The 57,671-nt window shown below is 38.7% G+C and carries 46 protein-coding genes and 1 tRNA gene (2 of these 47 running past the window's edge); 28 read left to right on the forward strand and 19 right to left on the reverse strand.

Going from position 1 to position 57,671, the window contains the following annotated elements:
- The 4 genes from QNI15_RS14025 to QNI15_RS14040 all read right to left on the reverse strand — a co-directional run.
- Positions 1–128, reverse strand: the 5' portion of a protein-coding gene (locus QNI15_RS14025) for a hypothetical protein (protein ID WP_314032201.1). It extends 247 nt beyond the left edge of the window; 128 of the gene's 375 nt are visible here — the first part of the coding sequence; it begins with the start codon at positions 126–128; its stop codon lies beyond the left edge, outside the window.
- Between the two features lie 724 nt (positions 129–852).
- Entirely contained in the window at positions 853–1,914 is a 1,062-nt protein-coding gene (locus tag QNI15_RS14030) for a sialidase family protein (RefSeq protein WP_314032202.1), read from the reverse strand.
- Between the two features lie 170 nt (positions 1,915–2,084).
- Entirely contained in the window at positions 2,085–4,148 is a 2,064-nt protein-coding gene (locus QNI15_RS14035) for a BatA domain-containing protein (protein ID WP_314032203.1), read from the reverse strand.
- 197 nt (positions 4,149–4,345) lie between these two features.
- Positions 4,346–5,089, reverse strand: coding sequence for an SIMPL domain-containing protein (locus QNI15_RS14040; RefSeq protein ID WP_313980314.1), 744 nt, complete (start codon positions 5,087–5,089; stop codon positions 4,346–4,348).
- A gap of 179 nt (positions 5,090–5,268) precedes the next feature.
- On the opposite strand from QNI15_RS14040, the gene QNI15_RS14045 reads away from it, so the two are divergent.
- Positions 5,269–5,352 (forward strand) — tRNA-Leu (locus QNI15_RS14045).
- A gap of 205 nt (positions 5,353–5,557) precedes the next feature.
- Positions 5,558–6,427, forward strand: a complete 870-nt coding sequence (gene bla, locus QNI15_RS14050; RefSeq protein ID WP_314032205.1) for a subclass B3 metallo-beta-lactamase — start codon at positions 5,558–5,560, stop codon at positions 6,425–6,427.
- A gap of 167 nt (positions 6,428–6,594) precedes the next feature.
- On the opposite strand, the gene QNI15_RS14055 is transcribed toward bla, so the two are convergent.
- Positions 6,595–7,158 (reverse strand): DUF1877 family protein, encoded by a 564-nt coding sequence (locus tag QNI15_RS14055; protein WP_314032207.1) that lies wholly within the window; start codon positions 7,156–7,158, stop codon positions 6,595–6,597.
- A gap of 170 nt (positions 7,159–7,328) precedes the next feature.
- Here QNI15_RS14055 and QNI15_RS14060 point away from each other — a divergent pair, with 170 nt between their 5' ends.
- Positions 7,329–7,793 (forward strand): hypothetical protein, encoded by a 465-nt coding sequence (locus tag QNI15_RS14060; RefSeq protein ID WP_314032209.1) that lies wholly within the window; start codon positions 7,329–7,331, stop codon positions 7,791–7,793.
- Positions 7,794–7,986: 193 nt separating this feature from the next.
- Here the strand turns inward: QNI15_RS14060 and QNI15_RS14065 are convergent, their stop codons facing one another.
- The 4 genes from QNI15_RS14065 to QNI15_RS14080 form a co-directional block, all read right to left on the reverse strand.
- Positions 7,987–9,075, reverse strand: a complete 1,089-nt coding sequence (locus QNI15_RS14065) for an alpha/beta hydrolase (RefSeq protein WP_314032211.1) — start codon at positions 9,073–9,075, stop codon at positions 7,987–7,989.
- A 269-nt stretch (positions 9,076–9,344) separates the two neighbouring features.
- Positions 9,345–9,869 (reverse strand): hypothetical protein, encoded by a 525-nt coding sequence (locus QNI15_RS14070; protein WP_313992735.1) that lies wholly within the window; start codon positions 9,867–9,869, stop codon positions 9,345–9,347.
- 56 nt (positions 9,870–9,925) lie between these two features.
- Positions 9,926–10,447 carry a hypothetical protein gene (locus QNI15_RS14075; protein WP_313992737.1) on the reverse strand — a complete coding sequence of 174 codons (522 nt, stop codon included), beginning with the start codon at positions 10,445–10,447 and terminating at the stop codon, positions 9,926–9,928.
- A 135-nt stretch (positions 10,448–10,582) separates the two neighbouring features.
- On the reverse strand, positions 10,583–11,125 hold the full coding sequence (locus QNI15_RS14080; protein ID WP_313992739.1) for a hypothetical protein: 543 nt from the start codon (positions 11,123–11,125) through the stop codon (positions 10,583–10,585).
- A gap of 624 nt (positions 11,126–11,749) precedes the next feature.
- On the opposite strand from QNI15_RS14080, the gene QNI15_RS14085 reads away from it, so the two are divergent.
- Positions 11,750–12,289 (forward strand): hypothetical protein, encoded by a 540-nt coding sequence (locus QNI15_RS14085; RefSeq protein ID WP_313992741.1) that lies wholly within the window; start codon positions 11,750–11,752, stop codon positions 12,287–12,289.
- A gap of 27 nt (positions 12,290–12,316) precedes the next feature.
- On the opposite strand, the gene QNI15_RS14090 is transcribed toward QNI15_RS14085, so the two are convergent.
- The 3 genes from QNI15_RS14090 to QNI15_RS14100 all read right to left on the reverse strand — a co-directional run bounded on the left by QNI15_RS14090 (position 12,317) and on the right by QNI15_RS14100 (position 18,217).
- The gene (locus tag QNI15_RS14090) at positions 12,317–13,117 is read right to left on the reverse strand and encodes an AraC family transcriptional regulator (RefSeq protein WP_313992743.1); all 801 of its coding nucleotides are present in this window, start codon (positions 13,115–13,117) and stop codon (positions 12,317–12,319) included.
- A 70-nt stretch (positions 13,118–13,187) separates the two neighbouring features.
- Positions 13,188–14,603, reverse strand: a complete 1,416-nt coding sequence (locus QNI15_RS14095; protein ID WP_314032212.1) for an aldehyde dehydrogenase family protein — start codon at positions 14,601–14,603, stop codon at positions 13,188–13,190.
- 221 nt (positions 14,604–14,824) lie between these two features.
- Entirely contained in the window at positions 14,825–18,217 is a 3,393-nt protein-coding gene (locus tag QNI15_RS14100; protein WP_314032214.1) for a fibronectin type III domain-containing protein, read from the reverse strand.
- 1,085 nt (positions 18,218–19,302) lie between these two features.
- Here QNI15_RS14100 and QNI15_RS14105 point away from each other — a divergent pair.
- Entirely contained in the window at positions 19,303–19,824 is a 522-nt protein-coding gene (locus QNI15_RS14105) for a DinB family protein (RefSeq protein ID WP_313992749.1), read from the forward strand.
- Between the two features lie 106 nt (positions 19,825–19,930).
- Here the strand turns inward: QNI15_RS14105 and QNI15_RS14110 are convergent, their stop codons facing one another.
- From QNI15_RS14110 to QNI15_RS14120, 3 genes are read right to left on the reverse strand one after another with little or no spacing between them, the layout of a single operon-like run.
- Positions 19,931–20,161, reverse strand: a complete 231-nt coding sequence (locus QNI15_RS14110; RefSeq protein ID WP_314032216.1) for a thioredoxin family protein — start codon at positions 20,159–20,161, stop codon at positions 19,931–19,933.
- 5 nt (positions 20,162–20,166) lie between these two features.
- Positions 20,167–21,051 carry a dihydrodipicolinate synthase family protein gene (locus tag QNI15_RS14115; RefSeq protein WP_314032217.1) on the reverse strand — a complete coding sequence of 295 codons (885 nt, stop codon included), beginning with the start codon at positions 21,049–21,051 and terminating at the stop codon, positions 20,167–20,169.
- A 54-nt stretch (positions 21,052–21,105) separates the two neighbouring features.
- Positions 21,106–21,603 (reverse strand): cupin domain-containing protein, encoded by a 498-nt coding sequence (locus QNI15_RS14120; protein WP_314032218.1) that lies wholly within the window; start codon positions 21,601–21,603, stop codon positions 21,106–21,108.
- A 100-nt stretch (positions 21,604–21,703) separates the two neighbouring features.
- On the opposite strand from QNI15_RS14120, the gene pdxR reads away from it, so the two are divergent.
- Positions 21,704–23,122, forward strand: coding sequence for a MocR-like pyridoxine biosynthesis transcription factor PdxR (pdxR, locus tag QNI15_RS14125; RefSeq protein WP_314032220.1), 1,419 nt, complete (start codon positions 21,704–21,706; stop codon positions 23,120–23,122).
- Between the two features lie 459 nt (positions 23,123–23,581).
- Here the strand turns inward: pdxR and QNI15_RS14130 are convergent, their stop codons facing one another.
- On the reverse strand, positions 23,582–24,433 hold the full coding sequence (locus tag QNI15_RS14130) for an AraC family transcriptional regulator (RefSeq protein WP_314032222.1): 852 nt from the start codon (positions 24,431–24,433) through the stop codon (positions 23,582–23,584).
- Positions 24,434–24,660: 227 nt separating this feature from the next.
- Between QNI15_RS14130 and QNI15_RS14135 the strand changes: the two genes are divergently transcribed.
- From QNI15_RS14135 to QNI15_RS14145, 3 genes are all read left to right on the forward strand, one after another.
- Positions 24,661–25,230 (forward strand): lipocalin-like domain-containing protein, encoded by a 570-nt coding sequence (locus tag QNI15_RS14135; protein WP_314032224.1) that lies wholly within the window; start codon positions 24,661–24,663, stop codon positions 25,228–25,230.
- 202 nt (positions 25,231–25,432) lie between these two features.
- Positions 25,433–26,173: an SDR family oxidoreductase gene (locus QNI15_RS14140; RefSeq protein WP_314032226.1), complete on the forward strand. Its 741-nt coding sequence runs from the start codon at positions 25,433–25,435 to the stop codon at positions 26,171–26,173.
- Positions 26,174–26,237: 64 nt separating this feature from the next.
- Complete coding sequence (locus QNI15_RS14145) at positions 26,238–27,149, forward strand: helix-turn-helix domain-containing protein (protein ID WP_314032227.1); 912 nt, start codon at positions 26,238–26,240, stop codon at positions 27,147–27,149.
- A 39-nt stretch (positions 27,150–27,188) separates the two neighbouring features.
- On the opposite strand, the gene QNI15_RS14150 is transcribed toward QNI15_RS14145, so the two are convergent.
- On the reverse strand, positions 27,189–28,199 hold the full coding sequence (locus QNI15_RS14150; RefSeq protein WP_314032229.1) for an LLM class flavin-dependent oxidoreductase: 1,011 nt from the start codon (positions 28,197–28,199) through the stop codon (positions 27,189–27,191).
- A 115-nt stretch (positions 28,200–28,314) separates the two neighbouring features.
- Between QNI15_RS14150 and QNI15_RS14155 the strand changes: the two genes are divergently transcribed.
- The 9 genes from QNI15_RS14155 (at position 28,315) to QNI15_RS14195 (ending at position 41,234) form a co-directional block, all read left to right on the forward strand.
- Entirely contained in the window at positions 28,315–28,698 is a 384-nt protein-coding gene (locus tag QNI15_RS14155; RefSeq protein ID WP_313992767.1) for a winged helix-turn-helix transcriptional regulator, read from the forward strand.
- Positions 28,699–28,802: 104 nt separating this feature from the next.
- On the forward strand, positions 28,803–29,426 hold the full coding sequence (locus QNI15_RS14160) for an RNA polymerase sigma factor (protein ID WP_314032230.1): 624 nt from the start codon (positions 28,803–28,805) through the stop codon (positions 29,424–29,426).
- A 392-nt stretch (positions 29,427–29,818) separates the two neighbouring features.
- On the forward strand, positions 29,819–30,859 hold the full coding sequence (locus QNI15_RS14165; protein ID WP_314032231.1) for a FecR family protein: 1,041 nt from the start codon (positions 29,819–29,821) through the stop codon (positions 30,857–30,859).
- A 197-nt stretch (positions 30,860–31,056) separates the two neighbouring features.
- The gene (locus QNI15_RS14170) at positions 31,057–34,686 is read left to right on the forward strand and encodes a SusC/RagA family TonB-linked outer membrane protein (protein WP_314032233.1); all 3,630 of its coding nucleotides are present in this window, start codon (positions 31,057–31,059) and stop codon (positions 34,684–34,686) included.
- Positions 34,687–34,742: 56 nt separating this feature from the next.
- Positions 34,743–36,152: a RagB/SusD family nutrient uptake outer membrane protein gene (locus QNI15_RS14175; protein ID WP_313992776.1), complete on the forward strand. Its 1,410-nt coding sequence runs from the start codon at positions 34,743–34,745 to the stop codon at positions 36,150–36,152.
- A gap of 27 nt (positions 36,153–36,179) precedes the next feature.
- The gene (locus QNI15_RS14180; RefSeq protein WP_313992778.1) at positions 36,180–38,189 is read left to right on the forward strand and encodes a TlpA family protein disulfide reductase; all 2,010 of its coding nucleotides are present in this window, start codon (positions 36,180–36,182) and stop codon (positions 38,187–38,189) included.
- Positions 38,190–38,313: 124 nt separating this feature from the next.
- Entirely contained in the window at positions 38,314–39,750 is a 1,437-nt protein-coding gene (locus QNI15_RS14185; protein WP_314032235.1) for an alpha/beta hydrolase family protein, read from the forward strand.
- Positions 39,751–40,022: 272 nt separating this feature from the next.
- Positions 40,023–40,292 (forward strand): GlsB/YeaQ/YmgE family stress response membrane protein, encoded by a 270-nt coding sequence (locus QNI15_RS14190; protein ID WP_313980367.1) that lies wholly within the window; start codon positions 40,023–40,025, stop codon positions 40,290–40,292.
- A gap of 150 nt (positions 40,293–40,442) precedes the next feature.
- Positions 40,443–41,234 carry a DUF72 domain-containing protein gene (locus QNI15_RS14195; protein WP_314032237.1) on the forward strand — a complete coding sequence of 264 codons (792 nt, stop codon included), beginning with the start codon at positions 40,443–40,445 and terminating at the stop codon, positions 41,232–41,234.
- A gap of 50 nt (positions 41,235–41,284) precedes the next feature.
- Here the strand turns inward: QNI15_RS14195 and QNI15_RS14200 are convergent, their stop codons facing one another.
- On the reverse strand, positions 41,285–41,881 hold the full coding sequence (locus tag QNI15_RS14200) for a GNAT family N-acetyltransferase (RefSeq protein WP_314032238.1): 597 nt from the start codon (positions 41,879–41,881) through the stop codon (positions 41,285–41,287).
- A gap of 683 nt (positions 41,882–42,564) precedes the next feature.
- On the opposite strand from QNI15_RS14200, the gene QNI15_RS14205 reads away from it, so the two are divergent.
- The 9 genes from QNI15_RS14205 to QNI15_RS14245 all read left to right on the forward strand — a co-directional run bounded on the left by QNI15_RS14205 (position 42,565) and on the right by QNI15_RS14245 (position 52,344).
- Complete coding sequence (locus QNI15_RS14205) at positions 42,565–42,936, forward strand: response regulator (RefSeq protein ID WP_314032240.1); 372 nt, start codon at positions 42,565–42,567, stop codon at positions 42,934–42,936.
- The gene (locus QNI15_RS14210; RefSeq protein ID WP_314032241.1) at positions 42,936–44,411 is read left to right on the forward strand and encodes a chemotaxis protein CheA; all 1,476 of its coding nucleotides are present in this window, start codon (positions 42,936–42,938) and stop codon (positions 44,409–44,411) included. Before QNI15_RS14205 ends, QNI15_RS14210 begins: the two co-directional genes overlap by 1 nt.
- A 9-nt stretch (positions 44,412–44,420) precedes the next feature.
- The gene (locus QNI15_RS14215) at positions 44,421–44,933 is read left to right on the forward strand and encodes a chemotaxis protein CheW (protein WP_314032243.1); all 513 of its coding nucleotides are present in this window, start codon (positions 44,421–44,423) and stop codon (positions 44,931–44,933) included.
- Positions 44,934–44,965: 32 nt separating this feature from the next.
- On the forward strand, positions 44,966–45,418 hold the full coding sequence (locus tag QNI15_RS14220; RefSeq protein WP_314032244.1) for a chemotaxis protein CheW: 453 nt from the start codon (positions 44,966–44,968) through the stop codon (positions 45,416–45,418).
- A gap of 120 nt (positions 45,419–45,538) precedes the next feature.
- Entirely contained in the window at positions 45,539–47,680 is a 2,142-nt protein-coding gene (locus QNI15_RS14225) for a HAMP domain-containing methyl-accepting chemotaxis protein (protein ID WP_314032246.1), read from the forward strand.
- A gap of 164 nt (positions 47,681–47,844) precedes the next feature.
- A complete protein-coding gene (locus tag QNI15_RS14230) occupies positions 47,845–49,116 on the forward strand; it encodes a TolC family protein (RefSeq protein ID WP_313992790.1) in 1,272 nt (423 codons plus the stop codon).
- 47 nt (positions 49,117–49,163) lie between these two features.
- Positions 49,164–50,015, forward strand: a complete 852-nt coding sequence (locus QNI15_RS14235) for a CheR family methyltransferase (protein WP_313992792.1) — start codon at positions 49,164–49,166, stop codon at positions 50,013–50,015.
- A 54-nt stretch (positions 50,016–50,069) separates the two neighbouring features.
- Positions 50,070–51,197, forward strand: coding sequence for a protein-glutamate methylesterase/protein-glutamine glutaminase (locus tag QNI15_RS14240; RefSeq protein WP_314032248.1), 1,128 nt, complete (start codon positions 50,070–50,072; stop codon positions 51,195–51,197).
- Between the two features lie 475 nt (positions 51,198–51,672).
- Positions 51,673–52,344, forward strand: coding sequence for a DUF2911 domain-containing protein (locus QNI15_RS14245; RefSeq protein WP_313992796.1), 672 nt, complete (start codon positions 51,673–51,675; stop codon positions 52,342–52,344).
- A 169-nt stretch (positions 52,345–52,513) separates the two neighbouring features.
- On the opposite strand, the gene QNI15_RS14250 is transcribed toward QNI15_RS14245, so the two are convergent.
- The gene (locus tag QNI15_RS14250; protein ID WP_313992798.1) at positions 52,514–56,005 is read right to left on the reverse strand and encodes a DUF7619 domain-containing protein; all 3,492 of its coding nucleotides are present in this window, start codon (positions 56,003–56,005) and stop codon (positions 52,514–52,516) included.
- 364 nt (positions 56,006–56,369) lie between these two features.
- On the opposite strand from QNI15_RS14250, the gene QNI15_RS14255 reads away from it, so the two are divergent.
- Positions 56,370–57,671: the 5' portion of a glycoside hydrolase family 97 protein gene (locus QNI15_RS14255; protein WP_313992800.1), read on the forward strand. The gene runs 753 nt beyond the window's last position; 1,302 of the gene's 2,055 nt are visible here — the first part of the coding sequence; its start codon is at positions 56,370–56,372; the stop codon falls past the right edge of the window.

Raw genomic sequence — 57,671 nt, forward strand, 5'->3', positions numbered from 1 at the left:
CTTGCCTTTTTATCTAGAGACGCTGCATCTCCTTCTTCTTCCGATTTACAAGAGGTAACCAGTAGTGTACTTGTGAAAATTGTAAAAAAGACCCATAGGCGTAATCCTGATTTTGTAATGGTTTTCATTGGGATAAAGTTACTTGGTTATTGATTGTCGACAAGCGTTGTGTTTTAGCTGAGCAGATATTCCTTTATGAATGAGATGCTACTTTGTAACCCATATTTACCAGATAAATAATTTCAGCAAGGTAATTTATGAAAAAAAAGATCATCCATCCTGATTTCTGGCTGTTCACATGATGGGGTGATTGGGATAGATGGATCAGGAAGAATTTAGCGATCTAAAATCAGCTTATAAAACTTTTTGAGGCTTTTTCAACGTGTAGGTATGGCATGCGTATAATTCTATGCAGAGAGCAATAGGAAAAGTTGTTTTGGTTTATGTGAATGAAAACAATTTTTGCCTGGAGTTTACCGCAAAATTGCTGATGCGTTGAATTTACCGCAAAAAAGTTTTCGCATAGAATAAACCGCAAGAATTCCTTTTGATCGGAATTCACCGCAAAAAGTTTTATAGGTATAACTCAGTTCAAACCCTTGATTTGCATAGAAATATTCACGCTATAAAGATCGCTCAGGACAGGATCTTATTGGGTAATTAGGTGAGTTACGCTGGTTACATACAGCTATCCAATTGGTTACAAATATAAATACCTGTAAGTGAGGCCTGTTATACAGGTTATACTTGTTTTTTATACTCGTGAAAAGTAAGCCAGAGTCTATACTATTTTTAATGCATAGACTCATGGTTTATATTTTTCAGTTGATAAAGCTTTTTAATAAATGTTATCTAATCTACTTTCAATACCACATGTTTGATATTCTTCCGGTCATGGGTGTAAGTGATATGAACCAGCCCATCTGCACTCTGAATCACAGCAGGATAGCTAAACTCTCCTTTGGTTTCATCTTCCAGTTTATACACATCTGTCCAGTGAATACCATCTTTGGAAATAGCTGCATTGAGTTTATAACGGCCATTGAACCAGTTTGGTCCCTTTAGTAAGGGGTTATATATCAGTATATGGTAGCCGTTACGAAGAGTTACTGCATCTGTACCTGAGTTGGGATTGGGTACATCGATAGTGGATAATGGCTCCCAGGTAGCACCGTTATCATGTGACCATGTTTGCACAACTTTATTCTGACGGCTACGACAAAGCAGTTGCAAGGTTTTATCCGAATGAACCAGAATACTCGGTTGAATAACCCCGAATGTATCACAGGCAATCGTGATTTTCTTCCAGTTTTTACCTTCGCTATCCGTCTTCTCCAAATGAATGTTCCATACTTTTTCATCTGCACTTTCTGTACTCGAAGGGTAAAGGATATCTCCATTCTGTAACTGCTCGGGTTTATTTTTAATAGGACCCAGCATTCCATTAGGTAGTTTTTCAGGAACAGACCATGTTTTTCCATTGTCTTTGGAATATTTTACCATTCCCCACCAGTCACGGGGTGACTTGCCTACTTTGTAGAACAGGAACAACTTGCCTGTTTTGGAACAGAATAATACAGGGTTCCAGCAGGGATAACGGAGTGTATCATTGATAATCCCATCGGCTACTTTCTCAGGTTTACTCCACTGATTGTTGACATTACGGGCAATCCAGATACACACATCCGGACTGCTCTCATAGGCTCCAGCAAACCAGGATGCCAGAATACTCTTATCCGGTAGACTAACAATTGTAGAGGCATGGCAGGCAGCAAAAGGAGGGTTGTTTAGTATAAATTCCTGGCTAACAAGAGTGGCTTTGGGTAATTTATTCTGAGAAAAAACAGAACTGTTGAAAACGAGGGAAAGAAACAGACTTTGTACTATAAAATAGGATACTTTGGCAAAAAACATGTGATAAGGTAATTGAATAGAAACTAATTATGGTGTAATAGATTGGGAATAGCTCAATATTGGGATCATGGGTGTATATTCACAAGATAGAAAAGAATAAACCAGATCACAAACATTGTACGATTTGGTTTATTCTTTCTACAACTTCTTATGCAGGAGATAAACAAAAACTATCCTTTCACAAACCGGATAATCAGAATTTCAGCCAGTAAAAAGAATAAAGCTGCAATCAGGCAATATTTCCAGAAATTCTTTCCCTGACTTTCTGACTTGAACTCATTGACAAATTCGCCTTCGTTGAGTGCACTAAAGATTTGTACATTTTTATATCGGCCAAAGATTTGTTTCAACTCAGTAGGAGAGTAGCTATCAGGCTGAGATTCTTTCTTGTCGTAATTAAAGGCAAGTATCTTTTGCACTTTGCCATTCAGGGTAAGTTCATAATATCCTGCTTCTGCCAGTTGTTTGCTACCTGTTTGCGAATTTTCCGGAATGTCGAACAATAACTGTTTTCCACTGATGCGTTGAGAAGGGATCAATTCCAGATTATCTCTTTTCAGATGAAAAACAGGTTCTTTGCCTGCTTCATTGATTTCAACAGCTATACTTGGTTCCTGAAAGGAGAAAGAAAGACGTTCCTGTGATTTACTTAGTGCTGCAATTTTGTACAATATAGGTACAAAAAGAGCATGCTTTTGGAATGTACTGAAATTGTCTGTAAGAGGAGATGCACACAGGTATACTTTACCTCGTTGCACATCAAAACGACTTAAGAAGGGAGTTCCTGTTTTTAGACGCAGCAACGAACTGCCACGACCTGTCCATTGCCAGACCGGATTGGCTGCTGGCATTGCCATACGTTCTTTTTGTGTTGTATTTTCAAAGATTGACTCAAAAAATGGATTACGTGTATCCGGAGCATCAATCGCTTCAAATGTTTTATCTGGCGACGTTGTATTCTGAGGTGATGGTACACCTAATCGACTTAGTAATGACCCATAGATGGTACTATTGTTGGCAGGGCCTGGAAAAATAATCAAACTGCCACCTTTTTTCACAAAGGCTTCCAGTGAAGTTGGAAGGGAGCCGCTGAGGTCTGTAACACCGTCCAGAATAGCCAGATCTGCTGTATTCAGCAATGTAGGGTCAACATTCTGAGCATTGAGGCTACGAGCCTGAAATATAGTTTCGTTGCTGAAAAGGTTCTGGATATAATTACCGGTAGCACCTCCAAACATATGTACAATATTGATAGTTGGCGAGGCATTCAAGACAAAATAGAAGTCGTTATCAAATGTAACCGGAAAATCTTCGAAGGATATTCTACCTTTCTTTAAACCCCTTTCTTTTACCAGAAAATCAAATGCAGCTACCACAGAATTGTTGGCATCAAGATTTACAGAAGATGAAGAAACCTGTTTTTCATCCAGGAAAAGCTTAACCGGAAGGTTTTTTACTGCTTCCTTGCCTGTATTGACCAACCGTACATTCAACGTATTTGTTTCCATCTCTTTCACAAATGGAGTAGCTAACCACACAGAATCTACATACAAATTGGCTGTTTCTTCGGTTTGTACAGGTACAAGAAAAATACGGCTATTGGTATCAATTTTTAACTTATTGAGATCACCAACCGTGCTTTTCTGAAAGTCAGAGAACCATATAAACTGGTTTTGAGTGGAGGGAGAATTTCGTGAAAGCAGGTTGTTTTGCCTTTTGTAGATACTTTCCAGCGTCCGGGAAGTAGGAGAGAAGTTGATCTCTGTGAGACGATCTTTTAGTTTATCAGGAGTAGCCAGGTATTGATCCCGGCTCTCAAAGTCGTTAGTAAGCAGTTGTATAGAGGGTGTCTTGGGTAGTGCACCCAGCAATTCATCCGCTTCATCTGTAGCCAACTGCAGATACTGACGTTTGCCTGTTTCGTTCTGCATACTCAGCGAATTATCCAGATAGATACCTGTATTTCCCTGACTAGACAAACTTTGTTGTTTGGGACTTTGGATAAATGGTTGGGCGAATGCCAATACCAGAAATGTAATGAAGAGGATACGTGTTGCCAGAATAAGCCACTGTTTCAGTCTCCGAAACGAATTGGTACTTGTTTTTACCTCCTTCAGAAAGGCGACATTGGTAAAATATACCTTACGGGTACGGCGAAAATTAAACAGGTGAATGGCTATCGGGATGGCTACCGCAAACAGACCGAACAAAAATGAAGGATACAGAAAACTCATTTGGCAAATATAAGCGACGAGCGTAACGAATGAACAAATCTGACAGTTTTTTATAAAGAACGAAATTTTCGCTTTTGTGTTGAATTTTCAAAGCGTATCTTTTTCAATTTCACCTTTAGACTATCTCTCAACTGCCTAAAAATAAAAAAACTGACCGGAGTTTCGTCCGGTCAGCGTCAAGTTACAGAATTAGTTTCTTATTTAATGGAAAAAAAGGCTTGGATTTCGTAGCGGATCTTAATTTTCTTAAAATCAATTTCAGAACCTGTAGCATCTCCACCTTCCATTGCTACCTGTGATATCCTGTTCGACAAGTATGCTTGATTGTAAGGCATTGGCATACCTTCTGTATCTCCGGCTTCATGGACTTCCAATACTCCACCTACTTGTTCGCCAATACTTTGCAGCAGATATCCTGCTTTTTCTTTAGCAGCCTGAAGGGCTTTTATCTTTAGCTCTTTACGGTATTCAGCCATTTTGGAGTGGTTGTATCTTCCAATATTGACATTCTCAATGCCTTTGCCATCTACTTTAGAAAGAATGTTATCAATCTTTGACAGGTCACTTACCTTTAATACATATCGTTTCTTTTCCAGAATATCTGTTGGCTTTTCCTTTTTATTGGTATACAACCACCAGTTGGGAGTACCACCATATATATTTTCAATCTGTAGGTTTTCTTTCGCAATTCCTGCATCTTTTACTGCTTGCTGAAGTTGTTTTTCCAGCGTTTCGATAGCAACTTTTGTTTTATTGGATTTGTCTGTAAAATATTCTTTTAGTGAAATGTTGAAATAAATTTCATCCGGAATTACCTCCATTTCTGCACTGCCAGTAACTTCAATTTTTTTGACATAGGGTTGATTGGGTGTGGTTTGAGCCTGAAGCTTGGTTAATCCAACTAGAAAAAGCAAGCTGATTACTAAATAGTTAACTTTCATAACTTTAAAAATAAGTGTATTGAGTGTGATGTCAGCTATTGTTACTGACTGTTGAATAGTATATTCATAAAAACCATACCATTTTTTTTGACCTCAGTAAATTTTATGAAAAAAATGATGAGCAGGTATTGGATTTAGGAAAATGCTCTATATTTGCAGCACAAAATCCCTTGCTATCTGGCCACGTGGTGGAATTGGTAGACACGCTACTTTGAGGGGGTAGTGCCCGTTCGGGTGTGCTGGTTCGAGTCCAGTCGTGGTCACTACTAGAAATAACCTACTGAAAAACAGTAGGTTATTTTGTTTAAGGACTCTAATGAGGAATTCAGAGATGTGGCGTTACTCTGGATTGCAAATTCGTAATGGTGGCTTTATTCTACCTGTTTTTTAATTTGCTTCCTTCTTTTCAACCAATTCTAAAAACAACTGAATCCATACGACCTCAATTACCATCTCAACCTACATAATATGAATCTAAAAGTGATCTTTTTGTTGTTTGGTCTTTCTTTGGCCTTTACAAATTCATTGGCTCAACAAGTAGAGGAACCTAAAAGTGTTCCTGCTGAATGGAGTAAGCCTTTTGCTCCCTTTCAAATTGCAGGTAACTTATATTATGTCGGCACATACGACTTGGCTTGTTACCTTATCACTACTTCGCAGGGAAATATTCTTATTAACACCGGACTTGCTGATTCAGAGCCAATCATCAAGGCGAATATCGAAACATTAGGCTTTCAGTTTGCCGATACCAAGATCTTATTAAACATGCAAGCCCACTATGATCATATGGGAGCTATGGCATCTATTAAAAAATTAACGGGAGCGAAACTAATGATTAATCAGAAAGACGCGCCAGCAACAGAAGATGGAGGAAAGTCAGATTATGCATTGGGTGGTTCGGTAAGTACATTCGCACCTGTACAGGTAGATCGCCTACTCAAGGATAGAGACACCGTCCAACTAGGAGATATGCGACTGGTGATGCTCCATCATCCGGGTCATACCAAAGGGTCAAGTAGTTTTTTGTTTAATGTAAAAGATGCAAATCGTTCTTATCGGGTACTGCTTGTCAATATGCCTACCATTGTTACAGAGAAAGACTTTGCTGCAATACCTGAATACCCTGAGATTACGCAAGACTATGCCTATACCTTGCAGTCTATGAAAAAGCTGTCCTTTGATATCTGGTTGACTGCCCATGCCAGTCAATGTGAACTTCATCGCAAACACAAACCTGGACAAAGTTATAATCCCTCTACTTTTATCGATAAAAAGGGATATAATGCGCAGCTTAACAAGTTGGAAAAGGAATTTCTCAAGAAGAAAAAAGGTAACTAAGTGAGTTTGCCATACAAGCCACATTCGTTATTCATCTGAGAGATTTCCTTCAATCTCTTAGGTTTTCCCTACGACACTTATTTTGTTGAAGGAGTAAAATAATGCATTTATTGCATTCAGATTTTATTCCAGTTATCAAAAGGAATCTTGGGCTGTCTTATCTACTTCTAGACAACTAGTGTATACATACCCTTTCCGTCATTTACTGCCTTTTTTAGAAATGAAGTAATGGTTTTTAGTTGATTTAGCATACTATAGATATCATCTTTCTGCCATTTATAATGACGTGGATAAATTTTTTGTTCAATATAATGCTGTGGGTCAAATTCTTCTATCAGTATACTTTCCTCCAGTGACTCTAGTGCGTTGGCAATTTCCTTCACTTCTTCTGAATGATATACATTCACTGGTCCCCAACCCATTTCTGTGACAATACGATGATTGGCTGTAAGAAAGTTGTATGGGTAATGTGCCCTGCTTTTATTGCGTCCTGTTAAAAGGTAATCCAGCGAAACAAAAGCTCCTTCCAGATCCAGTTTGTCAACTTTTTCCTGTGGTTGCCAGCTGGAGTAATCTGCTATATCTTCAGGAAGTATTCCATATTTTTCCTCTACATCAACACATTCCGGATCAATCTGCTCATTTTCCAGTATTTCTATCAGAATAGGTGAAGCAATCAGATCCTTGATATCTGAATCTTTGATTGCTTTGAGTTGCAAATTCATACTCATAAGTAAGGGCAATAAGTAGTTAAGATTACTATATCCATGTGGACTAGAATAAAGCAAGCTGTCCTCTTAAAATGAAAAGTCTACTGAAGCAAAGTTGAACTAAAAAAGTCAGATTAGGAAAAATACTTGCCTATCTTTGCCTATAAATTTTAACTATCTTTTACCCACTAGTGAAAAAGAATTTTTACCTACTTACTCTGTTCGTGTATGTTACATTCAGTTCCTTTAAAAGTGATACTACAAAACAATACCTGGTTCGAAAATGGAAATTTGATGTAGAGGCTACTAAAAAAACAATAGAAAAAAGCTTTGAAGCAGGTTCAGACCCCGAAGCTGACAAGTTCGTTAAAGGAATGATAGATTATTTTTTAAACCGATTGACTGGTAGTACAACCGAATACCAGCAAGGAGGGATTTTACTCACAACATTAGTGGATGATCAGGCTACTAAAACAATAAAAGGATCCTGGAGAATAGATAAGAATACAAATGAACTTGTTCTAATTGAGAATAGTACTAAAGAACGCGAGGAGATAGTAAAGATACTATCTATTTCCAATACCAGATTAGAGTTAGGGATGGAGGGTATCACGAAAAAAGGACCATTGTCGATAATATATATAGCAATAGAATAAGTTACACCTAAATCCATTTTTTGTAGAACGCCCATTTCGCACAGGCTAAGTATGATCTAAGGTATATGAACTGAACTTTACAAAAGAAATGAGTCATCCTGAATGTTGGCCGACTAAAGACAAGCTATATTTAGGATGACTTATAGTATCAAAAGCTATTACTGCTTGGATATCCCAATAAGTGATTTTGTGTTCACTTCTTTTTCTGAACACAGGCTAAACATGCTTTTGCAACTTTGTATTGGACATCAATGATGGATTGATTATGCCCATGAGCTGCTCCCGACACTAAAAAGTATTCTTTGTGAGGAGCTTTTAGCTTATCAAAGTATGGCTTTGTGAGTTCTTGTGGTGTTAAGATATCTGCTTCTCCCTGAATGATATATACAGGCAACTGAAAAGAAAGTCCATTCTTCATGAAGTCAACTGTCGCACTCATCGCTTTGATGCCAAGTTTTTTGTGTCCTACATAATTAATAAAAGAATAATCATCTCCATCTTCCCTGTTTCTGGCATCAGTTTCGTTATCGTATGCAGGGGCTAGTTTCCACCATGTATTGGGGGCAGGTACAGAATTCTCTCTTTCGTATTTTTTTATAACACGAAATAATTGCCCTGTATTTTTTGCATCATCATAAGGAGGAACACCTAGTATTGTGAGCTTATTGATAGATTCATTATCGTTTGCTTTCTGAGCAAGTTTGTATACCGTATGGTAGGCATGGACTAATGTTTCTGTACCATTTGTAACCTGAGAGTGTCCAATATAGGCATAGAAAAGATCCGGTTTTTTCAAAGCCATTGTAGCTCCCAGCACTGATCCCCAGGAGGTGCCTATCAATGTGATTTTGGGTTGTCGCAGTTGTTTGATCAGATATTCCGAAAGCTCAATGCCATCTGCTGCCATCTGGTCAACAGTCAATGGATTATTTATCCAATATTCTTCATCGTGTTGTTCGGGAACATTTTTACCAAAGGTCCTTCCTGCTCCTCTTTGATCCCAACTAACCAGAACAAAGTCTTTTTCCCATGCTCCATATATCGTATTATCATAAGCACTCATAACACTTCCCGGACCGCCATGCAGAAACAATATGATTGGTTTGGTACTATCCGCTCCATGAATAGTGACCCACTGTTCAACTCCGCCAATGCGAACAAACTTTTCCTGATGAATTGATTTTGTTTTGGCAAAAGTTGGGACCGTGATAAAAAAGATAAAAAGAGTAATCTGTATGACTTTGGTAAAAGTTATTTTACTTCGGTTCAAATGGTATTGCATAGATAGGTATTAGATTAATGGATGTTGTGATGGTTAGATTAAAATACTTGGTTATGCTGGTTTTGTTAAAGAAACAAATCTATACCTATAATGTAATCTTTGCCAAAAAGTAACCTTATAGAGGGTTATTGAAAGTGTACTAGTGGTTCGGTTTACCAAAGAATGGGGTGAACATTTACGTTTCTTCAACTTACTTGAAAATCACAAACTGACAAACCTTCACTAGAGATACAATATGTATATCTTATAGTAGGTTCTGGATATAATTTTTAGACTGTCCAATAACCTGTTTTATGGGCTTGCATCTCTAGCCAACAGTCGATGATTATTTCATTATCCGGCTTACTCCCGTCATAGAAGTTAAGATCTGTAGCAGAAGAGATACTATGAATGTGGTATCTATCAGCTTCTTTTTTCAGGATTGTAATTTGATTCGAATAAGTTTCTTCATGCGCATGATAATAAAAATTAGAGAAGTTATCATCTGTTTCTTCTGGAACTTCTTCAATGAGAAAGCCAAAACTTTTCCCAATAAAATTTTGATATTGTTCTTGGCTTAGCTTTGTCTGTAGTTCAATTCTTGGATGTATTCTTTCATCGCTATCTTCCTCTTCTTCTCTTATATTATCATTAGTTGGCTTCATAATTAAATCACCTGATGAAGTTACCCAGATGTTTAATAAATAGTAATTATCTCGGGGAGAAATTGAAAATTCGCCTTCTGTAATATTCCAAATCTCATCTCCATTAAACCTTTTTAAAGTTAATGTACCTAAATTTTCTTTGTTATTCATATTCTGTTGTAAGAGCTTGTCTTAGTAAGTAGGAGTTTGACAAATGTAAATTGCAGTTATTTATAATAGTTTCTAACTCCTAGACCGATTGTCCAAAAGTATTTCGCCATTTCTAATTCATTTTTTATATTTTCCTGTGTTGCATCAAATTCGCTATGCTCCTTCATTTCAGATATCATTTGTTCTATATCTTCTTCTGTAGCATCTCTCCAAATCCCAATTGAAATTTCATGAAAAGCAAACACATGGTTTGCCTCTGATAGGTCTACATAGCCATTATTCCTTTCAGTCAGAAGATTTACAAGTTTCATTGCTTCTGTTTCAAATGGTTTGATCCCAAATATTTCAGGCTGTGTTCTTTCCGGAAAAGGTCCATATATGAATTCAATAAATTCAAGCTGATTATTTTTATCAAAATCTAATCGAAATTCATATCGGTCATAAAAACATCGTTGTCTACTCTCTTTATCCGCTTTACTGAGTATCCTTTCCACTTCCTTCTTTGTACTACCTAATTCTACTCTTCCAATAGATTCTATGTCTATTCCTTCTAGTGGGATTAATTCGATTCGAATCATTGTTGTTTTCTATGTATATGTGTATATGTCGAAATAAAATAGATAGTTTAAAATCTATTATCAGAAGATTTTAAGAGGACAAAAGATAGGCAAGGTATCTTAATAGTAAATAAAAAGTTGGTTAAAAGTTTACTGTTATGCGGATGTATACCAGTGAAAAAACATAAATTGAGTATCTGTCTCGATGTATATTTCAAATTGGCTCCAGTCCAATTGAGAACTTGCTATGTGTAAGATATTCTCAGTGCTAAGTGGTGATAAAGCACGAAATTCTTCTCTGGTTACAACTTTATTTTCATGGGTAATGACAACGTACTGACTGGGACGGAGATAGTCACTTAGTATATCAAATTGCTCCGTGAAGGGTGTATCTGGGTGAAAAGTAGAGTCACTATATCTGGGTCTTAACCACCAATCGGTGCTTCTTAAAATATCTTCTTTGGTATAAATTGAGAAATCAAGCCACTCTTCTCTCAGATAAAGAAATCTGTTTATGAGTATAATTAAGGCTTCCTTCTGATCCTTAACCAGATTTTTATCTATTGACAGAATGGTAGCAATTTCGGTTTCGCTTCTGTTCAAATCAAGAATAGAAACCTGAACTGGTTTTGTAAAACCGTTCAATGCCTTATCTAAGTAGATCTCAATATCTTCAGTTATAAAATCCAGCACATTCATGTATAGTCGTTAGTATTGTTTGGTCTGGCAAAGTTTAGGAAATATCTTCTGAAATGCCAAATCAATACGTATGATAACAACTCAGTTGGTGAATACCCAAAATGTTTATTGGATGCAAACGAAAAATGGGATAAATCCTCAAAGCTTACCTCCAGATATACTTCAATAGTTCTTCTTCTTTTCTTTATCAAATAGTAATATAGTTGCTCGTCAGGGTTTAATTATAAAGATGCGGCAGCTGGATGAAGTAATTGAGTATCACAATAGTGACGATTCCTGTGATTATTGTTAAAGATAGTAACTCGTGATCTCCAATCCTTCAAGAATCTGGATTAAATGGGTGGGTGAGATAGGTAAGACAAAATCAATGCTGGTGTTGTCTGTACTAAAAGATAGTAAAAAGCTGCCTCTTCCAGAATAATGTGTTGCTTGTAATCTTTTTGAGACTGTAAGTATATTGGTATGCTGAAATATATCCTCAATCCGCCTTAGATAGGTATAAACATTTTGAAGGTGTGATAGTTGTATACTGTATTGCTCATATGTAAAAGGAGAGCCGCCAATACAATCACAACTATTTGGATAGTTGAAATAATAAGGCTATATACTAATAACCTGAAAACTATGGCAGCACAATCCAATGCTGAATCGGAAGAAGAATTTCGTTCAGAAGTCAAACAAACAAAGAAGCATTTAGCAAACCCTCCAGTTTCAGTTATCAGGTTACTGACAGGGATTATTGCCCGTATGGAGGCAGAAGCCAACCGATTGCATGAGCATCCATATCTTCAATCTGAAGAGAATGCATCGGATTCTCCAACAGATTCATTATTACCCCTGACTATGCTGGAATGGACAGTATATAAGGATTTGAATGCTGTTATGGCTACACACAAGGGAATTATTACAATATGTACCAATACACTTACATCTATTTTAGCAGATCATACCTATAAGAGAGAAGAGGTTATTGAATTGTTTCATGAATTTGAACAGGCTATAAACCTGGAACCTGACTTTCTCAATGAGGCGAAGAAAAAGATGTTTACCAGAGAAATCCGTATAGATATGTTACGGAGGGTACTTTGTACAATGAAACTTGACAGTGAAACATGGTATAGGATATACAGAGATTTGCCAGATCTAATAGAGGGTTCTTTATAAAAGAGTCGTTTGACTTGAAAAGAAGTACTAAACCATAGAAGGGGATACCCCATAGGCTTTCTTGAATACATACGAAAAATGGGACAGATCTTCAAAACCCAGATCCAGATACACATCAGAAGCTGTTTTCTTTTTTTCTTTGATAAGATAATAAGCTTCTTTCAATCTACGATGAATCAACCAGTGACTGGGTGTATCCTGAAACACTTTTTCAAAGTCCCGTTTAAAGGTTGATAAACTACGACCTGTAAGATAGGCAAACCGTTGCAGATCTACATTAAAATGGTAGTTCTGGTTCATAAAAGCTTCCAGATCTATTTTGCCAGGTTCTGAAAAGTCAAACAGAATATTCTTTAACTCAGGTTTTAGCTGTAAGAGCAGAAGCAGAGCTTCATTTTGCTTCACAGTCAGCAAAGCTTCGTTTTCTTTCTGAGTAAATAGTTGTTCATAGGCCCGTAAAGATTCCATATAACTAATCAATACTGGGACATGGGTCAGAGGAATAAATGCAGGTGTATTTACTGTCTTATCTGGTTTATACCCATACTCCAGATTAAACCTACGTAACGTATCCTGATCAAAATAGATACTGACAGAACGATACTCTCCATCTGCTGGTGGTTGTTTGGCGTATTTAGCCAACTGATTACGCCGACAAAAGTATATATCACCTTGCTGAAAGGACTGACGGGTAGTGATATCACTCATTTCCATACTACCGGACACAATATAACTGATAGTATGTTCGGGTATAAATTGCTCTCCAGCTCTGCTACGATGAAAATAACAGGAATATTGTATTGGTAATGTGGATGGCTTAGTACTCATATAGAAAAAGTAATGTAAAGAAAATGGTTTACAAACGATAAATTGTCTGTAAACCATTCCGGAATAGTATTTATTCAATAATGGTTTTAGGTTCCAGATAAGCTTCCAGGCCAAAGATACCATATTCTCGTCCAAGTCCAGATTGCTTAAAGCCACCAAAAGGCGCCATTGGATCATGTTTCAGACAGTTGACCAGTACCCGTCCTGCATTTAATTGCCCAGCAACTTGATGTGCCCGCTTCTCATCAGAGGAACTAACATATGCCTGCAATCCATAATCTGTGTCATTGGCTATCTCAATGGCCTCCTCTTCTGTTTTATATGAGATCACAGATAGTACAGGACCAAATATTTCTTCTCTGGCAATACGCATTTGGTTTTTTACATTCACAAACACAGTTGGTTTGACAAAGTTTCCTGCTTCAAGGCCTGAGGGCTGTCCAATACCTCCAGTTAGTAATTCTGCACCCTCTTCCAATCCTAACCGAATATAGGATTGTACACGGTCATATTGCTTCTTGCTTACCAAAGGACCTACAGCGGTATCTGCGTCCTGTGGGTTTCCTACTTTCACGTGTTCAACTGTTTCCTTCACCAGTTTCTTCACTTCTTCCAGGTGTGTTTCAGGTACTAATAACCGTGTACCTGCTACACAGGCTTGTCCACTATTCATAAACGCTGCCTGAACCGCCAATGGAACAGCCGTTTTAAAATTAGCATCTTCCAGGATAATATTAGGTGATTTGCCACCCAGTTCCAGCGTAATTCGTTTCATGCTATCCACTGCATTTCGGGCAATTGATTTACCAACCTGAGTAGAACCTGTAAATGAAATCTTGGCAATGTCCGGATGGCGACTGATTTCAGCGCCTACTACATCCCCACGACCATTTACAATGTTAAACACTCCAGCAGGCAAACCGGCTTCATGCAAACATTCTGTAAGGATCTGCGTTTGCAGCGCACTCATCTCGCTAGGTTTGATCACTGCGGGGCATCCTGCTGCGATGGCGGTCGATAATTTGTTAGAGATAAAACTATTGCTTGCATTCCAGGGTGTAATGATACCTACTACACCAACAGGTTCCATATGCACCTGTGATTGGCCTACAGTTCGTATTAGCTCTACTTGTTTTAGCGTCTCCATCGCACTTTGAATACTGTTTAGTGCATTGAGTGTACTCATTTTGGAGAATTGCAGCGTGCCCCCATATTCCTGAACCATCACATCAGTGAATTCATCCTGGCGCTTGGCTATGGCATCATACATCTTTTGCAGATATTCCAAACGTTGTTCTTTGGTTGTTTTTGAAAAGGATTTGAAGGCAGCTTTGGCGCTGGCAATGGCTTTACGGGTATCTTCTACATCACCAAGTTGGACAGTACCAATTACTGTATTATTGCTTGGGTTAATCAGTTCAGCAACTTCTGTTCCGTGTGGAGTTACAAAGGCTCCGTTTACATAGATTTTATCAATTGTTTTCATCGAGTTGATTGTTTTTGTTTCTACAAAGGTCGACACATTATGGCGGGTTCACTTTGCTAAAAAGTTCAATGTCTGTTTGTTGTAAAGTTCAGATGGGCCAACTTGTTTTCTGATATTCTATTGTTCTTGAAATGTGACCTGGTTTTAGGTGAGGATATGGTAAAAGAAAAAGTCTTCCCTGAGGAAGACTTTTTCTTTTATATAGATAACTATGATTTAGTTTATTCAATTACCAGTTTTTTCTGGCTACTTGTATTTCCTGAGTTTAATGTAATCACATACATACCTTTCTTCAATCCATTGGTAGGTAGCCAGATAGATCCGTTTTCTGTTACACTATTGTTTTTGTAAACAACTCTACCAGTTATATCATGGATTGTTACTAGCACTTTTGTATCAGAAAATGTACCTTTTACTGTTACGGCATTTCCTGAAACAGACGGATTTGGATACAAGGTGAAATTAGTATCAGACTCAAGTGAATTCTGTGTTGCAGCAAATGCCACTCTGGCACCAGAAGGAATCGTTTTAAACAATACTGCTTTAGGAATCAGATAAGTTGCAGCAGTAGTACCTCTTCCTGGATTGGTTGTACCTGGAATGCTGCTATATAATTCTACACCTCCGTTGTCCCATGAAACGCTATTGAGCACTTCGATTGTATAATATCCGGCAGAAGGGAAGCTTACCCGTGCTGAACTAGTGCCAAATGCCCAGTTAGCTTCATTAAGGACAACTTGTGTTCCATTTACTGTCAGAGCTGCATAGCCTTGAGAAGCTAAAAGAAAGTCTACTTCAATAGTGCTGTTTCCAGTTTGTACATCATGCTCTGGTTTGATCTGAATGTAACCGGAAAGTTTCAATGTAGATGTTTCAAGTTGTTCACCAGAAGGTGCTCCTGTTCCATCTGTGCCTAAAAATGTTGACCAGGTGGTTGACTGAGAACTGGTTGTTGTTGTTCCTGAAGGATAATCTACTGCATTAGAGGTAAAAGAGAAAGCAGGAGTTTGTCCGGCAATGGCAGTACGTGCTGCTGATACACTTGGACCATACTGAGTATAGAATTGGCCATTTAAACCATCTCCGGTTATAGGAGCTGATGTCGTAACAGACAGAGCTGTACTAGCAGCAGAGACATTACCCGCTGCATCTTTTGCTTTTACTGTAAAACTATAAGTTGTACCAGCTGTTAAACCATTCACAGTATAAGATGTGCTTGTGCTATTTCCTATTGGAGTGGTACTACTTCCCTGAAATATATCATAACTAGTTACTGCTACATTGTCTGTAGAGGCACTCCAGCTCAATGTAAAGCTAGTTTGTGTGATAGCAGAGGAAACGAGTGAAGTCGGTATTGTTGGTGCTTGGGTATCTGTTGCTGGAGGAATAGTTTTGAATAGATATATCTGAGGAATCAGATAAGTTGCAGCAGTAGTACCTCTTCCTGGATTGGTTGTACCTGGAATGCTGCTATACAATTCCACACCTCCGTTGTCCCATGAAACGCTATTGAGCACTTCAATTGTATAATATCCGGCAGAAGGGAAGCTTACCCGTGCTGAACTAGTGCCAAATGCCCAGTTAGCTTCATTAAGGACAACTTGTGTTCCATTTACTGTCAGAGCTGCATAGCCTTGGGAAGCTAAAAGAAAGTCTACTTCAATGGTGCTGTTTCCAGTTTGTACATCATGCTCTGGTTTGATCTGAATGTAACCGGAAAGTTTCAATGTAGATGTTTCAAGTTGTTCACCAGAAGGTGCTCCTGTTCCATCTGTACCCAAAAATGTTGACCATAAAGTAGAAGCAGGGCTAGTTGTACCAGAACCTGAAGGATAGTCTACAGTAGTAGCCGTAAAAGAGAAAGCAGGGGATTGTCCGGCAATGGCAGTACGTGCTGCTGATACATTTGATCCATACTGAGTGTAGAATTGGCCATTCAAACCATTGTTAGTAGTAGTATTAGTTAGAGTCGTAACGGACAGAGCAGTACTGGCAGTAGAGACATTACCTGCCGCATCTTTTGCTTTTACTGTAAAACTATACGTAGTACCAGCTATTAATCCTGTAATAACAAAGTTGGTTGTGTTAGTAGTAGCAACAGGAGTAGTGGCACTTCCTTGAAAGATATCATAGTTGGTTACTGCAACATTATCAGTGGAAGGTATCCATGACAAAGTAAAACTAGTTTGTGTTATACCCGATGCCGACAGACCTGATGGTGCTGTTGGTGCTTGAGTATCTGTCCCTGGAGTGCCATACTCATAAGCTCCTATATCTACTGTTGAATTGATAGGTCGTACCTTTCCTTCCAGATCTGAACTAGGAGATTGGCTGTTGAGCCCGGCATTAATCGCTGGACTTGTCGATTGCAAACCAAAATAAGCACTCAATTGTGGATTCGTCGAACTGAAAGATGTAATAGCATACGTTGGATTTACAAATTTTATATACGATTGATCACTCAATACTCTAATTTGATTCGTAGTAGGTAAAGTACCTGTTGCTGGATTTGTACTTGGATTCGATGATGTGAATTGCCCGGCGCCTCCAATGACTATATTGTTCTGTACATCAGTGTCGTAAGTGACCAGTAATCCATAACCAGGAGTATTGGTACTTTTCATTACTGCTATATTATTATAAAATTTGCATCCTAAACTCTCACGTGAACAATTCAGATCTCCATTCCAGCCATAATACTGAGGATATTTACCAAGTTCATAATTGTTATGGTAACAGGTATTATTACGAACGGTTGAATAATTCGTTTGAAATATATGGATGCCTCTACCCCCATTATTAAAACTTAAGTTATTTTCAACTAACGAAGGATGTATATAACCGCCTGTTTCGCCTCCGGTATTCCAGGTTTGTGTATTATTAAAATCATCTAAAATAATACCGTTTCCATCTGTTGGGGCGTCAGTAATTGATCCATTGGCAGGATCTGCATATGAGCAAACATTCTCAAAGCAAATGTTATTGCGAATAATTACACCCCATTCTCCAGTTATATAATCACTTGCATGGCGAGGATGGTAAACAGATATGCCACTACCATTTGGATTTCCTGTATTAGCAGCATTATGTCTAACCACGTTGCCTTCAATCAGGACATGGTCTGCATTGTTGATTTGAATTCCGGAGGATCCAATGTCATGAACATAACAGTTACTAACTGTGATCCAGTTTCCAAAACCAGAAGCTAAGATTCCAAAATGGTAGCTATTTGCCGGATTATCAAAAGTTACCTCTAGTCCATCTATTGTAACACCAGTACTATTGCTGATCGAAATCGCATGTGTACCAGAAGTACTTGCAATAACAGCACCATGTTTGTTAATAGATCTGATAATCAGTCGGGTACTTTTTGAGCCATTTTTGTTGTCAATGTTAATCTGACCTTCAACATACCTTCCATTGGCGATGTTAACAATATCGCCTGGAGTTGCTATCTGGCAAGCTTTGGTAACTGTTCGGAAAGCACCTGAACTGGAGTTGATTGTGCCTGGATTGTTGTCATTGCCATCAGTGCGTACATAATACTCTGTGGCATATGTGCAGCTGATTGCACATAACATAAAAAGTAAACTAAGACGTAGGATTTTTTTCATTACTAAAATAGCTGTTAAAAGATTGAAGATAGATTGTATTTTATATTGCTGAGTAATAAGTAACATGGTAAAAATAGGTAAATTGTAAATAAAATTAAATATACTTTGTGATTTTTTGATGCGTACCTATTGTGTTAGGTATCTTGATAGGTTATGTGTATATGAATTTTATTTATAAAGCCTATTTTAACGTTACAACCTAATATGTGTTGATTAATAACAATTTTTGCTGATGGTAAACATAGGAAAATATATTTTGTTTATATAGTTATAATTTTTATTTATAGTAAATATTTTGTAAGGGTATATTTAAATTTTGAGGATTAATAAAAAGATCTATTTTTATATGTAGATAATTTCTTTGGATTTCAAAGCGCCACTTTAAATTAAGTTGGCAGGGTGATTGACTTTTAAATAAGGAGGAAATTACCTTATCAACTATACAACTTTACTCCGGTGCTTTAATTACGGGTGACAGTGAAAGCGAATGTTGAATCTTTTTATACTTATGATATTCGAAAAAAGTGTATGGTTTTAGCTTTTTTTGAAAAACAGTATAGTTTAGATTTCTCCAAACACAGTAACAGGAGTTCTGAAGAAAATTTAATTTTTGGACAAAAGATGAAAGAAGTGAATTGGATTAATGAATACAGATATGGAAGTAAATTGGACAGAAGTTAATTTATGGGATAGTACTAGGGATTCATATCGAATAGTTTATCAAATCTGGAGACATTCTTTGTGAATAAAAGAAAAAAAGGTATATGTGTATGGTAATGAATAAATTATGACTTTACAGGTGGAGTGGATGTAGTATCTTTGTATTGTAAGTCAAGTAGATATATACTCAGACGTAAATCTGATACAAATATAAAAATACGAATTTAGGTTGTAAGTGGTTTGTTACTGAAATTCTTCGAAGGTCTCCCTCGGAGAATTTTTGTTTTTGGGACTTCAAGGTATTGTTTAGGAGTCAACCAATGATCAGATAAAGCATTTAATTGTCGCAATTCCACCCATACTTTGCCGGATATACACAGCATGTGATAAAGTACCAATAGTGACCTTTGTAAAAAACGAACACTATGATACCTGCATCAGAAAAAGATACACTTTATAAGGCATTGACAGAAGCATTTGATGCCTTTATTTCAACGATTTATCAAATTGATGAATCGGTTGTAAATACGATTCCCTTTACTGGAAGCTGGACTCCAGCTCAGGTGGTTACACATATTTTGCTGGCTACGGATGGTCTTCCAGACAACAAGACAATGTCTACAAATCGTGCGTATGATTCCTGTCTTCCTCAGATTCGTCCGTGGTGGGAGGATTTAAGTCAAAAATTTCAATCACCTGAAAGTTTGATGCCAGATAGTCTGCCTCATCAGAAAAGCGAGTTGATCACTAAACTGAAACATGTAAAGGAGAAAGATCTGGCTATTATCAGTGAGAAAGATCTTACAGCTATCTGCCATGATTTTGAGTTGCCCGGCGTTGGGTATCTTACCCGATATGAATGGCTCTGGTTTATCCAGATGCATTTGAAACGCCATCAGTTTCAGTTGGAGAATATGGTAAATAGAAGTTTTGAAGCAGGAAGATAAAAAACTTCAATACCTATTTTATCCAAGTTCACAGTTTCTGGCAAATATGAAAGCCCTCTATTTCCTGAAAATGAAGGGCTTTCATATTTTAATCATGTAATGACTATTATTTTAAATCTTCTATCGAAGCACCAAAGTTAATGTGCAACACATTTCCATTGGGTGTTACCAAGGCAGGAACAGATTTTACACCTGCTTTTTCGGCCTTTGTAACTTTTGATTTGTCTGTTCCCAGATGAATTACTTCAACTTGTTCGGACGGAATAAGAGTTAATATATCCTGTTCTGCACTTACGCAAACGGGACAACCTGCATGATAAAAAACGGATTTTGTCATTTTGTTTACTTGTTAATTTGTGAAAGAATAGTTTTTAATTCTGCTGATTCATTATCTGTCAAGGGCTTCAACGGACTTCTCAGCTGTCCTCCGTCATCTCCCAGGATGTGTAAGCCAGCCTGAATAGCTCTTGGCAATCCTTTGGCTACGATAAATTTCAATAGATCCAGTTGTCGATAGAAAACACGCTGTGCTTCTGTCAGGTCATTATTTTGAATAGCATTATATAACTGCATCGTTAATTCTGGTATCAGGTTAGGAGCTGCGGTACACCAGCCGTTAGCACCTGCTGCAAAAGCAGCGAGAGCCAGTGGATTGGAACCATTGTAAAAGGCAACATCTTCACCTAATTCCTTTCGTAAATAGTGCATTCTTTGTACATCGCCTGTACTTTCCTTAATCATTGTCACATTGGGAATTTCCAGCAAACGTTTCAGCAATGCTGGTGACATATCTACCCCGCTGGTTGCCGGGTTGTTATATACCATGATAGGAATGGATAGTTTGGAAGCAACTGCATCATAATGTTGTACAATCTCATCATCAGTAAGTTTCCAGTAGCTCATCGGGATAATCATTACTGCTGTTGCGCCTGCTTTTTCTGCAAACCGGGCATGATAAATGGTTTTATCTGTTGTAAGATTTGATACACCTACCAGAGTAGGTACTCGGTTTGCCACTTGTTGCATAGTAGCTTCTGTGACAGCCTCCTTTTCTTCATCTGTCAGATAGGGTAATACACCTGTACTTCCCAAAGGAGCAATACCATGTGCTCCTGAAACAAGTAGTCGATCTACTTGTTTTTTGAATAAAGGAATGTCGACTTTTTCCTGATTATCAAAGGGGGTGATTGGATAGGCTATTATGCCTTTGAATGGAATGGACTTCATTTGAAACGTTGTGGATAAGGATAAGAATTCTTTAAAAGAAGGTTTTGATCTGTATTACAAATCTCTGCCTTCTTCCTCACGAAGGGCAACCCCTAGATTTTGCAGTTGTGGAGCATTCTCACAGGCAAGGTATTTTGCAGGTTCTGTATCGCTCAGATTCTGATGTCTATGCCATGCCCAGGATGGGATATATACAGCATCACCTGCCTGCCATTCAATGTGTTCATCTTCAATCTCGGTCCATCCTTTCCCTTCAATCACATATAAGACTGTTTCATAGGTATGGCGATGGCGATTGGTTACTTGTCCAGGTAATAGTCCGCCAATGGTCATACTTACATTTTTGCTGGGTAAATCTACAAAGTAAACAAGGTGTTTTCGTTCGGTTGAGAACTGATTATGCTCACCTGCATTCTCTACATTCCTGTGAATAAAATGGGATGACTTTACATATACTGGCCGTGCATAGGTTTTATGAAAATCCTTGGAGCTGAATTGTTTTTGTTCTTCCTGAATTTCCATTGCTGCTGAAGTTGTTTCTAGTTTAGTCATAGCAGAGTTTATTTTATGTTTTTTGCCTTATTACCTTACAAAAATAGAGTACCTTTGGCCTATTATACTGATACAGTTTTACTAAAAACAGGTAGTCCAGATGCTTCGACCATGGAAATTGGAAATCCAGTTAGATTATACTGTGGAGAAGGCTATTTACCTCCAAATAGCTGATGCCATTATTGCGGATATACAATCAGGAAGAGTAAAGGGAGGTACTGCCTTACCGGGGAGCAGGGTACTGGCTCAAGAGTTGAAGGTAAACCGAAATACAATAGTGGAAGCGTTGAATGTACTGCTGACAGAGGAATGGCTCGTTTCTAAAGAACGAAAAGGAACTTTTGTGGCAGATACATTGCCGTCCCTTGTTAAAACTCCATATAATACTCCTTCTGCTGCAACTAAGGAGAAAGTACCCAATGTGTTTCGTATAATTTTTGATGATGGACATCCGGATAGCAAGATTGCTCCTGTGGCAGAACTAGCCAGAGCATACCGTCAGATATTTAATCGAAAAGCCCGGTGGCAGATGATGGGATACAGTAGTGAACTGGGAGATATTGAGTTTAGAAAATCAGTAGTCCAGATGCTCAATCACCAACGGGGAATGCAGGTAGATGAACATTCAATCTGTATAACCAGAGGTAGCCAGATGGCGATGTATTTAACAGCTCACTGTATGCTTGAGAAGAACAAATACATTTTGGTAGAAAATCCGGGATACAAGCCTGCCTGGAAAGCATTTGAACAAACTGGGGCCAGGCTATTGCCTGTTCGGGTAGATCAGGACGGATTGGTTATCGAAGATGTAGTAGCCCACTTAAAATCAGGTAAAAAGATAAATGCTATCTATACCACACCACACCGGCAATATCCAACAACAGTAACACTAAGCCTTCAGCGAAGGCTTGAACTCATTCGGTTGTCCAATGACTATGGTTTTAAGATTATTGAGGACGACTATGATAACGAATTTCATTTTGGCTATCGGCCTGTATTTCCATTATCTAGTTTTACAGAACTAAAAAACTATGTATATATTGGAACAATGAGCAAAGTCGTAGCACCAGCATTGAGAATCGGTTATCTGGTGAGTAACGACAGCGCTTTAATTAATCGGGTTGGATCTTTACGAAAAATTATAGATGTACAGGGCGATGTTATAATGGAACAAGCTGTTTTGCAACTTATTAAAGACGGTACTATAAAGAGGCATTTGAAAAAAGCGACCCATTATTACAAATCAAAAAGAGATTTTATGGCAGAACTACTAAAAAAGTATCTGTCAGAAAAAGCCGATTATACTATTCCGGATGGTGGATTGGCTTTTTGGGTAGTTCCCAGAATAGAAGTAAACTGGGAACAGGTTTCTGCCCAACTTCAGACCAAAGGGATCAAAATCATTACGCCAGATGATTACAGTTTTAATCGTTTGGTAAACGGTATTCGTTTAAGCTATGGTTCATTGTCAGAAGAAGACCTGGAAAAAGGAGTGCAAACGTTAGCCTCATTACTTTGATTTTTCATGACGCAATTTATCTTGATTGACTATGACGCAATAAGGTCATATCTGAAGTAGGCAATATCGTTGATACTACTTGATCAGCTGAGTAGATGGTTAGCTTTATTGGGAATGTAACCTGGAAATTTGTCAGTGATCAGAACTATGTTCAAAATGACAATCGAATATTGAGTGATTGGGCAACTATTCATCAAGCAAAGCGACCTTACTTCGAATCTCTTTACAAAATGACTGGAACTTTGTTCACTTTCAATTTTGACTGGAGTTCCAGTCATTTTTTGTTTTAACCGGAATACCAGTCGCTTTTCAGAAATATTCGAATAATGTTCACTTTTACCTTTGACCGGAACTCAGTTCAATTTTGGGAATGACCATACTTCCAGTTATCATGTATAGTCTCTTATGACCTTTGGTATATTTTCTATAAGCAAACGAGATTTATGTAGTGCAGAGCTTTTACTGTAAGGGAATACTGTTTATTCTTCTGAAATCAGACGGGTTCATGCCTTTGTATTTTTTAAATGCTCTATTCAGGTGACTTTCATCTGTAAAGTTAAACTCATAGGCAATCTCATTAATCCGCATGGCACTGTGCAGTAGTCTTGTTTCTACTAACCGCATTTTATAGTTGACTATGTAGTTTTGCAGGGTGTCACCTGTTTGTTTTTTAAAATACCGGCCTAGATAAGTAAGGGAAATATTAAAATGCTGGCTCAGCTTCTGTGCTTTCAGATTTTTGGGTTCGAAGATATTCTGCTGAATGTAATTCAACATTTCCAGGATAGGTTCACCTGTTGATTCATTGATATTCTTGGGCAATTTTAATGCAATATTTCTGGCAACAATCGTAATGATTGTATTAATGATTTGTTCAGATATACGATTGTAATAGAGCTGTTGATTAGTTTGTTCATTCAAAATACTCTCTACAAGCATAGCAATGAAAGGTTTGTCTACTTTGTTTTTTAGGATACAGCCCGGACGGTGACTGGCATTTTGCAGGATATATTCTACTTGTTTGACTATGTCTTTGTCTTTGCTGATATTATCCTTCACATACAATTCATTAAACCTCAGGAAAAAGAACGTTGTAGTGGTATCAATCACAAAGGAGTATTCATCCTGAGGAGTCAGTAAGAACAAGTTTCCCTTCCGGTAAGTAAAACGATTTTTATTGACAGTCTGCACTCCTGTTCCAGCAACGACATAAATCAGTTCAAAAAAATTGTTACGCTTTGTTGTTCGGGTATAGCGTTGTAATTCCTTCCATTCGATTTCGTATTGCCTATATAATGTTGCTCCATACATGGTTGTATAATACAGAATAAGTGTAAAGTTTTACAAATAGCGAAGGAAAGCAAATGTATACTTTTGTCTTAATAAAACTCTTTAACGATAAGAGAATTAGTAATCAGAAGAAGAGTAGAAGCTATAGCTGCTTTTAGAGAAATACTTATATGTATGAACAAAGATTGTTTATAAGAACACTTTAATTAATCTATACTTCAATGGATTTTAAACCACAAAAAAGCAACATGAACAAACTATTCACAGTGATTTTACTGTTTGTATCTGTATATTCGTCAATAGCTCAAACCAAGAGCAAGCAAGTAGCGAAAAAAGGAGAGAAGAAGTCTGTCGATGTATCAATCTCAGAAGACCAGGATGCTGGGTTTCCTCTTGCCGGGACTTGGATGTTAAAGGCAGCACAGGTGCTGCTTCCAGATGGAAATTTGGTTACAGACACTGCCTATGGGAAAAACGCAAAAGGTATTTTGATGATTGATTCCGACGGACAGTACTCCTTACAGATCTTTCGACCAGACCGCCCAAAGTTTGCCTCAGGGGATAAGAAGCGAGGAACGCCTAAGGAATATGAATCTGCTCTTTTAGGAATTAGCACACATGTAGGGCATATCAAAATGGATACTGTGAATAAGTTATTAACTTTTCAGATTGACAATGCCGCCTATCCAAACTGGGAGAGTACAACGCAAGTCCGAAAGTTCAGACTTTTGAATGATGAATTGTATTATCAAGTACCATCCACTGTCGCTGCCGGAACAACTGCAGTGTCGGTCTGGAAACGTGTCAGAAAAAAGTAAAGCAAGAAAATAGGTTTGTTGGTTACTGATTTTCTATTTTCCTGGCATCATTTGTCAGAATTGGTTATTTCCCATTCATAAAAAACATTACTCCTTGAGAAACACCATTTCGACTACAACTTCTGCATTATTGGCTACTTTTTTATTTGTAATCGTTGTGACCTTTGCCTCATCACAAAATCAATAAAAAACGTAGAATACTATGGAACGTACATTGGAAGGTAAGGTCATTGCTATTACAGGGGCTAGTAGTGGTATAGGTGAAGCAACTGCATTATTACTGGCAGAAAAAGGTGCAAAGGTGGTATTGGGAGCACGCAGAACAGAACGTTTGCAAAGTCTCTCGGATCGTATTGAGTCAGCAGGAGGATCTTGTATCTGGTTAGAAGCAGATGTAACCCAGCGGAACGATCTCCAAAAGCAGGTGGATCTGGCTTGTGAACGGTTTGGAACACTGGATGTGATAATCAATAATGCCGGGGTAGGACAGTTGTCGCGTATAGATGAACTGGATGTAGAAGGGTGGGAGCAGATGATAGATGTGAATCTGAAAGGGGTATTATATGGAATTGCAGCCGCTATGCCTGTGTTTCTGAAACAAGGCTCAGGACATATAGTGAATGTAATCTCTACATCGGGAATTAAAATTGTACCTACACAAGGTGTATATGCCGGAACCAAAAATGCGGTTCGTACTATCACAGAAGCTCTACGGCAGGAGTCGGCTGGACAGGTACGGGTAACAGGTATTTCTCCTGGATTTGTTCTGACAGAGATGCCCAATGCTATGAAGAATGCAACCATGAAAAATGCGATTAGAGATACCATGGAATCAATTGCCATTTCTCCTCAGGCTATTGCCCAAGCTATTGCGTTTGCCATTGAGCAACCTGCAGATGTAGAAATTGGAGACCTTGTCATTCGACCTTCTGTACAGAATTGAGCGTATTGTTGGCCGGTAGGCTGGGGAAACTTCCTCCTTATATGTTATTGCTACTATTTCAATTATGAAAACAACAGCAGAACAACCTTATATTTTTGAGAATATCTCTGATCTGATGCGGCGCCTGGAGCAGCCTAAGCCTTTACACCCTTTGGTAGCGTTGGTGAGGTATGGGAGTATTAAAGTAAACGTGGCCGATGTGGGACAACGATTTGCGTTAAACTTTTATAAGATTTCCTTTAAAATAGATTTTAAAGGGCAAGTCAGGTATGGGCAAGGATATTATGATTTTGAAGAAGGAGGATTGGCATTTCTGGCTCCCAACCAGATTGTTACTGCTTACGAACAAGAGAAAACGTATGAAGGATATACTTTTTTCTTTCATCCTGATTTCATACGGAATTATCCCTTAGGAAAACGCATCCATACCTATGGCTTTTTCTCCTATGCCGTTTCAGAAGCATTATTCTTATCAGAAAAAGAAAAATTCGTTATTGCTTCTGTTTTTAATCATATAGCATTGGAACTGGAAAACAATATTGATCAGTTTAGCCAGGATGTAATGGTTTCGCAGATTGAATTATTACTCAATTATAGCAATCGGTTTTATCACCGACAGTTTATTACCCGTAAAACATTGCACAATGAATGGTTGGAACAGATGAACAGTTATCTTGCTGAGAGGCTGGATAATGCGGTTTTGAGTGGTTTGCCCAATGCACAGGAACTGGCTGATTACTTGAAAGTATCACCACGCTATCTAACGGATATGCTTAAAACACTAACAGGACAGAATACACAACAGTATATTCATACATTGTTAATGGAAAAAGCCAAAGATATGCTTAGTCTCAGTCAACTGAATATATCAGAAATAGCCTACAAATTAGGGTTTGAACATCCCCAGTCTTTTCATAAATTATTTAAACAAAAGATGGGGATGTCACCTGTGGCATTCAGGCAGTCGTTTGAGTAATAATAATGTTGTTTTAATACAACTTTGTTTCGTTTACATTCATGACAACTCCTGCATAATCTCAGCAAAAATCCGATAGGAGTTTAACCGATCCTCATGGTGGTAAATATGTGAAGCAACCATGATCTCATTTACCCCTGTTTGTTTCAGAAACTCAGTTGTTTGTTGTTTTACAGTTTCTTTGCTACCCACAAAAGTATATTTTAACATACGTTGCAGGGCAGGATCATGAGAAAGCTGGCGTAGCTGAGGTGTCATGTCAATCGGTTCCTGCATGTAATCAGTTTGTCCGGTAAGTACACCAACAATCAGACGGATTAATGTAGTAGAGATACGTTCGGCCTGCTGATCCGTTTCTGCCACAATGACATTGATACAGGCAATAGTATACGGTTCCTGTAAAAAAGATGAAGGCTTAAACTCATTGTAGTATATATGCAAAGCCTCAAATAATTGGGCAGGGGCAAAGTGGCTAGCAAACGCATAGGGTAAACCCAATTTGGCTGCCAGATGGGCACTGTCAGTGCTTGATCCCAATATATAGATAGGAACAGAAACTCCTTCTGCGACTGTTGCACGAACTTTAGCACCCTTATTGTTTAATGAAAAATACTGCTGAATCTGCTTAATCTCTTCCGGAAACTGGTATACAGACTGCATCCGGTCTGAACGGATAGCATGCGCTGTAACCTGATCTGTACCCGGTGCTCTGCCCAGACCTAAGTCAATGCGATCAGGATAGAGAGAACCTAAGGTCCCAAACTGTTCAGACACAATGAGAGGGGAGTGGTTGGGCAACATTACACCACCTGATCCCACCCGTATTTTTTTAGTACCTCCGGCAATATGACCGATTAGCACAGATGGAGCCGAACTAGCAATACTGACCATATTATGGTGTTCGGCCAGCCAGAAACGTTTATAGCCCAGTTCTTCGGCTTTTTGGGCAAGATCAAGACTTTTTTCAAATGTTTGGGTAGGGGTACTGCCACTGGCTACACTGGCTAGTTCCAATATTGAATAAGAGAGAGATTTTCGGTTACTTGTCATTTTTCACTGATTTGAGAAAAAGAAACTGTTGTTCTTTAGTTACACAAAGGAACTAAGGTTAGTTCGTATTTGTAACTATTTATAGTCTGATAGTGGTAACTTTGAAGTAACTAAAATGAATCGCGAAAAATTTGCCTACAGTTCCTGTCCATTGGTAAAAGCTATGACAGCTCTGGGTTCCAAGTGGAAACCAATTATTGTATGTGTGATTCGGGATAAGAAAGTCCGCTTTGGACAGCTGGCCGCTATTATGGACGTTATTTCCCGAAAAGTTCTTACCGATCAATTGCGTGAACTAGAGGCCGATGGCATTCTGATTCGGGAAGAATTTAAAGAACTACCACCTCGTGTAGAGTATAGTCTCACACAGAAAGGACTGGATCTATTACCGATTTTTTCAATGTTGGAAGACTGGGAGACAAAATATGATCAGCAATCAGAGGTAGATGATCTGAGTATGCATTCTTTGCAGGAATCTTTAGTAGTTGAAAAGAACTAAATGATTGTACTTCTGAAGAATCTATTTTTATTCATCTGATCCTTATAATATCTATTCAAAATCAAATGCTAACTTTAAGGCCTGATTGATAGATATTAATTGGAATGAGTAAAAAAAATCAAGAGAAAATACCGGATTGGGGTGCTTTTAAAGAAGGAGACCAGAATGCCTTCTCCGCTCTGTATTTTCAGTACTTTAAACGCCTGTATGAATATGGTATGCGACTCTGTCAGGACGAGGATCAGGTCAAGGATTCTATTCATGATTTGTTTATCAAGCTCTGGAGTAATAAAAGTAATCTGGGAAATGTCTCCAACATAAAATCCTATCTTCTGGTTTCCTTGCGTGGTCTGATCTACGATACCTTTAACTCTCAACGCCGTCGTCCAAAAATAGAACTTGAAGATGATTACCATTTTGAAATGGTGTTTTCTGCTGAATCTGAATGGATTGACAAAGAAAACTTTACTCAGCAGACTCAGGTAGTATTGGATGCACTGAATCATTTAACACCTCGTCAGAAAGAGGTTATCTATCTGCGTTATTTTGAAGAACTTAGTTATGAAGAGATCGCTGAAGTCATGCAGCTTTCTGTAAAAGCTACTTATAAGCTGGTTGGCAGAGGAATGGAGGCTTTACGAGAGATTCTGAATGTTTCTAAAAAAACGCTTTTGGTATTACTGGTGAGTACTTTCATGGAAGTTCGTCAATGGATAGTTGTTCATTAGTAATAAATTTTATTTGTCACTCAACGAATCTAACTCGATAAGAGTGGTATATCCCTGATACTCTTTCCTCTAAGACCAGACCATTTACCAGCTCTGAAATTGTCCTAAAGAAAGTTCAACTATTGTTTTGTAACTTCCTCAAAAGTTTTTTCGGTTTGAAATAATATTCTGTGTTTTTGGCTTTTTATCAAGCATGTTAGTTGTCTGCAAGCTACATTGATAGGCTTTCTTTCTAGACTTGTAAAAAAAAGAAAAAATATTTTCCCCGCGTGGGGTAAAACTGTTTTTGATTTCGTCCTTACTGTGAGTTACCTGCAGAAAGGGGAAATAAACTGACTGGTTTCTACTGTAGAAAAGTAATTCAAACAGCTATGTGCAAGATTTAATCATTTATGAGACCTCAGTACCATCTGTTTACTATAGAAGATTTCCTGGAAGATGACTTCTTTCTTGAGTGGGTAAAACACCGTACACAGGTTTCTGAAGAGTTTTGGAATGACTGGATTACACAGCAACCCCCTAATCTGAAAGAAATGCAGGAGGCTGAAGCTAGATTACGGTTTTTGTTATCCATTCAGCGAATTACTCCTTCAGAGTCACTGGCGACAGACTTGTGGACTCAGATACAGAAAGATATTGATGATCAGAAAGAGCAGGTGATTGCATTGCGTCCACAACGCAGCAGATGGATATTAGTCGCTGCCTCTATAGTTGCTTTACTTGTATGTGTATGGATACTCAATACACAGTATTGGGGGAATGAGTTTGTTCGGACAGGATATGGACAGACCCGTGTTATAACATTGCCAGATAGTTCTGTTATAACACTCAATGCCAATTCGTCTATGAGTTATCCAAAACGTTGGAAATGGTTCAATGACTCCCGTAAAGTATACCTGAAAGGAGAAGCATTATTTCATGTAAAACACCTGAATCAGGATACCAATGCTATCAAGGAGTCTGAACGGTTTGTGGTGCGGACAGATGCTATTGAAGTAGAAGTACTGGGGACAGTTTTTAATGTGAAAGAAAGGAGGGGACTAGCACAGGTTGCTCTACAAACAGGGCGTATTCAGGTAAAAGGCCTTCGAGGTCGGGAAATTTCGTTTGAACTTAAGCCCGGAGAGTCTGCAAAATACGATATAAAGCGAAGACTATGGGAGAAAAAGGATACGGCTGTTGAAAGTGCTACCGCCTGGACAGAACAAAAACTAGCCTTAAGCAACACAACGGTCAATGATATTATCCATGAATTGGAAGATACCTATGGGTATACGGTTGTACTGGAAGATGAGCAACTGGGGCAACGTAGGATAGATGGAGCTATTCCGATGAGAAACGAAAAAAGCATTCTGTTTGTACTTTCCAATATACTCAATGTAAAGATAGAACGAAAAGACAGTTTGTTGATCTTCAAAAAGCGAAAAAGATAATGATCATGATATAAGTAAGCCCACCACTTAGCCAATTTATTACATAGCAAATGTTTGTTTATACTGCCTTCCGGGGGCAGCATGGCACTGCTTTGTCTGAATAGTAAGTGAGGATGTATTGGCCAGATTGTCTTGGGTAAGAAACAACCAGCTATGTTTTTTAGTGAAAAGTATCAGTGAAACCAACCATTTGTTTAATGATGAAAAAATCTACCAGATTACTTTTACGAGTTTGTTTTTTTCTTGGAACAATCCAGGGGATTCATGGATGGTATAATACCCTCTATGCACAAACAAATTCAGACAATTCATCCAAATCTGCTCAGATTCCACTTAAATCTGCACTGGACAAGGTTAGTGCTATCTATGGAACTCAGTTTGTTTATGAAAGATCATTGCTGGAAGGAAAGACAACAGGTGTGGATGTGGAAGCAATGAAGAAAAGTGGAGTAGAAGAGGTATTAAAGAGCTTATTGTATCCTAATAACTTGTTATTTCTCTATGTAGACAAAAATCATTATACCATTATTAGCAGGGATAACAAAGATTCGTCGCCTATTTCACCTTCTACCGGGCAGAATACTTTTTTCAGTAGTGTCAGTGAAATGCGGACTGTAAATGGCCGGGTAGTAGATGATTTGCAGAGACCTGTTGTAGGTGCTACGATCTATGTGGCAAATACCAAGGCAGTAGCCGGAACAAATAGTAATGGTGAATTCTCCATGCAGGTACCCTTGAATGGCGGTACATTGCTTTTCTCTCACATTGGTTTCAACGCCAAAGAGGTTCCTCTTTCTTCTGCAACTCATTATGAAGTAGTATTAGAAATGAAAATAGAAGAACTGATGGAAGTAGAGGTTGTCTCCACTGGATACCAGAATCTTCCAAAAGAAAGGGCTACAGGTTCATTTAGTACTATTACAGCGAAAGAACTGGAGAAGATTCCGGTTCCGAATATTGCTCAGCGGCTGGAAGGAAATGTACCAGGATTGTTATTAAATATTGGTGAGTCTGATAACTCGTTTTTGTACACAACTACTTCTAACAAGCTGTATACAGGAGTAGAGAATGCCAATACTTCATTGAGTATGGCTTTGCGAGGGCGTAACACCATTAACAGCAATCAGGCTCCTTTACTGGTTATCGACGGATTTCCAAGCCAACTGGATATCAGAAACCTGAACCCCAATGATATTGAACAGATTACAGTGCTGAAAGATGCGGCAGCAGCTTCAATATGGGGTGTAAGGGCAGCCAATGGGGTAATAGTAGTTACCACCAAGAAAGGGGCCTCTCTGTCTGCACCAAGAATCAGTTTTTCAGCTATGTCAAGTATATCTGGAAAACCTCGTTTAAGTTCATTGCCTCTCATGAATTCGTCACAAATGATAGATGCAGAACAAGAACTTATTCAGAAAAGATTAATGAACGATCCGTATAATATGGCTTATGCTTTGCCTATTACTTCAGCTGCGGAGTGGATTTTTAGAGCCAGACGCGGTGCTATCACAACAGATCAGAGAGATTCAGCATTGAATGTATTGAGAAATACCAATGGATACGATCAGGTCCAGCAATATTTGTTGCAAAAGGCAGTGTCTCAGCAATACAATTTGTCAGTGAGTGGTGGGCATGACGGATATACATTCTACATAGGAGGTTCTTTTTCCAATGAGAGAAGTTATGTCGTAGGTACTAGTGGTGATCGGTATACGTTGACTGTAAATCAGGACTTTAAGTTGTTTAAAAAAGCTACCCTGACAACATCTCTAAGAACTACTTTGTTTGATCAGAAGAATAATGGTTTGGGTCTAGCTCCATTTGCGGGTTATAGTGCCACCACATTTATGCCATATAACCAGTTGAAGGATGCGAATGGACAAAGTATTAATTATGACAGAGGTTATTATTCACAAGTAACTGATTCCTATGAAAAGCAAGGCTATTTGAATTGGAAATACAATTATCTGGATGAATTAAGATTATCGGATAATACTACAAAAGACAATAACTATAGCGCCAATATTGGTTTGAATATACCAGTGTATAAAGGTATTACTATTTCAGGGCAGTATTATATCGAAAAGGCGTATGTGAAGAACCGTATATTCCAGTCTATAGAAACTTATTATACACGTGACTTGATAAATACCTATACAAGTGTTAGTTCTACAGGTGCTCTTACTTACGGAATCCCCAAAGGAGGAGTGCTAACCTATAACAATTACGGTTCTGATAACTATAGTTTTCGTGGGCAGATCAATTATACTAGTACATTTAATTCACAACACCTGATAAGTGCACTTGCAGGTGCTGAAGTCAGACAGACATGGATTACGGGTGATGGAAATAAATTATATGGTTACAATGATGATAATTTGTTGTCTGTGCCGGTGCCAAGTCAGACTGCTACTTCATTCCAGGGATATTCTGTTTCAATTCCATCGGCTCAGTCTGTATTGGATCGCCGTAATCGTTTCCTGTCTTACTTTGCCAATGCTTCCTATACACTAAAGAACAAATATATCCTTTCAGGTAGTGTGCGTTATGATGACTACAACAATTTTGGTCTGGATCGTAAATACCGTGCTATTCCGTTATGGTCTACAGGGCTGGCCTGGAATTTGTCTGAAGAAAATTTTATGCACAAATTTTCTTCCTGGCTGGATAATCTGAAACTAAGAGCTACGTATGGTTTTAATGGAAATATTAGTTTAAGCAGTTCTCCATTCACTCGCATAACCTTAATGGGCACCGACAATGTGACTCAGTTACCCTATGCAAGTATTATTAACCCAGCTAATCCTGCTCTACGATGGGAAAAGACAGGAGTACTGAATTTTGGCTTGGACTATAGCCTGTTTCAGGGGCGTTTGGGTGGTAGTTTCGAAGTGTTTTACAAGCGTAGTACCGACTTGCTGGCTGATTTTCCTGTTAATCCAACCTATCTGGGCTCTAATATTTCCACTGTGACACGTAACGCAGGTTCCATGAATGGACATGGTGTTGAAATAGCTTTGAATGGTGTCATTGTTCGAAGCAATGATTTTCAGTGGAATGCTTCTTTTATAATGAGTTACAATACACACAAAGTGACAGATTCCAGATATGCAGTTGCTACATCCCGTTTGCAAACAGCTGGTAACCTTGGTGCCTTGATAAATTATCCGGTTGACAATTTGTTCGTGTTTAGATGGGCAGGATTGGACGATGCTGGTAAATCTACTATTTACAATGAAAAAGGGGAAGTAATCAAATCGGCTGTGTATAGTGCCAGTGCCATTAAGAGTTTAAACGATCTGAAATACGCAGGTCGCATTACTCCTCAATATTTTGGATCCTTTAACCATACATTCAAATACAAACGCCTCACTCTCTTTGTTCAGACAGTGTACAAGATGGGGTATGTTTTCATGAAGCCCTACTCTCCAATGTCAACGAGCCGATATGGTGGTGTTGGATACAGCTTATACAATACCATTGACAAACGTTGGCGCCAGGCTGGAGATGAAGCTACTACCAATGTTCCTGGCCTGATACAAGGAACCTACGGGAATATTTATTACCAATATTCAGATATCAATGTCGAGAAGGGAGATCATATTCGTTTGCGTGAAGTTTCACTGGGATATACTATTCCAGAAAGATGGTTTGGCAGAGTGCCTGTAAAAGGTGTTACCATAACAGGGGTTGTACGTAACCTGGGTATTTTATGGAGAGCGAATAAAGATGGGATAGATCCGGATTTTATTCCAAATATAGGAACCTCTAACCTTCAGTTACCTCCATCTATTTCCTATGGACTTAACCTGAATGCTAATTTCTAACGAAATGCAGTGATTCTCACTTAAGATTCTTTCCAATTGTAAATCAGTGAATTACTATGAAAAAATATATAGTGCTTTTTATACTTGTGTGTTTGACCCTATTGCTCGAAGGGTGCAAGGATTATGTGGACATCCGTACAAAGGGCACCTTGGTTCCCAAAGAAACACAAAACTATCGGTATCTGATGAATAACCGCTCAGGGTTAATAAGCTCTGTAACTCTACCAGATGTGTGTTCGGATGATGTGGATATTGTGGATAGTGCACAACAAGCTGCCCTGTTTGTACCCCTTTCTTCTTCCTCTTTAAACACCGTATCCCGGATTAATTTTGCGAATGGCTACTTATGGAGTGCTTCTTTCTATACAACATTGGAAACGGATATGGATTGGGAACCAGTATATGGGGTTATTTACAATGCAAATGTTGTCATTTCAGAAGTATTAAGCAGTATCAATGGCACAACTGCCGAAAAAAACCAGATCTGGGCAGAAGCGCTTGTACATCGTGGAGAAGCATACCTGAATCTGGTATCTACCTATGCGAAAGCCTATGATGCGACTACTTCAGCCTCAGATCCGGGAGTTCCTTTATTGTTGGAACCCTCTCTGGATGCAAAACTGAACAGAGCTACTGTGCAAACTGTATATGACCAGGTAATTGATGATTTGAAAAAAGCGCTTCCATATTTACCCCGAATTAATACTGTAAATTCATTGCCATCTAAAGCTGCTGCTTATGCACTTCTAGCACGGACGTATCACCGGATGGAGAAATATAGTGAAGGTGCACAGTATGCAGATAGTGCGCTGTCGATTCAGAATACATTACTGGATCTCCAACAATACCTGAATGCTACCTATCCAATGGCAACCAGTGATCCGGAGATTATTCTCTCTAAAACAGCTTCAACCAATTTCAGATACAGTCCTACTGTTTTGCGGTTAAGCAATGAATTGCTGAGTCTTTTGGGAACTCAAGACTTGAGATATGTGCTATTTACTGCTCCTACATCTTCGCTGGCTTCTGGATATACTGGAAGGGCTTATTACAAAGATTACCTTACATTCGAAAACCGGAATACGGGTCCTTCTGTAGGTGAAATGATGCTCATTAAAGCAGAGGCGCTGGCTCGTAATCAGGATGCTTCCGGTGCTATGAACCTTATTAATCAGTTACGACTAAAACGATTCAAATCAGAGGAGTATTCAGACCTGACAGCTACTGATGCGATGGATGCGTTAGTAAAAGTACTGGAAGAACGTCGAAGAGAGTTATTCTGCCATGGTGGTTTCCGGTGGTTTGATCTGAAACGGTTAAACAAGGATTCTCGCTTTGCCAAAACACTGAAACGAAACTACCAAGGGACGGAATATACCCTAGAACCCAATAGTAACCGGTATGTATTTCCAATAGGAGACAAGTACATACAGTTTAATCCGGAAATAGAACAAAATCCAAGATAAAATCCAATCAACAAACCAATTTCAGATATGAAAAAGAACAACTGGCTATGGATACTCATGGCTTTGCTGATGAGTATTTATACAATACAGGCGCAGGATACACGTCATCTGATCGTAGACCCTGAAAGACCCAAGCCAGGAGATACATTTACACTCTGTTATGATCCTAAAGGTACTCCACTGGAGGGAATGACTAAGATTAGTTGTGTTCTCTATTTGTACAATCAGTATCAGTGGGATGTAAAAGATATTCCACTAACAGAAGAAGGTAGTGTCTGGAAGGCAAAAGTCACTGTACCTTCTACTGTAGGATTTGTTGCTTTCAAATTCAGATCCGGAATTGTGGAAGATAAAAATATGGGAGGAGACAAACTGGCAAATGGATATACCTATATGATGGTTGATAAAAGTGGAAGAGTAGCCCGTGGCGCGTATGCTGGTTATGGTCTTTTCCGTTCTCCTAATTATGGTCACAATGTACCCCAATACTTTGTTGAGGAAACAATCATCAGTGATACTGCTACCTTTCACTGGCTCAGTCAGGAAATTCTAACCTACCCGGATGCTGAAAACAAGATGAATCTACTTGGTTTGTATGCCAGGGCTATCAAAGCTTTCAAGGGAGAGGCTGCCAAGGCAGATATTCAGAGAGGTGTTACTTTTGTGAAATCACAGCCAAATGCAACAGAAAAGCAGCTGATAGAGGTTTGGGACATACTTAAATATAATTTGCAAAAAAACGCTTCTGCTGATTCGTTAGAAGCTATCATTCTTAAAAAATATCCTAAAGGGATTCTAGCCCGTCAGAAAGCATATGATGCAATCCGTAATGTAAGAGATTTTAAAGCAAGAATAGCGGCTCTGGAGAAATTTCTGAAAGATTATCCGGCACCTGTTGCTAAAAGTGGACAAGCTACTTCACGCGATTTTGATTATGGCAGGGTCTATCAGGATATAATGTTACAGGCAATTATTACCAAAAACTATCCGGCACTCAAACCGTATATCGCTATTGCGCCAATGAGTGCTCTGAGTTTTACTTATTATAAAGGGATAGAATTGGCTATTATGCATAAGCAAATGTCAGATACTGACTTATTGCCGTATTCCACTCTATTGATTGAGAGAATGGACGCCTTGGGAAATCAGTCAACTGTAAATGAGTGGTATTATTCTCCTCTGGAATGGAGAGCTAAAGTGGATACAATGATCAGTCAGTGGCTGCCTATCCATGTAGGATTGCTGCACAGAACGGGTAATTTGAAAGAGGCTCTTGCTTATGCCGAACGGGCAGAAGCTATTCATCAGTATAAGAAGGCTACATTGAATGATGAGTACATTACCTTACTGGAAAAAAATGGAAGAGGCAATCAGATCCCAACCGTATTGACTGCCAGTGTACATGCGAATGCAGCTACACCTGAAATGCTGGATCGATTGAAACAAGAATATATCAAACAGAATAAGTCAGACCAGGGATTTGATAAATACCTTAGTTCTCTGAAAGACCAGAAGTCACTTTCTGCTATGAATGAAACCCTTTCTGCAGAAATGATAAAAAAGCCACTTCCTGAATTCAAGATGATAGACATGAATGGTAATCTGGTAGAACTATCTAAACTCAAAGGTAAGGTGGTGGTACTTGATTTCTGGGCTACCTGGTGTGGACCCTGTGTCGCTTCTTTCCCTGGAATGCAGTTGGCAGTCAATAAATATAAAAATGATCCAAATGTTGTGTTCTATTTTGTAGATACTCAGGAGTTTAAAGTTAATTATCAGGAAAGTGTTAAGAAGTATATTGCAGATAATAAATATCCGTTTAATGTTTTGTTTGACAATAAAGCTGCTGGAAGTAAAACTAATGAAGAGGTATATGCACAATATTCCAAAGGATTGGGTATATCAGGTATTCCTTTAAAGCTGATTATTGATCAGGATGGTAATTTGCGTTTTGTAGCTACAGGGTACAAAGGCAGCGCCAGTGCTTTACTGGATGAAATGTCAGCAATGATTGAAATGACCCGGAATGCCAAATAAATTCTTTTCTGATAAATGACAAGGTGCGTTTTTTCTGACAACAGGATTATTTACTCTTAAACATAATCCTGTTGTCTTTTTTCTTGTAGCCTCTAAATACTTGTATTTTTCTTCCTCACTGATAATGAAAAGCGTTTTCTTTCTATTACTTGGTATAATTTCTTCACTATTCAGTTTTACCCCATTGCTGGCTTTCTCTTTTGCTCCTTCAGATTCTGTTATCTGGCAGGGACAGACAGGCATGAAACGATTGATCCTGAGATGGCATACCTCAATACAAAAATCATTTCCAGTTGTAATACTACAGCCTGAGAGCTATTATTCTGTACCTGATACTGGTATTGCGACGCTGAATGGAGATAGTATTTCAGTTTCCTGTAAAAGGTCGGGGATGGGATTTAACGGGTTTTTTTCGAAAAGAGGTACTCAACTACAGGGACAGGCGAGTCTGGGAGACTCTAAGGTTTTGTTCTCCTTACACAGGATTTCTAAAATAATGGATATTTCAACACCTCAGGACCCCAAACCTCCATTTCCCTATCAGATAGAGAATGTTCACTTTTCAAACAAGGATTCTTCCATTCGGTTTGGTGCTACTGTTACTGTACCTAATAAGAATAAAGAGAATCCAGTGGTAATCCTGGTAAGTGGTACAGGCCCACAGGACAGAGATGGGACAATGGCAAAACATAAAATGTTCTGGATACTGGCAGATCATTTGTCCCGAAAAGGAATTGCTGTACTACGAATGGACGACAGAGGAGTAGGAGAGACCACTGGTGACTATATGGCGGCAACGACCGCTGATTTTGCTGCAGATGTTAAAACGGCTATTGAGTATTTAAAATCACGGAAAGACATTAATCCCAAACAAATTGGCTTGATTGGGCATAGTGAAGGAGGAATCGTGATTTCTCTGGTGGCTGCTTCATCCCCTGATGTGGCATTTATGGTATTACTGGCAGGAGTGGGGTTAAGCGGACTGGATGTCACGATTACTCAAAACGACGCGCTACTGAGAAAATCCAGACTTCCGGAAGAACATGTTGAAAAATTCAATGAACTGTTTAAGATTTGGTTTACTACAGTGCGGGACAATGCATCTGCTAAGGATCTGGATACCAAGATAAAAGATGCTTTTTCATCCTGGAAAGCTACACAAAATCAGGAGTTGCTTTCAAAGATGAATTTGCTTGAGTATAGAGGGGATAATTTTACACAACGGTATATACGACAGGCCACTACACCTTGGTATCGATATATGATTCAATATGATCCCGCTCATGTGGTGACTAAGATTAAAGTACCTGTACTGGCATTAAATGGCGATAAAGATCTAATGGTGGTAGGAAAAGAAAACCTGGCAAGTTTTGATAAGTATCTGAAAGAAGGAGGCAACAATGATTTTAAAACGGTTTTATTGCCTGGATTAAATCATTTGTTTCAGCATTGTAAAACATGTACCAATGAAGAGTCATCTGAACTGGAAGAAACCTTCTCCCCAGAAGCTTTGCAGATGATCAGCAGTTGGATTTCTCAGCATCTTACGTCTGGTAAATAATGTGAGTACCCGCTATATGGCAGTCTGGTACTCTCATTTGCCTGTTTCGAGGAGAATATGTTTGATTAGTGGGAGTATTTGCCTTCAATTTGTTCCCATACACATAGTTGTTAGTAAAGAGTGCAACTATGTAGTTTTAATAGCTGGAAAAATCCCTGACTTCTCTGAAGCAGGGATTTTTATTTATTCAAAAGTGTTCTGGCACAGTTATTTAGTATCTGCTGGTATAGTTTAACTATTTAACCATATTTACAATTTAACATAATACAACTATGGGACTTCTGACTTGGATTATTTTCGGACTTATAGCTGGTGCCTTGGCAAAATTGATCATGCCAGGTGACCAATCAAATAGCTGGCTTACTACTATCTTATTAGGTATTGTAGGTGCCGTTCTTGGTGGATTTATTGCGTCTGCCATTGGTTGGGGAAGCGTGGATGGCTTCAATTTTAGAAGTCTGCTGATAGCCATTGGAGGATCATTGGTGTTACTTTGGATTTATGCTATGGTTGCTAAGCCACGTAGCCGAACCAGAGTATAAAATATACTCTATACTAAATGAGCCACTGGGTATCTAAGGATAGTTGGTGGCTTATTTGTTTCTTATCTATGTAAAGGCAATCTGAATAGGAAGTACAGGAAAGATTAGATTGATATATAAACCTAAGATTCTAAATGACCAGATCTTACAATGAACAAAGTAAATATAGTCAATAAGGAAGATACAAACAGTTTGAATGCAATCCCAAACCTATATATAGGCACGTCAGGCTGGAGCTATCGCTGGAAAGAACTATTTTACCCACTTGACTTGGCATCTTCTAACTATTTACCCTACTACGCCACACGATTTAATTCAACCGAAATCAATAGTAGCTTTTATCACTTCACTATGATAAAAACTATTGAGAAATGGCTACAGAGTACACCTACTTCATTTCGGTTTGCGGCAAAATTGCATCAGGAAATTACCCATAAACGCAAGTTTGTTGATTGTGCCCAATCGTTGGAAAAGTTTATGTCACGCTATCAGCTGATGGGTAACCGACTGGGGCCAGTACTGATTCAGCTTGCATCGAGTTTTCACTTTGATAAATCTCTAACTGAAGATTTTTTTTCCCTGCTGCGGGAAAAATATCCTACTCAACCTTTTGCACTGGAAGTTCGTCATAAATCATGGTTTGCGGAGGACTCTCTGGACCTTATGCGGGATAGAGAAATCAGCTTTGTTATTTCGAGTGGTGGTAAGCGGTTTCCGGGTCTTGAAATTGCTACTACAAATACTGTCTATATGCGTTTACATGGAGATGAGGTATTGTATTCTTCTTCGTACTCGGACGAGAAGTTGGAAAAGTATGCACTTATGATCAAGGATTGGTTGTTGGATGGGAAAGAAATCTGGGTGTTTTTTAATAATACCATTCAGGGACATGCTATTAAAGACTCCAGGAGATTATATACCATGATAGAAGAGCTTACTTGATAGTTAGTAGCAAGCTCTCTTCTGGTTATAGCTAATAGGAGATATAGTTACTAGTCCAAAACAGTTACTCCCAGCATTTGAAGCAGATGTACCTTAACATGTTGCCAATCCTGATCAATAATACTATAGGACGCTGAATTCCTTTTGGTTCCATTATCCCGGACCATATCATTTCGAATGATACCTTCAAACTGTCCTCCAATTTTCTCAATAGCTTTTCTTGACCTTACATTCATTTCATCTGTCTTAATATGCACTCTCTGAATTTCCAGATAGTCAAAGCAATACTGTAAGAGGAGAAATTTACATTCTGTATTAATGCCGCTTCCCCAATAGTCTGGATGCATCCAAGTAAAGCCTATTTCCAGCTTTTTGTGTTTAGGTTGAATATCCATGTATCGTGTACTTCCTATTATCTTCTCCTTGTAAAAAATAGTAAAGGGAAATTGACTTCCTTTCTCTCTTTCTTCCAATGCTGCTGGTAAAGTAGCTTTAAACTTTTCAGGGTTAGCGAGGTCAAAAGGATAAAATTGCCAGATTTTTTCCTCTGTTGCCAGCTTTTCCAGAGTATCAAAATGAGCTTTGTCTAAGGAAACAAGTTCTACCATCTGTCCTTTTAGTACCAGAGGTGTTTTTATAAGATTCATATTTTTTTATTGAAGATCAGATTCAGAAGTGGATACTATACCAATGCTGATGAAAAATAGGCATAAACCTACTATTCTGGAGGACCTTTCAAAAACTATCTTACTAAAAAAATAGTATAGTAGTCTAATACACAGGTTGCCTGAATGAAATATAAATCTGGTCAACTGAAACACATAGCCATCATACATAGTATTTATGCAGATGCTATCATAACAAGTTAATCTTTCCCCGTTCTAAAAGCATTCTTTGTTCAGTGGAGAAAAAGATCTATCTGGTTGTTTGAGTTTTTCAAACTTATAGGTTGTTAATAGTCAAATAGTTCGTCCTCTTTTTATAAGAATAGTTTATGTTGAAATTAACAACCTGAAAGTCTGAAAAGCAAAAGAAAAAGGATGAATTATGTGTATTTAGAAATTCCTTACATTTTATTTTGTTCGTACAGAAACCTATATCAGGATGAATACGCTTTTTTTTTAGACAAAAACGTATTCTGACTAGACGAAAAAAGAGTATACGTTTATAAATTTACTCTGGATTGATAGTTTTACTTAAAACTATTACACTCAATAGATACAATGCATTTGTGAAAAGATTACCATCTCTCTTTGCTCTACTTTTGTCTCCTGCCAGATCGGGATAAAAGATCTGTTATAGTGTTGCTTCAGTCAACTAGTGGAAGGGTATGAAAAAAACAGTACTTGTTGTGGAAGATTTCGCAAGCATTCGCGATTTCGTTTGTGAGATATTAGAAAAGAAAGGGTATCATGCTATCAAAACAACAAATGGCAATGAAGCTCTGGAAGTACTTTCTCGTCAGGCAGAGGAGATAAGTCTTGTCCTGTCAGACTATAATATGCCTGAATGTACTGGGATGGAACTCTTAAAAAAGATCAAAGCCAATCCTGCAACTTTACCTATTCCCGTTGTCTTTCTAACCACAGAATCAGATCCGGTCAAAATGCGCACGGCAAAGGATGCCGGCCTGGCGGCTTGGGTAAGAAAACCTTATAAAGCAGATACCTTCTTTGCCTTGCTTGAAAATCTTTCCAGATAATGGATAAGAATCAGCAGCGGTTTGTGGCGGATGCACTCGATCTGCTTAACGAACTAGATGAAGGACTAATGCAACTGGAGGCGACTCCGTTTGCGACAGCACCTCTCGAACAGGTTTTTCGTACAATGCATACACTCAAGGGTGGGGCCAATATGTTTGGTTTTGACAATATTGGTCAGCTGGCCCATCAGTTGGAGACTGTGTATGATTTTTTTCGGCAAGGTAAGCTACAGGTTACAGATCGCTTAATTAGCATTACACTCAATTCGTTTGACAAAGTCAGATCTTTGTTACAGGAAAAGGATTGGGCAAAAATCACTCATGTTGATGCCTTAAAGGAGCAGTACCAGGCCGCGGTTGGTTTTCTGCAGCATTTTCAGACCGACTCTCAGACTTCTTTTTCTGCTGTACTATCCAATGAAGGAATGGCAACCTATCTGATTCAGGTAAAGCCTACCATTGCCATTACAGAAGATGGTACACATCCGTTGGTATTTATAGTTCAGGATATTGCAGATCTGGGGCCAACATCAATTCATCTGGCAAAAAAAGAAAATGGAGAAGTAGACTACTGGAATATTTGTATCAGTACAACGGTTTCGCAGCCTGAACTGGAAAGCTATTTTATTTTTGTAGAAGATGAATCTCAGGTTGTATTTACACATATTGCGATTGGAAACCTATTGGAGGATGAGAAATTCCGTACTTGTGTAGAAAAATACTATCAACATGAACTTAGTCTGGAAGAATTGGCGTCTGTAGTAGGTCAGTTTTCGGCTCAGAATCCTGCTGTTTCATTAGATGAAACCGAAACTGAAATTGCTGGTTCTTCTCAAAAAGGAGATTCAGATACAATCATCAAAGTAAGCAAACGCAAAATTGATGATTTGCTTAATCTGGTAAGTGAACTAATCATCTTACAGGCACAGCTTTCTACTATCAATTCACAGCTGAATGCCCATAGTTTAAATCATGTAACTGAACAACTTGAACTTGTCACCAATCGACTGCGAGATACATCTCTGGAGATTGGTCTTGTTCCTATTGAAACATTGGTTACCCGCTTTAAACGTTTAGTACGGGATGTTTCCAAAACCTTGGGAAAGAAAATAAATTTTCTCTCCGAAGGTACAGAAACAGAAATGGACAAAGATGTGATTGAGGTAATGGCAGAGCCTATTATGCATATCATCCGAAATTGTATTGATCATGGAATTGAATCTGTAGAACAACGGAAAGCTGTAGGTAAGTCAGAGTATGGCTCAGTAAAGCTAAAAGCATTTAATACTGGTGGATTTATACACATCCATATCAGTGATGACGGAAAAGGGATCAATCCCGAACGTATATTACAGAAAGCCATTGAAAATGGTCTGGTTCAAGCCCATGAATCATTATCGGAAGAGGAAACCCTCAAATTTATTTTTCATCCCGGTCTTTCTACTGCTACCCATGTTTCGGATATTTCAGGATGAGGTGTAGGAATGGATGTGGTCAGGCAAAAGATTACTGAATTGCGGGGTAGTATTGTGATTAAAAATACTATTGGACAGGGTGTTAGCTTTCAGATTAAACTACCTCTATCTCGCTCTATAATCGAAGGATTGTTAGTCAAAGTTGCACAGACTCATTATATAATTCCACTGAACCTGGTTGAACAGATCAACCGACTTCCCTATGAATCATTGAATCGGGACAATCATCTCAATAAAACCATTCTGGTAAATGAAGAGTTGTTACCCGTTTTTTCCCTTTCCCGGCAGTTTCACCAGGACAGGATTCCACCCAAAACCGCAGATGTCATTACCATACTGGCCAATGGCAGGAAAAAAGGACTGGTCGTAGACCGTACTGAAGGCAAGATCCAGGCCGTATTAAAGCCTCTGGGTGAGGCATACCGACAGCAGGATTTTATTGCAGGTAGCTCCATTCTGGGAGATGGCAGTCTGGCCTTTGTACTCGATCCGGACCGTCTTTTCCAGTTAGAATCTATCTAAGTTCTTACTACATATACTAAGTACATATACACATGGAGGCAAAAGCGTATCTGACGTTTGTGCTTGGCAATGAGAAATTTGCCATAAGCGTAGACCGTGTACAGGAAGTGGTTGAGTTTGAAAAGGTTACCAAAGTGCCAAATGCTCCTGACTATATGCTGGGCATTATTAATCTTCGGGGCCGACTGCTACCACTGCTTGACACCAAACTCAAGCTGGGATTACCGAAAACAGAAATTACCCGTAAAAGCCGGATCATGGTCTTGTTGATCCCCGGTATTGATGAGAAACAAATGGAAATCGGCGCGCTGGTAGATCTGGCCAGAGAAGTAGTTGAAATACGTGAAGATGAGACACAGCCAGCTCCCGAGTTTGAAAATTATTCGACCAATGCCCCTATCAGCAGAATACTTAATAAACAAGGAGAGGTGACTATGCTCATGGATATTGAAAAGGTTTTCTCTTCACAAGATCTTACTCTTTAGTCAGACTATTACCTCTGACACAATACGTACAGTCAGTAAAGTTAGAAATCAACCAAAATAGAAATCAACCGAATAGTAAACATCAGTGCTGTATGTCAGCATTGTTAAACAGACGCTACTATGATACAAAATCTACCCATTAGAACCAAGCTTATTATGGCTTTCTCTCTGCTAATACTGCTTATGGGAGTCATACTGAGTATTTCCTTCTTCCGCCTTCGTGAAATGAATCAGCGCATGGAATCCATTGCTGATGTGACTACGCGTAAATTGCAACTGATTGGCCTTTTGCAAAACGATGTTACCGAAATTTCACGTGATCAAAGAAAAATCATCTGGGAATCCGAAGACCAGAAGATGAACGATATTGCCAGGGAAATCACTAAGAATTTCGAGACGATGAAAACAAATACTGCAGAACTTGAGAAGATTAGTGAAGGCCAAGCAGATGAATACATTAAACAACTGGTTGCTAAGATGGATGAGTATGCAAAGATATCAGATGATATTATAGCTCTTGCCACCAAAAACACAGAAAATAAAGCTAGTAATCTGTCTTCTAATGAAGGTTATTCTGAGTATTCAAAATCCTTAGCTATTCTGGAAGAACTTATTTCTATTCTGAATACAGGCGGGACTAAAGAACAGATCAATCAGGCTGGTCAGGTTCGTGATATGTTAACCCAGTTGGTAAGTCAAGAGAAGTCAATCATTCTGGCAGAAACCAAGGCGGAACGGGAAGTTCAGGCCAAAGAAACGGCGTTGATTGAACAAAAACATGATTTGGCAACTGCCAGGCTGTCTACCTCTCTTACAGGTGAAGCTAAAATATTGCTGGACCGATATATGCTACAATTCTCCAGTTTTTATGATACTCACTCTGAAGCCATTAGTTTGGGAAGAGAAAGCTCCAATGATGTAGCTGCTGAACTAGCCAACGGACTGGCCGAACAAAAAGATGATGAAATTGATCAGGTATTGGATCAGATTGTTGCTATTGTCAATACACAACTGGAAGATGACCGTCAAGATACGGATGAAATGTATATTAGCACATTGCTGACAATGGGTGTGTCCATTTTGGTTGCCGTGGGTATTGCTATCTTCAGTGCAGTATGGTTAATCAAAGACATCACAGCTTCCCTGAAGGTAGCTATCAATGCTATTAAGACACTGGCTGCTGGTGATTTTTCGGCAGATGTAAAAACAGATAAAAAAGATGAGATTGGGGTTATGCTGGTAGAACTTCAGCACATGATCGAAAAACTCCGCAATAGTGTAGAAGTAGCAAAACGTGTTTCCAAAGGAGATCTGACTATTGATTTCAAAGCACAGAAAAATCATGGAGGAGATCTCGATGACGCACTGGAACAGATGGTCAACAATCTGCGTGAAATAGCGACTACTATTTATAACGGTGCAGAAAATGTGGCATCTGCCAGTCAGCAGGTTGCCGCTACCTCACAACAGATGTCACAGGGTGCTCAGGAACAAGCCAGTGCTACAGAAGAAGTATCTTCTTCTATGGAACAGATGGTAGCCAATATTCAGCAGAATACAGATAACTCACGTGAAACTGAACGCATCTCAAATAAAGCAGCAAACGATATCCAGGTTAGCATGCAGGCTATCTCTGAGTCGGTAGAAGCTATTACCCTGATTGCTGAAAAAATCTCTATCATTGAAGAAATTGCCTCCAAAACGGATCTTCTTGCCTTGAATGCCGCAGTAGAGGCAGCACGTGCTGGTGAACATGGAAAAGGATTTGCAGTAGTAGCAGCAGAAGTGCGTAAACTGGCAGAAAGAAGCCAGAAAGCAGCTACAGAGATCAATGAAATCTCTGGCAGAACCATGAAAGTAGCTAGAGAATCCAAAGAACTGTTTGTCAACATGTTGCCTGATGTGAAAAAGACAGCCGAGCTGGTACAGGAAATTGCAGCTGCCAGCATTGAGCAAAACACAGGTGCAGATCAAATCAACAGTGCTGTACAACAGCTTTCACAGGTTACACAAGGTAATGCCTCTGCGGCAGAAGAGATGTCTTCTAATGCTGAAGAACTCAACAGCCAGGCTGAAGAACTCAAAACGGCAGTTAGCTACTTTAAGTTGGGGAATACTGCAACCTTTAGAATACAGAACAAGCGAACGAAACATACAAAGAGTTCACATTCTGAAGGTCTTTCTACCTACCATGTAGGAGAATCCAAAGGTTTTGACCTCAAATTCGATGAAGTATCTGACCAGGGCTTTGCAGAGTTCTAATCTACTTGTTGTTTATTAGGATTATCCTGACAACTGTATCTATGTAGTTGTCAGGGTAGCTATTTATTTGGATACCTATCGGATATGCAATTACCAGATGCATATCTCTAGTCTCATTTTATAATGCATTTATAAAACAGATCATTTGTGTATTTACTACCCTTATGAGACACCCCCGTCTTTTTAAAAATATTGCATGTAGTGGCATAGTGCTTTTGCTATGTACACAGGTCATAGCTCAGCAAACACCTCCCACTCGTATTTCCTGGGATAGATTCCTGAATACAGTCATGCAACATCCTGATATAGTAAAAGAAAAAGAGAAGGTTAATCTGACCCGACTGGATATTGATGTAGCTAAAATTAAACCCGATCCGGAACTGGAATTTGGGAATGCTTGTGGTGATATCAGTGGCATCAACATGGCTCAACAATGGTATGTAGGGGTTAATTATACAATAGAGACAGGAAACAAACGCAAATACCGGATACAATATGCCCGAAGTTCAGTTCAACTGGAAGAGGCTGAATTTGAGTTGTTTGTTCTTGATTTTGCCCGGTCTGCCTTAAAACAGTACTATCAGTGCTGGGTGTTGGAGCAAAAAATTAATCAGTTGAAACGTTATCATCGTCTTTTGCCTCCCATAAAGCCGGGCTCAGTATCTGATAGCTTGTCACATTTGCGTCAACTGATTATGCTTGAACACGATAAACTGGCATTGGCGGATGCACAACATCAGTATGAAGAAGCCATCCAGGCATTACAGGGATTTGTAGATTACCTGTATCCCGATAGCATGATTCTTCCTGATACAGCTATCAATCCCGAATACATATTTTCCATGAATGATGTACATCAGCAGTATAGCATAAAAAATCATGCTGAGCTAAAGGTAAAATCAATGATGGAACAAATGGCAAATGATCAATTACTCATGACACAGCATAATAGGATTCCGGATATTTCCTTTTCACTGGGAAACAACTTTATAGCCAGAGCAATCAACCCGGAAGCGCCATCTCCTGCTTACAATGCCATTACAGCTATGCTTTCTGTTCCACTTAAGTTCTCAAATATGAATAAATCAGAACTTAAAATCATTCAGTATAACAAGGAGGCAGCCATGGAAGAGTTACGCAATGAATGGGATGAAAAAGAAGACGAACTTTCTGACCTGCAATATCAGCTCCGCCGCCTTGATACCCGAATTAAGCATGTAAAGGTGCTGATAGAACATCAGTCCTCCCTTGTTGAAAAAATTGGCAAAATCAATCCTCTTCTGCTCGATGAAGAATACCAGCGACTAAAGCATTACCACCAATTGTATTGGGAAAGTACTGAAAAACTAATTGGAGTACATCTGGATTTGTCTTTTATGACAGGACGTTACGAAAAGCTGATTGGATCTACGGTAGCTGGCATGCCTACTGATTAATACTCTTTGTTTTAAAGTTATTAGTAAAACCTTCTTACGTGTTGTGTATGAATGTACTGGAAGAAAATCCCTATATACTGCAAATGGATATTGCTAGTTTCCAGCGAATTTCTGCTTATATAAGTAAAGAATATGGAATCAAGCTTCCTGAGAGCAAAAAACCTATGCTTCAAGGAAGGCTTAATAAAAAGATCCGTAGTCTGGGAATGACTTCTTATAAAGAATTTATTGACTATATTTTCAGTGAAGAAGGTAGAAAACGCGAATTGTATAATGTAGTTGATCTGATTACCACCAATAAAACTGACTTTTATCGCGAATCTGCCCATTTTCATTTTCTTACAAATGAGTTTTTGCCTCGCTACCAGAGCAAACGAGGCAGGAGCCCATTGAAGATCTGGTCATCCGCTTGTTCGACTGGGGAAGAACCCTATACGATCATTATGGAGATGGAAGAGTATAAAAAGCGGCATCCTGATTTTTCGTATAGCTTGCTGGCCAGTGATATTTCCATTCGGGCATTACAGGCAGCCTATCAGGGAATATACGAGCAATCCAAAATTAGTTCTATTCCTTTAGACATACGGCGAACCTATTTTCTGCAAAGTAAAACCGATCCGCATGTATTTAGAATCAAACCCTTTTACCGGAAAAAGATTATATACAAAAGGATCAATCTTATGGAGGATTCCTTTGGTCTACTCAAAGCGGATTATGATATTATATTCTGCCGGAATGTACTTATCTATTTTAATAAACTAACTCAGGAGGAAGTTATTGGAAAACTTTGTCAGCACCTGCGACCGGGCGGATTGCTGTTTCTGGGACACAGCGAATCGATTCTGGGAATGCAACTACCATTGAAACAAATCAAGCCTACACTTTTCCAGAAAATATAGGGATTCTCGTAATGCCTACACAACCAGGTAGCTAAATGCATACTATTTATTCCAATGCGAAAACTAAAAGTGCTCATTATTGATGACTCTGCACTGGTTCGCCAGACGTTGACTGAAATTATTAATGCTGATCCGATGCTGGAGGTTATGGCAACGGCAGCAGACCCATATCTGGCTGCTCAAAAAATCAAGCAGTCCATTCCTGACGTAATTACATTGGATATTGAAATGCCTCGTATGGACGGACTTACCTTCCTGAAAGCACTCATGGCTCAGTATCCGCTACCTGTAGTCATCATTTCGAGTCTGACACAAAATGGAAGCTCACTGGCTTTGCGGGCATTGGATTTGGGTGCCGTAGAGATCATTGCCAAATCCGAAATCCGCAATACCAGAGAATACCTGGAAGAATCCACCATCCGTATTACGGATACCATTAAGGCCGCTTCTATGGTTCATGTACGAAAACGAAGTATTACCTCTGTTGCTTCTACCAGTCAGATGGGTTCTGATCAAACTATTGCTAACCACCCTGGTTCAAAAATCTCTGGTCATAAAAATATAGATTCTGTCAATTCAAAGATATACAGTACTACAGATAAAGTCATTGCCATAGGTGCTTCTACAGGAGGAACAGAAGCAATCCGCTTTCTACTGAAAAACATTCCTGCCAACTGTCCTGGTATTTTGATTGTACAGCATATGCCTGCTGGCTTTACACGTTCCTTTGCCGAACAAGTAAACACACTTTGTGATATCAATGTAAAAGAGGCTCGTGATGGGGAACGGGTTATGAGAGGCCATGCCTATATTTCTCCAGGTGACAAACATATGCAACTGGTGCGAAACGGTGCTCAGTACACTATACGGTTACGGGAAGGAGAGCTGGTGAACCGTCACAAACCGTCTGTTGATGTGCTGTTTAATTCGGTGGCAGTAAGCGCCGGACAGAATGCGTTGGGAATTATTATGACAGGTATGGGTAAAGATGGAGCGAGTGGACTATTAAAAATGAAAGAGGCAGGTGCAAGAACCATTGCTCAGGACGAAAGTTCGTGTGTTGTTTTCGGAATGCCCAAAGAAGCTATAAAGCTAGGAGCAGCTGATCAGATTATTAGTTTAACAGATCTTCCTAAAAAGATTCTGGCTCACTTTGGAACACCGTTTGTTTTATTGCGTTAGTTATAGGATAGAAATGCATTTGCTCTACAAAGCAAAAGTGTCCAAATCTATTCTGTTCTGGCTTTGGTATATTAAATCTGGATCTTTGTCTAGTTTTTAGACGAGGCTGAGTATTTTGACCTACTTTTATACCACAAAACGTATTACTTATCTTAACAACTATAGGTTAATAGATAATACAGAGCAATATCTGGAATGGCCTCTACTATTATTCGTAAAACCTACCACTACACTAACTAAAAACATCATTCAGGTTGGTCTGAACGTTTTTAGCACTACAATCATTACTGTTTCTTTTATAGGACAGGGATAATACCTATACATCTGAAATGTAATACATTCTGCTTTTGAACTATTGCAAACAGCTTTTGGGTCATTTATGATGCTATTCTACAAGTCTCCTAGATTCACAAAAGAGCTTTATACAAGCGTTTACAAATTCGAAAACAACTACTATAACTATATATACCTATTTATGAGCCATAACTTAAATTTTTGGAAGTCTTTTTCTGTAATAGGAAGAACGGGAATCTTATCTGTTTTGAGTAGTATTGGTTTCAGCAGTAGCATGATTGTATGTCATCATGCCATGGGTCAGACTATAGCACAGCATATATCTCAAGATTCGGGACCTCAGATTATAGATAGAGATCCCAACACAGCACAGGCAGACTCGGTAATTACTCCTATTCAAAGAGCCAGTCCTATTGCTATTGCCACCTATAAAAAATCTACAATCTATATTAAAGTAACTTATGGACAACCTTTGAAGCGAGGGAGGGAGATTTTTGGAAAGCTCGAACCTTACGGTCAAATATGGCGTACAGGATCAAATGAAGCCACAGAAGTAACCACTACACAGGACTTACAGATTGGGAATAAAGTGTTAAAAGCGGGTACTTATACATTGTTTACTGTACCTGATAAAGACAAGTGGAAGATCATTTTTAACAGTGACTTGGGGCAATGGGGTGCATACACATATGATCCGTCAAAAGATGTACTAACCACTGAAGTAACATCAACTAATGCCGAACAGCTTTATGAAGCATTCTTCATCACATTTAATCAAATTCCAACTGGCGTCGAAATGATTCTGACCTGGGATAAAACCAAAGTAGTTATACCTATGACTTTTGTAAATTAAGGGACCATTTTCAAATCAGCCTATTCAAATCTTAAACATCTTAAAAGGATCTCAACATTGTAGGTGAATGAGAAAGGAGGGATGCCCTTCAAAAAATCAGGTATGATGAAAAGCAAATAGCCAGGTTAATTGCCTGGCTATGGAGACTATATTAATTCTTACTAAGGTCTTACTGCACTACTACTCGTTTTATTGAAGTACCCTTATTGGTGTGTATATGAACCAGATATATTCCTTTTGGTTTGCTTTGCATATTTATCTCAAGTGTTTGAGGCTGTGTTTGGTAGAGTGTAACAATCTGTTTCTCCCCCAATAGGTTATATACAACTATCTCTTGTATGGTAATAGATACATCAGATGCCTGAATCCATGCACGATTCTGAGTTGGATTTGGATAGAGTGCTAGTTTACCCCTCAATGCATTTGGTTCGGTAGCCATTACCTTGTCATCGATAATACTCTCGTCCAGCTGATTGGCAGGGTTGATTACTTTTGGTACATCATACAGAACATTGGTGGTAGTATTCGTACGAACTGGATCATTGTAGTCAAAGATAATATCAGCAAAGTTTTCGATCAGTGATTTTTCTGGCAGACTAGCTTTGGGCTTGATAGAGAATTGAATGAATCCGTTGCTTCCTGCCTGATCACGAGTGCTATCGGGAAGGTTGATATTATTGAATGTCCAGATAAGAATCGGTTTACCTTTGCCACTCACCTTCAATGAATAAGTATGTGTAACAGCTCCCATCTGCAATGTTGCGATATCCAGGTTTTCAGACAATGTATCAATTACTGTAACTGTATAGGCATGATCGGTACCAGTATTCTGGAAACGGATGGTATATTTTAATTCAGTACTTGTTGGGATATAATGGTCAGTAGGTGTGCCAGCAGGACTTACCAGTTTATCATTCGGATCAAAAGAGTCAATGATTTCCAGACATTGGATAGCTACTTCCGGTTCGGCATCATCCTGTGGGAGGAGATCCACGTATCCTTTGCTAACCACATCACTGGTAGACGCTACACATCCTTCAATAGTGAGGTTAGTTTGTGATTTACGTGGGTGATCAGGGCGTTGATCTGCTTCCAGACGAACGGTTTTGCCATTGACAGGTATTTTTAGCATCAAGCTGTCTCCTTTTTCCAACTTGTAGTTTCTACGAAACGCCAGTTGAGCATTGAGTAAAATACGAAACTCGGCACTATCTGCCATTGCCTGCCCTATATTTTTAATGACCATTTGTACTCTTCCATTTTCAATACACTTACCTGTGAGTACAATGTCTGAGTTGTCCCATTGTGAATTATCTGGTAAAGTATAGTCATTAGCAGGTGTAATCCATACCTTGGTACATTGGGTCAGTCCGCGTACACTGTTTATACAAGCTACAGAATCAGTGATGGTAATCACACCTGAATGCAGAGCGTTTAGAGTATCAATAGTGAATACATAATTAGAATCCTTGTCAATGGTATAAGGTTTATCTGCAGACTTGAAGATTACATAGTGAGGCATTTTTACATATACCTTTACATTCTTTGCATCTCCATATCCTGTATTGGCGTAATTGACAATCGTAGTGTTAGTCATACATCGGCGACGGCGGTTTGAGCTAACATTGCTGGTTAGATGTGGCAGTAATGTGATTTTGTTGGCAAAGTTAATGTTCGAAATGGTACTACCTGTGGTTTTAAGCGTAATCGGATCGGATACATTATCAGAAGGACAGGTTACTTGTAAGATACTATTTTTTTCAACCCCAAGTACCTGACTAACGGTATAAGTACCTGTATCTACAGCAATCTCATAGTTCCCTTCTGCATCTGTAACTCCATAATACTCTCCCGGTTGTGCTACCATGACTATCTGATCCAGCGGCTTGTCAGAGCTATCAAAGGCACAATTCTGATTTTCATCTGAATAGACACGGCCGGTAATAAGGGTTTGAATCTCATGTTTGCTGTATACCCATACACCTGAGCTATTATCCGCTAGGTAAAGATCACCTGATCTGTCAAACTCCATAAATGCTAAGCTTGCGATTGAGAGATATCTTGTTGATAAAATCTTACCAGTAGTATCAAATGTCTGTATTCTATCACCAAAATCATGAACCCAGATATTTCCTTTTGAGTCTATGGCAAGTTTATCCGGGGCTTGGAACACATTATCACCATTTGGCTTAAACTGAATTTTTTTGAGGAGTTTCCCGTTTTGGTCAAATTTTTGAACACGATGAAAGTAAGTGTCTGTTATCCATAGATTACCCTGTGTATCCATTGCTATATCTCCCGAAAATCCTAGTTGACCATCTTCTGGCCCATAGGAACCAAATTTGAATAAAAAATTGCCGTTTTTATCAAATTTTTGAACTCTCTGGTTTCCAGGATCTAACACCCATACATTTCCCTGTACATCAACAGTGATATCAAGTGGTTGATAAAACTGGCCATCTGCTGAGCCCAGCGAGCCAAATGTAAGTAAGACATTTCCACTTTTATTAAACTTTTGGACCCTTTGATTTGTTTGGTCAGCCACCCATATATTGCCTTCTTCGTCTGTCGTAAGGCCGGCAGCTCTGAATAGTTGGCCATTGCCAGTGCCTTTAGAACCGATTTTTGTCAAAAACCTGCCATTTTTATCAAATTTCTGAATCTGACTGTTTTCAGAATCCATTACCCAGATATTTCCTTGTTTGTCTATATGTAAGCCACTAGGATTAGAAAATTTTCCATCTGCATTGCCTGGTCCACCATATTCTCCTAAGTATTTGCCATTCGAATCAAATTTACGAATACCAAAGCCTGAATAATCTATAAACCAGACATTATCTGAACGATCAATTGTTAAGCCCCAGGCATTATTAATTGTTCTGCCATTTGCTATAGTAGGCCCAACTTTGAGTAGGAAGTTGCCACTTGAATCAAACTTCTGAATCCGGCTATTGGATTGTTCAGCTACCCAAACATTACCTTTATCATCTGCTTCAATATCTCTTGGTCGGTTAAATTGCCCATTGGCGGAGCCTTCAGTCCCAACTTTAAGCAAGAACTTTCCATCTTTGTCAAATTTCTGTATGCAGTTGTTACCTGCATCTACTATCCAGATGTTACCCTGTGTATCAATGGTTATACCTTCCGGGGTATTGAATTGTCCATCCCCTGAACCTGCTGTCCCAAATTCCAGAAGAAGCTTTCCTGTTGCGTCAAATTTCAGAATGTGTGTAGTAGATAGATCAACCAACCATATATTGTTCTGCTGATCTATTTCCATACCTTTAAAATAAGGATTGGCATTTGATCCTTTTAATTGAAGGGATTGAAGAAGTTTACCGTTGGTATCATACTTTTGAATGATAGTACTACCTTCATTACAAACCCAAATATTTTCCTCTTTATCCAAAGCAAGATAACCTATCCCTCCACTCATAGGGATAAAAAACACAATTTGATTATTGGAATCTATTTTTGCGAAGTAATCATTATTACTAATTACATACATAAATCCTTCCTTATCTACTACTACATCACTGCAATATGATAAGATTATCTGCCCTATATGTTTTTTAAATGAATAATCCTGAGCAAGAGCTGTTGGAGAGATAGCCAAAAAAGAGAGGTAAAATAAAATGGTGTTACGTAAAATTTTGATCATAGTATAGTTATAGGTGATAGGCTGTAAAGATACATAAAGCCTGTTTGTTAATTATCTATATGTCTGTTATTTTATTACATAAAAGACTTTTTTATTCTTAAATAGGGTGGAAAGTATATGCATCTTAGATTGAGCTATTTTATGTTTGCTACTTTTCAAAGCAAAAAGTGATACACATAAAATTTGTCTGCTCACACTTAGTGACAGTCTTGCCTATCCTCAACATAATTTCGTTAACACTGAGCCCTTTTAGAAAATGAGGTTAATCTATCATTTTGCTGGAAAAAGTATATTTTAGCGCTATCATTTTTTAATGTCCTAAATACACTTAATTAGGCAATCAACTTATTAATTGATCAGACATATGAAAAAAATCGCTTTTGCTTTGTACTTGCTTTGTGGGTTTACTCCAACACTGCAAGGGCAAAACAACAAACAAGTATATAGTGTGGTGGAAAAAATAATCGGAAAGCACACTACACATACTAAAGTTCTCTCTACAAATATTACCAAACATTCCTATTCAAAGCAGGATACGAACCTTGTTATTATAAGTCCTGATAAACTTTTAACAGTTTCATTGAGTTTGCGAAATGGGGTTCCTACCTATTCTGTAAATTATAAAGGAAAGCTGATGCTGGAAGATTCCCCACTGGGATTGATAAGCACGATTGGGGATTTTAGTCAGTCAATGGTTTTATTTAGTAAAAAAGATTCCTCTATTGACAAAACCTATACACAAAGTAAGATTAAAAAATCTACAGTACACTACCAGGCAAATGAACTGACCTGTATCTATGTCAATCCCCAGAAACAACAGATACAAATTGTTTTCAGAGTAAGCAATAATGATATCGCCTTTCGGTATGTTTTGCCTCAGACAGCTGAAACATATCGCTGTATTATCAAAAAGGAAACAACTGGTTTTAACTTTCCTGCAATTACAACGACGTTCTTAACCCCACAGGCTAAGCCGATGATTGGCTGGAAGCAAACCAAACCAAGTTATGAGGAAGAGTACACTGCTGATTCTCCACTAGGCACGCCATCCAAATACGGTTTAGGATTTACCTTTCCCGGATTGTTTCGTATTGGAAATCAGGGATGGGTATTGCTTTCTGAAACAGGTGTAGGAAGTTCGTATTGTGGCTCCCGGCTCAGTGAAGGAACAAAAGATGGACTATTTACTATTTCTTTCCCTGAAAAAGGAGAAAATAATGGTATTGGAAATTCAGAACCGGGTATGGCTTTACCCGGAGAAACACCTTGGCGAACTATTACTGTAGGAGAGACTCTTAAACCTATTGTAGAAACTACTATTCCTTTTGATGTGGTAGAACCGCTTTATAAACCATCTATGGAATACAAGTTTGGGCGAGCTACCTGGAGCTGGATTATGTGGCAGGATAATAGTGCAAATTATCAGGATCAGATAACATATATTGACTTTGCTGCACAACTGGGATACGAATATGTTTTAATAGATGCCTTATGGGACAAACAGATAGGGTATGAACGTATGTCTGAACTATTGAAGTATGCGCAATCGAAAGGAGTGGGTATCTTTTTGTGGTATAATTCGAATGGGTTCTGGAATGATGCACCCCAAGGACCCAAACAACGAATGAATACATCGGTTGCACGCAAAAAAGAAATGCTGTGGTTG

Origin of the sequence: Xanthocytophaga flava, assembly GCF_030068545.1 — a bacterium.
Lineage (GTDB): Bacteria > Bacteroidota > Bacteroidia > Cytophagales > 172606-1 > Xanthocytophaga > Xanthocytophaga flava.

Bases quoted from the DNA above. Each gene is read 5' to 3' on its own strand.
- QNI15_RS14160 (WP_314032230.1), top strand. From the start codon at position 28,803: ATGAGTAAAAAAAATCAAGAGAAAATACCGGATTGGGGTGCTTTTAAA.
- QNI15_RS14240 (WP_314032248.1), top strand. From the start codon at position 50,070: ATGCGAAAACTAAAAGTGCTCATTATTGATGACTCTGCACTGGTTCGC.
- QNI15_RS14175 (WP_313992776.1), top strand. From the start codon at position 34,743: ATGAAAAAATATATAGTGCTTTTTATACTTGTGTGTTTGACCCTATTG.
- QNI15_RS14095 (WP_314032212.1), bottom strand. From the start codon at position 14,603: ATGAAAACAATTGATAAAATCTATGTAAACGGAGCCTTTGTAACTCCA.
- QNI15_RS14055 (WP_314032207.1), bottom strand. From the start codon at position 7,158: ATGAGTATGAATTTGCAACTCAAAGCAATCAAAGATTCAGATATCAAG.
- QNI15_RS14215 (WP_314032243.1), top strand. From the start codon at position 44,421: ATGGATGTGGTCAGGCAAAAGATTACTGAATTGCGGGGTAGTATTGTG.
- QNI15_RS14205 (WP_314032240.1), top strand. From the start codon at position 42,565: ATGAAAAAAACAGTACTTGTTGTGGAAGATTTCGCAAGCATTCGCGAT.
- QNI15_RS14130 (WP_314032222.1), bottom strand. From the start codon at position 24,433: ATGTATGGAGCAACATTATATAGGCAATACGAAATCGAATGGAAGGAA.
- QNI15_RS14070 (WP_313992735.1), bottom strand. From the start codon at position 9,869: ATGAATAACAAAGAAAATTTAGGTACATTAACTTTAAAAAGGTTTAAT.
- QNI15_RS14115 (WP_314032217.1), bottom strand. From the start codon at position 21,051: ATGAAGTCCATTCCATTCAAAGGCATAATAGCCTATCCAATCACCCCC.
- QNI15_RS14185 (WP_314032235.1), top strand. From the start codon at position 38,314: ATGAAAAGCGTTTTCTTTCTATTACTTGGTATAATTTCTTCACTATTC.
- QNI15_RS14040 (WP_313980314.1), bottom strand. From the start codon at position 5,089: ATGAAAGTTAACTATTTAGTAATCAGCTTGCTTTTTCTAGTTGGATTA.
- QNI15_RS14235 (WP_313992792.1), top strand. From the start codon at position 49,164: ATGAATGTACTGGAAGAAAATCCCTATATACTGCAAATGGATATTGCT.
- QNI15_RS14030 (WP_314032202.1), bottom strand. From the start codon at position 1,914: ATGTTTTTTGCCAAAGTATCCTATTTTATAGTACAAAGTCTGTTTCTT.
- QNI15_RS14145 (WP_314032227.1), top strand. From the start codon at position 26,238: ATGAAAACAACAGCAGAACAACCTTATATTTTTGAGAATATCTCTGAT.
- QNI15_RS14245 (WP_313992796.1), top strand. From the start codon at position 51,673: ATGAGCCATAACTTAAATTTTTGGAAGTCTTTTTCTGTAATAGGAAGA.
- QNI15_RS14090 (WP_313992743.1), bottom strand. From the start codon at position 13,117: ATGAGTACTAAGCCATCCACATTACCAATACAATATTCCTGTTATTTT.
- QNI15_RS14230 (WP_313992790.1), top strand. From the start codon at position 47,845: ATGAGACACCCCCGTCTTTTTAAAAATATTGCATGTAGTGGCATAGTG.
- QNI15_RS14180 (WP_313992778.1), top strand. From the start codon at position 36,180: ATGAAAAAGAACAACTGGCTATGGATACTCATGGCTTTGCTGATGAGT.
- QNI15_RS14135 (WP_314032224.1), top strand. From the start codon at position 24,661: ATGAACAAACTATTCACAGTGATTTTACTGTTTGTATCTGTATATTCG.
- bla (WP_314032205.1), top strand. From the start codon at position 5,558: ATGAATCTAAAAGTGATCTTTTTGTTGTTTGGTCTTTCTTTGGCCTTT.
- QNI15_RS14150 (WP_314032229.1), bottom strand. From the start codon at position 28,199: ATGACAAGTAACCGAAAATCTCTCTCTTATTCAATATTGGAACTAGCC.
- QNI15_RS14165 (WP_314032231.1), top strand. From the start codon at position 29,819: ATGAGACCTCAGTACCATCTGTTTACTATAGAAGATTTCCTGGAAGAT.
- QNI15_RS14225 (WP_314032246.1), top strand. From the start codon at position 45,539: ATGATACAAAATCTACCCATTAGAACCAAGCTTATTATGGCTTTCTCT.
- QNI15_RS14200 (WP_314032238.1), bottom strand. From the start codon at position 41,881: ATGAATCTTATAAAAACACCTCTGGTACTAAAAGGACAGATGGTAGAA.
- QNI15_RS14110 (WP_314032216.1), bottom strand. From the start codon at position 20,161: ATGACAAAATCCGTTTTTTATCATGCAGGTTGTCCCGTTTGCGTAAGT.
- QNI15_RS14250 (WP_313992798.1), bottom strand. From the start codon at position 56,005: ATGATCAAAATTTTACGTAACACCATTTTATTTTACCTCTCTTTTTTG.
- QNI15_RS14120 (WP_314032218.1), bottom strand. From the start codon at position 21,603: ATGACTAAACTAGAAACAACTTCAGCAGCAATGGAAATTCAGGAAGAA.
- QNI15_RS14080 (WP_313992739.1), bottom strand. From the start codon at position 11,125: ATGAATGTGCTGGATTTTATAACTGAAGATATTGAGATCTACTTAGAT.
- QNI15_RS14195 (WP_314032237.1), top strand. From the start codon at position 40,443: ATGAACAAAGTAAATATAGTCAATAAGGAAGATACAAACAGTTTGAAT.
- QNI15_RS14065 (WP_314032211.1), bottom strand. From the start codon at position 9,075: ATGCAATACCATTTGAACCGAAGTAAAATAACTTTTACCAAAGTCATA.
- QNI15_RS14210 (WP_314032241.1), top strand. From the start codon at position 42,936: ATGGATAAGAATCAGCAGCGGTTTGTGGCGGATGCACTCGATCTGCTT.
- QNI15_RS14155 (WP_313992767.1), top strand. From the start codon at position 28,315: ATGAATCGCGAAAAATTTGCCTACAGTTCCTGTCCATTGGTAAAAGCT.
- pdxR (WP_314032220.1), top strand. From the start codon at position 21,704: ATGCTTCGACCATGGAAATTGGAAATCCAGTTAGATTATACTGTGGAG.
- QNI15_RS14170 (WP_314032233.1), top strand. From the start codon at position 31,057: ATGATGAAAAAATCTACCAGATTACTTTTACGAGTTTGTTTTTTTCTT.
- QNI15_RS14190 (WP_313980367.1), top strand. From the start codon at position 40,023: ATGGGACTTCTGACTTGGATTATTTTCGGACTTATAGCTGGTGCCTTG.
- QNI15_RS14140 (WP_314032226.1), top strand. From the start codon at position 25,433: ATGGAACGTACATTGGAAGGTAAGGTCATTGCTATTACAGGGGCTAGT.
- QNI15_RS14220 (WP_314032244.1), top strand. From the start codon at position 44,966: ATGGAGGCAAAAGCGTATCTGACGTTTGTGCTTGGCAATGAGAAATTT.
- QNI15_RS14075 (WP_313992737.1), bottom strand. From the start codon at position 10,447: ATGATTCGAATCGAATTAATCCCACTAGAAGGAATAGACATAGAATCT.
- QNI15_RS14105 (WP_313992749.1), top strand. From the start codon at position 19,303: ATGATACCTGCATCAGAAAAAGATACACTTTATAAGGCATTGACAGAA.
- QNI15_RS14100 (WP_314032214.1), bottom strand. From the start codon at position 18,217: ATGAAAAAAATCCTACGTCTTAGTTTACTTTTTATGTTATGTGCAATC.
- QNI15_RS14035 (WP_314032203.1), bottom strand. From the start codon at position 4,148: ATGAGTTTTCTGTATCCTTCATTTTTGTTCGGTCTGTTTGCGGTAGCC.
- QNI15_RS14085 (WP_313992741.1), top strand. From the start codon at position 11,750: ATGGCAGCACAATCCAATGCTGAATCGGAAGAAGAATTTCGTTCAGAA.